The sequence below is a fragment of the Mycobacterium sp. SA01 genome, assembly GCF_041287105.1.
Classification (GTDB): Bacteria; Actinomycetota; Actinomycetes; order Mycobacteriales; family Mycobacteriaceae; genus Mycobacterium.
Map to the genome: position 1 here is coordinate 57,672 of NZ_JBGGNO010000013.1, position 57,671 is coordinate 115,342.

At 65.4% G+C, this 57,671-nt stretch carries 34 protein-coding genes (2 of these 34 cut by a window edge); 15 read left to right on the top strand and 19 right to left on the bottom strand.

All coding sequences use genetic code 11. The features are described from left to right. Nucleotides 1–314: the final stretch of an isoprenylcysteine carboxylmethyltransferase family protein gene (locus tag AB4879_RS04310; RefSeq protein ID WP_370506592.1), read on the top strand. 361 nt of this gene lie to the left of the window's left edge; only the last 314 of its 675 coding nucleotides appear in the window; its start codon lies off the left edge, out of view; its stop codon occupies nucleotides 312–314. A 4-nt stretch (nucleotides 315–318) separates the two neighbouring features. Beyond that, nucleotides 319–1,275, top strand: coding sequence for a metal-dependent hydrolase (locus AB4879_RS04315; protein WP_370506593.1), 957 nt, complete (start codon nucleotides 319–321; stop codon nucleotides 1,273–1,275). A gap of 6 nt (nucleotides 1,276–1,281) precedes the next feature. Here the strand turns inward: AB4879_RS04315 and AB4879_RS04320 are convergent, their stop codons facing one another. From AB4879_RS04320 to AB4879_RS04340, 5 genes are all read right to left on the bottom strand, one after another. Next, nucleotides 1,282–16,857 carry an amino acid adenylation domain-containing protein gene (locus AB4879_RS04320; protein WP_370506594.1) on the bottom strand — a complete coding sequence of 5,192 codons (15,576 nt, stop codon included), beginning with the start codon at nucleotides 16,855–16,857 and terminating at the stop codon, nucleotides 1,282–1,284. After that, nucleotides 16,844–21,382 carry an amino acid adenylation domain-containing protein gene (locus AB4879_RS04325; RefSeq protein WP_370506595.1) on the bottom strand — a complete coding sequence of 1,513 codons (4,539 nt, stop codon included), beginning with the start codon at nucleotides 21,380–21,382 and terminating at the stop codon, nucleotides 16,844–16,846. The genes AB4879_RS04320 and AB4879_RS04325 overlap by 14 nt, the downstream gene beginning before the upstream one ends. A gap of 26 nt (nucleotides 21,383–21,408) precedes the next feature. Further along, entirely contained in the window at nucleotides 21,409–21,636 is a 228-nt protein-coding gene (locus AB4879_RS04330; protein WP_370506633.1) for an MbtH family protein, read from the bottom strand. A 287-nt stretch (nucleotides 21,637–21,923) separates the two neighbouring features. After that, nucleotides 21,924–23,195 carry a glycosyltransferase gene (locus AB4879_RS04335; protein WP_370506596.1) on the bottom strand — a complete coding sequence of 424 codons (1,272 nt, stop codon included), beginning with the start codon at nucleotides 23,193–23,195 and terminating at the stop codon, nucleotides 21,924–21,926. A gap of 18 nt (nucleotides 23,196–23,213) precedes the next feature. Then, on the bottom strand, nucleotides 23,214–23,924 hold the full coding sequence (locus tag AB4879_RS04340; protein ID WP_370506634.1) for a class I SAM-dependent methyltransferase: 711 nt from the start codon (nucleotides 23,922–23,924) through the stop codon (nucleotides 23,214–23,216). 130 nt (nucleotides 23,925–24,054) lie between these two features. Between AB4879_RS04340 and AB4879_RS04345 the strand changes: the two genes are divergently transcribed. The 7 genes from AB4879_RS04345 (at nucleotide 24,055) to AB4879_RS04375 (ending at nucleotide 32,811) form a co-directional block, all read left to right on the top strand. Then, nucleotides 24,055–24,555, top strand: coding sequence for a DUF2505 domain-containing protein (locus tag AB4879_RS04345; RefSeq protein WP_370506597.1), 501 nt, complete (start codon nucleotides 24,055–24,057; stop codon nucleotides 24,553–24,555). A 68-nt stretch (nucleotides 24,556–24,623) separates the two neighbouring features. Further along, nucleotides 24,624–26,825 carry an acyltransferase family protein gene (locus AB4879_RS04350; protein WP_370506598.1) on the top strand — a complete coding sequence of 734 codons (2,202 nt, stop codon included), beginning with the start codon at nucleotides 24,624–24,626 and terminating at the stop codon, nucleotides 26,823–26,825. A gap of 99 nt (nucleotides 26,826–26,924) precedes the next feature. Beyond that, entirely contained in the window at nucleotides 26,925–29,117 is a 2,193-nt protein-coding gene (locus AB4879_RS04355) for an acyltransferase family protein (RefSeq protein WP_370506635.1), read from the top strand. Nucleotides 29,118–29,161: 44 nt separating this feature from the next. Next, on the top strand, nucleotides 29,162–30,205 hold the full coding sequence (locus AB4879_RS04360; RefSeq protein WP_370506636.1) for an NAD-dependent epimerase/dehydratase family protein: 1,044 nt from the start codon (nucleotides 29,162–29,164) through the stop codon (nucleotides 30,203–30,205). A 127-nt stretch (nucleotides 30,206–30,332) separates the two neighbouring features. Beyond that, entirely contained in the window at nucleotides 30,333–31,262 is a 930-nt protein-coding gene (locus tag AB4879_RS04365) for an ATP-binding cassette domain-containing protein (protein ID WP_370506599.1), read from the top strand. Nucleotides 31,263–31,288: 26 nt separating this feature from the next. Further along, a complete protein-coding gene (locus AB4879_RS04370; RefSeq protein ID WP_370506600.1) occupies nucleotides 31,289–32,014 on the top strand; it encodes an ABC transporter permease in 726 nt (241 codons plus the stop codon). After that, a complete protein-coding gene (locus AB4879_RS04375) occupies nucleotides 32,011–32,811 on the top strand; it encodes an ABC transporter permease (protein WP_370506601.1) in 801 nt (266 codons plus the stop codon). The genes AB4879_RS04370 and AB4879_RS04375 overlap by 4 nt, the downstream gene beginning before the upstream one ends. A gap of 2 nt (nucleotides 32,812–32,813) precedes the next feature. Here the strand turns inward: AB4879_RS04375 and AB4879_RS04380 are convergent, their stop codons facing one another. From AB4879_RS04380 to AB4879_RS04400, 5 genes are all read right to left on the bottom strand, one after another. Continuing rightward, nucleotides 32,814–34,091 (bottom strand): glycosyltransferase, encoded by a 1,278-nt coding sequence (locus tag AB4879_RS04380; RefSeq protein ID WP_370506602.1) that lies wholly within the window; start codon nucleotides 34,089–34,091, stop codon nucleotides 32,814–32,816. Between the two features lie 6 nt (nucleotides 34,092–34,097). Then, nucleotides 34,098–35,399 (bottom strand): glycosyltransferase, encoded by a 1,302-nt coding sequence (locus AB4879_RS04385; RefSeq protein ID WP_370506603.1) that lies wholly within the window; start codon nucleotides 35,397–35,399, stop codon nucleotides 34,098–34,100. An 8-nt stretch (nucleotides 35,400–35,407) separates the two neighbouring features. Further along, the gene (locus tag AB4879_RS04390) at nucleotides 35,408–36,412 is read right to left on the bottom strand and encodes an NAD-dependent epimerase/dehydratase family protein (protein ID WP_370506604.1); all 1,005 of its coding nucleotides are present in this window, start codon (nucleotides 36,410–36,412) and stop codon (nucleotides 35,408–35,410) included. Nucleotides 36,413–36,459: 47 nt separating this feature from the next. Beyond that, nucleotides 36,460–37,785 (bottom strand): nucleotide sugar dehydrogenase, encoded by a 1,326-nt coding sequence (locus tag AB4879_RS04395; protein WP_370506605.1) that lies wholly within the window; start codon nucleotides 37,783–37,785, stop codon nucleotides 36,460–36,462. A gap of 190 nt (nucleotides 37,786–37,975) precedes the next feature. Further along, nucleotides 37,976–39,244, bottom strand: coding sequence for a glycosyltransferase (locus tag AB4879_RS04400; RefSeq protein ID WP_370506606.1), 1,269 nt, complete (start codon nucleotides 39,242–39,244; stop codon nucleotides 37,976–37,978). 176 nt (nucleotides 39,245–39,420) lie between these two features. Here AB4879_RS04400 and AB4879_RS04405 point away from each other — a divergent pair, with 176 nt between their 5' ends. Together AB4879_RS04405 and AB4879_RS04410 are read left to right on the top strand one after the other, a co-directional pair. Then, on the top strand, nucleotides 39,421–41,061 hold the full coding sequence (locus AB4879_RS04405) for a GMC oxidoreductase (protein WP_370506607.1): 1,641 nt from the start codon (nucleotides 39,421–39,423) through the stop codon (nucleotides 41,059–41,061). Nucleotides 41,062–41,124: 63 nt separating this feature from the next. Next, the gene (locus AB4879_RS04410; RefSeq protein WP_370506608.1) at nucleotides 41,125–42,243 is read left to right on the top strand and encodes a class I SAM-dependent methyltransferase; all 1,119 of its coding nucleotides are present in this window, start codon (nucleotides 41,125–41,127) and stop codon (nucleotides 42,241–42,243) included. Between the two features lie 40 nt (nucleotides 42,244–42,283). Here the strand turns inward: AB4879_RS04410 and AB4879_RS04415 are convergent, their stop codons facing one another. Then, nucleotides 42,284–43,468 carry a PE-PPE domain-containing protein gene (locus AB4879_RS04415; protein ID WP_370506609.1) on the bottom strand — a complete coding sequence of 395 codons (1,185 nt, stop codon included), beginning with the start codon at nucleotides 43,466–43,468 and terminating at the stop codon, nucleotides 42,284–42,286. Between the two features lie 478 nt (nucleotides 43,469–43,946). Here AB4879_RS04415 and AB4879_RS04420 point away from each other — a divergent pair, with 478 nt between their 5' ends. Beyond that, nucleotides 43,947–46,139 carry an acyltransferase family protein gene (locus tag AB4879_RS04420; RefSeq protein ID WP_370506610.1) on the top strand — a complete coding sequence of 731 codons (2,193 nt, stop codon included), beginning with the start codon at nucleotides 43,947–43,949 and terminating at the stop codon, nucleotides 46,137–46,139. On the opposite strand, the gene AB4879_RS04425 is transcribed toward AB4879_RS04420, so the two are convergent. The 5 genes from AB4879_RS04425 to AB4879_RS04445 all read right to left on the bottom strand — a co-directional run bounded on the left by AB4879_RS04425 (nucleotide 46,136) and on the right by AB4879_RS04445 (nucleotide 51,638). After that, nucleotides 46,136–47,296, bottom strand: coding sequence for an acyltransferase family protein (locus AB4879_RS04425; protein ID WP_370506611.1), 1,161 nt, complete (start codon nucleotides 47,294–47,296; stop codon nucleotides 46,136–46,138). The genes AB4879_RS04420 and AB4879_RS04425 overlap by 4 nt on opposite strands. A 3-nt stretch (nucleotides 47,297–47,299) precedes the next feature. Beyond that, on the bottom strand, nucleotides 47,300–48,574 hold the full coding sequence (locus AB4879_RS04430) for a glycosyltransferase (protein WP_370506612.1): 1,275 nt from the start codon (nucleotides 48,572–48,574) through the stop codon (nucleotides 47,300–47,302). Between the two features lie 133 nt (nucleotides 48,575–48,707). Continuing rightward, nucleotides 48,708–49,706, bottom strand: a complete 999-nt coding sequence (locus tag AB4879_RS04435; RefSeq protein WP_370506613.1) for a Gfo/Idh/MocA family protein — start codon at nucleotides 49,704–49,706, stop codon at nucleotides 48,708–48,710. Between the two features lie 94 nt (nucleotides 49,707–49,800). Then, a complete protein-coding gene (locus tag AB4879_RS04440; protein WP_370506615.1) occupies nucleotides 49,801–50,790 on the bottom strand; it encodes a Gfo/Idh/MocA family protein in 990 nt (329 codons plus the stop codon). Continuing rightward, nucleotides 50,790–51,638 (bottom strand): class I SAM-dependent methyltransferase, encoded by an 849-nt coding sequence (locus tag AB4879_RS04445; protein WP_370506616.1) that lies wholly within the window; start codon nucleotides 51,636–51,638, stop codon nucleotides 50,790–50,792. Before AB4879_RS04445 ends, AB4879_RS04440 begins: the two co-directional genes overlap by 1 nt. A 161-nt stretch (nucleotides 51,639–51,799) precedes the next feature. Between AB4879_RS04445 and AB4879_RS04450 the strand changes: the two genes are divergently transcribed. The 3 genes from AB4879_RS04450 to AB4879_RS04460 all read left to right on the top strand — a co-directional run bounded on the left by AB4879_RS04450 (nucleotide 51,800) and on the right by AB4879_RS04460 (nucleotide 55,469). Further along, nucleotides 51,800–52,969 carry a glycosyltransferase family 4 protein gene (locus tag AB4879_RS04450; protein WP_370506617.1) on the top strand — a complete coding sequence of 390 codons (1,170 nt, stop codon included), beginning with the start codon at nucleotides 51,800–51,802 and terminating at the stop codon, nucleotides 52,967–52,969. 75 nt (nucleotides 52,970–53,044) lie between these two features. Further along, on the top strand, nucleotides 53,045–54,694 hold the full coding sequence (locus AB4879_RS04455; protein ID WP_370506618.1) for a GMC oxidoreductase: 1,650 nt from the start codon (nucleotides 53,045–53,047) through the stop codon (nucleotides 54,692–54,694). Nucleotides 54,695–54,704: 10 nt separating this feature from the next. Next, nucleotides 54,705–55,469: an alpha/beta fold hydrolase gene (locus AB4879_RS04460; protein ID WP_370506619.1), complete on the top strand. Its 765-nt coding sequence runs from the start codon at nucleotides 54,705–54,707 to the stop codon at nucleotides 55,467–55,469. On the opposite strand, the gene AB4879_RS04465 is transcribed toward AB4879_RS04460, so the two are convergent. The 3 genes from AB4879_RS04465 to AB4879_RS04475 form a co-directional block, all read right to left on the bottom strand. Next, nucleotides 55,466–56,458, bottom strand: coding sequence for a Gfo/Idh/MocA family protein (locus AB4879_RS04465; RefSeq protein WP_370506620.1), 993 nt, complete (start codon nucleotides 56,456–56,458; stop codon nucleotides 55,466–55,468). The genes AB4879_RS04460 and AB4879_RS04465 overlap by 4 nt on opposite strands. Before the next feature lie 33 nt (nucleotides 56,459–56,491). Beyond that, the gene (locus AB4879_RS04470; protein ID WP_370506621.1) at nucleotides 56,492–57,307 is read right to left on the bottom strand and encodes a TylF/MycF/NovP-related O-methyltransferase; all 816 of its coding nucleotides are present in this window, start codon (nucleotides 57,305–57,307) and stop codon (nucleotides 56,492–56,494) included. A gap of 92 nt (nucleotides 57,308–57,399) precedes the next feature. Then, on the bottom strand, nucleotides 57,400–57,671 hold the final stretch of the coding sequence (locus AB4879_RS04475; protein ID WP_370506622.1) for a glycosyltransferase. Its footprint extends 997 nt past the window's final position; the window shows 272 of its 1,269 coding nt (coding positions 998–1,269); its start codon lies beyond the right edge, outside the window; the stop codon is at nucleotides 57,400–57,402.

Consider the following 57,671-nt stretch of genomic DNA (forward strand, 5'->3'; position numbering starts at 1 on the left):
TGGTCGTCACGGTGCTGGTCGCCATTCAGAACACCTATGCCTCCACGACCGTTCAGGTGGAGGCGGGTCAGCACGTGGTAAGCACCGGCCTCTACGGGCTGGTGCGACACCCGATGTACACCGGCAACGTCCTGATCCTCGTCGGCCTGCCGCTGGCCGTCGGCTCGTTCTGGGCGCTGGCGTTCGTCATGCCGGGCATTGCCGTACTCGCCACCCGCATCCACGACGAGGAGAAGTTGCTCGGCGACGAGTTGGACGGATATCGCGAGTACACCCAGAAGGTCCGGTCCCGCCTCATTCCCTACATGTGGTGAACAGATGACCGATCTCATCGTGCGAAAGATGCGATTCGCCTTCGCCGAACGTCCCGTCCCGTTCAACTGGAATCCGTCCGATCCGGCGTTCTCCTGCGCGGGCAACATGCTGTCGTTCATGTTCCTGGCCATCGAGAAGATGATCAGCGCGACGGTCCACGAGGTGTTGGCGGATATCACCGATCCCGAGGTCGCTGAGGAGGCACTGGCGTTCGTCCGCCAAGAGGGCCAGCACAGTCTGGCCCATCGCCAACATGCCAAAGGTCTGATCAAGGCGTACCCGGCGCTGCAAGAGGCTCTCGACGACGTGATGGCGGTGTACGACAACCTGACCGCCACCACCCCGGTGAAGTATCGGCTGGCCTATATCGCCGATCTGGAGGCGACGTTCACACCGACGTTCACGATGATGCTCAACAACGCCGACACCTTGTTCGCACCGGGTGACGACCGAGTGGCCTCACTGTTCCTGTGGCACTTCGTCGAAGAGATCGAACATCGCAGCTCGGCGCTGATCATCTACGACGCAGTTGTCGGAGAACCTTGGTACCGCATGCGGGTGGCACCGTCGGTGTTTCAGCACGGCGGGGCGGCAATGGTGTCGATCACCAGGAACTTCAACAAACTCATACCTCTCGACGTGCGCAAGGTCGACGCGACGTCGATGTTCGGCAGTCCGGGGGTGAAAACAACTCTTGCAGAGCGCTTCCCGATATTGCAGAAGTTCTGGACACTCGATGTCCCCGACTACGGACCGATCCAGAAGTTCTACCCACACATCCCGCTGCGGGAGCAAGCGGTCGCGGCGCTGGGCGTCATGCGCAGCCAGATTCCGGGCCACAAGCCCGCCAAAACGAAGATGCCGGCCCTCGCCAAGGAATGGCTGGCCCGCTACGACGCCGGCTACGACGTGACGCGGTGGTATGCCGGTGCCTACAACCACGAGACGTTGCAGAAATAGCAGTCGCTATCCCAGCCGCTGGCTGAGTCCTCGCACCGTTGGCGTGTCGAACAGAGCGCGCACCGGCAGCTGACGATCGAATGCGGCGTTGAGCATGGCGACCGCACGCATCGCCGACAGTGAGTCGCCACCCAGGTCGAAGAACGAGTCCTCCACCCCCACGCGTTCGGTGCCGAGCACCCGCGCGTAGATGCCGCACAGGGTTGCTTCGAGATCGGTCGCGGGACCACGGTGCTCGTGTGGATTGTCCGCCGCCTGCGCGATCGGTGTCGCAGTGGCCCAGTGTCCCAGCGGAATCAGAGGGCAACCTGGATCGTCCACCATTGCGACCAGAGCCTGTTCGAGTTGAGCGATCAGTCGCTCGATGTCGTTGTCATCGAACACATCGGTGCGGTACTGGATGCGAAGGTCCAGTTGGTCACCCGGCACCGCTTGAACGGTCAGCGGGTAGTGGTAGTAGTCGCGGCTGTCAACGTCGCTCACGGTGAGCCCGTCCGCGCCCGACAACAGCGACGTGTCGGTCGGATAGTTCTCGTAGACGAAGACGGTGTTGAACAACGGGTTCTGGCCGACGGCTCGGTGAATCTCGGTAAGGCCCAGGTATTCGTGTTCGAAGGTCCGGCCCCGCGCGTCCGCCAGCCGGGTGAGCAGATCCGCGGTGGTGTCATTTGGTGAGACGGTCACCCGCAGCGGCACCGTGTTGATCAGCAGACCCACCATCGAGTCCGCGCCCGCGACCTCGGCCGGCCGACCTGCCACCACGACGCCGAAGGCGATGTCACGCTCGCCGGTCATCGCCATCAGCAGCTGAGTCCAGGCGGCCTGCAATACGGTGCTGATGGTGCTGTGTTGGGTGCGAGCCAGATCGTTGAGGGCCTGCGTCGTCTGCTCCGAGACCCGAAGCGAGGTGACGTTTCGCGGCCCTGGGCCCAACAGATCTCGAGTGCCGACCACCGTCGGAGTGTCGAACCCGGCAAGCGCTTCGGCCCACGTTGAACGCGCTGATCGGACGTCCCGGTCTGCCAGCCAACCGATGAATCTGCGATACGGCACGGCTGCGGGCAGCCGCTGTCCGTAATAGCCGGCGAAGACTTCTTGCAGCAACACGGTCAGCGACCAACCGTCGAGCAGGATGTGGTGATTGGTCAATACCAACCGATGCTGGCCGGGGGCGATGCGGATCAACGTGGCCCGGAATGCCGTCTGCCCGGCCAGATCACAGACGGCGGCCCGATCGTCCGCGCACAGCTGTTCGATCTGCTCGTCGCGCTCGGCGGCAACACGGGTCAGGTCGACATAGCGCCACGGCACCACCGGATCGGCCGGGATGACCTGAACCGGCTCGACATCCGGAAAGACCGCCTGGTCGCGCTCTTCCTGTCCGCTGGGTTGCCAGAAGCGCGCCACCAGATTGGGGTGTCGTTGGACCGCGGCCTGCACGGCCTCGTGCAGGCGGTGGGGGTCCAGCCGGCCGCCCAGCGTGACAGCCATCTGTACGGCATACACGTCGTCGCCGCAGCTGTGAGCGATGTTGGCGTGGAACAACAGTCCTTGTTGTAGCGGCGTCAGCGGCAGGATGTCGGCGACGTCGTTGACCCGGCAGAGGTTGTCGATTTGCTTCTGGGTCAGCTGGGCGGGCGCGATGTCGGAGGGTGTGAGCCCGCCGCCGCCGGCGTTCACGTGCGCGCAGATGCCGGCGAGCGCGTCAAACCACAGGTCGCTCAGTCGGGTGACCTGTTCATGATCCAGTGCACTGCGTGCCCAGGTCCATCCCGCACGCAGCCGCGGCCCATCCGCGGTTTCCACTGTGCCCGCGTTGAGTTCGACGGTGTGCATCAACGGCATCGGGACCGCGGCCGCGGGGCCGGTCACCTTCCAGCCGTCCTCCCGAATCTCCCAGATGTCCCCCGACACCTGGCCGCCGCCGGCGCCCATCCGGCCGAGATAGTTGAACCCGATCGTCGGGTCTGCACCGGCAAGCTGAACGTCGTCGTTGAGATAACGGAGCAGTCCGTAGGTCAAGCCGTCCGGAAGGGCGCGTAGCTGCTCCTTGGCGTCTTTGACGCTCGATCCCAGAGCGACATCGCCGGCGAGCACCTGCCCCCAGTCCAGTCCGGCCGTCTGGAGCGCTACCGGGTACTTGGTGGTGAACCACCCGACGGTGCGGGACAGATCGGCATCGGCGATGTCCTCCTGCCGCCCATGACCTTCGGCATCGATCACGACCGGTGCGCCTCCGGCGCCGAGGAATTCGGCCAACGCCAACCCGAAAGCGATCAGCAGAATGTCGTTGATGCCGGCATGGAAGGCGGCCGGCACCTCGCCGAGCAGCATCCTGGTCGTCTCGGGGTCCAACTCCACCGACAGACTGCCGGCGGTGGCGTAGGTGTCGACCGCCGGTTGCACCGCTGGCAACAGTGCGGGCATCGCGGCAATGCGTCGCCAATGCTCCAGCTGTCCGGTGACCTCGGGTCGGTACGCGTAATCGGCCAGTACCGAAGCCCATTGAGCGAAGGATGTCCGCGGCGCGGGCAGCACCACGTCTTGGCCACCGTGCAGTTGCGCCCACGCGAGGTTGAAGTCCTCCAACAGAATTCGCCATGAGACGCCGTCGACCGCCAGGTGATGCACGATCATCAGCAACTGGCCGGTGGGGCCGGCCCACAGCGCGCTGACCATCATGCCCGTGACAGGATCGAGCCGAGATCGAGCCTCGGCCACCGCGTCTTCAGACAGCACGTCGACGGTCTGCAGGCAGGTGTGGGCGTCCACTGCCCCCGCCTCGGGCACAGTGGGTGACCAGCCGCCGTCGCCGTCGTCGTCGATCCGCAGCCGCAACATCACATGCCGATCCAGGATGGCTTGCAGCACCACCAATACGTCGCCCTCGGTGACACCGACCGGCGCCTGGATCAACACGGTCTGGTTGAACTGGTCGACAGGCCCTGGAACATCATGCAGCCAGCGCATGATCGGGGTCGCCAGAAGTGGACCGACCCCGTCGTGGATCACATCGGAGTCGTTGTCGCCCAGCGTCGCAACCCGCGCCAGCCCAGCCACCGTCTGTTCGACGAAGATGTCCCGCGGCCGGCAGATCACCCCGGCGGCACGGGCTCGGGCGACCACCTGCATCGACAGAATGCTGTCGCCGCCGAGTTCGAAGAACGACTCGTCGACGCCGACCCGTTCCAGGCCGAGAACCTGGGCGTAGATGCCCGCCAGGATCTCCTCCACGGCGTCCGACGGAGCACGGTAGGAGTCGGCGTCCTGGTAGTCCGGTGCAGGCAGGGCTTTGGTGTCGAGTTTGCCGTTGACCGTCAGCGGCAGCGCCTCGATCACGACCACCGCGGTGGGGACCATGTACGACGGCAGCTTGTCCGCCAATGCGGCGCGCGCGGCGACCGGATCCACCACACCGGTCACATATCCCACCAGGCGTTTGTCACCGGGCCGGTCCTCGCGAGCGATCACCACCGCGTCGTCGACACCGTCCAATGCGCCGAGGGCGGACTGGATTTCGCCGAGCTCGATCCGGTATCCACGGATCTTGACCTGTTCGTCGGAGCGTCCCATGTAGCGCAGTTCGCCGTCGGCGCCCCAATACATCAGATCGCCGGTGCGATACATCCGCGCTCCGGGCTCCCCGAACGGGCAAGCCACGAAGCGGGTTGACGACAAGGCGGCCCGACCGATGTATCCGTCGGCCACCCCGGCGCCGGCCACGTACAGCTCACCGACCACCCCCGGCGCGACCGGCCGCAACAGCGTGTCGAGGACGAAGAAGCCGAGGTGGCCCAGCGGCACACCGATAGGGCTGACGGCACTGTCCGCATCCCCAGCCACGATCTCCCGGAACGAGGCGTGCACCGTCGTCTCCGTGATGCCGTACATGTTGATCAGGCGCGGCGAACCTGGGGGGTGGTTCTCCAGCCACGGACGCATCCGTTGCGGCTCAAGCGCTTCCCCGCCGAACACGACGGCCTCGAGTGCCAGCTGGGCGCCCAACTCAGGGTTCGCGACGTCGGCGGTCTGCAGTGCGTAGAACGCCGTCGGGGTTTGGCTCAGCACCCCGACGCGTTCCGACACCAGTAGGGCGTGCAGGTCTTCCGGCGACCGCACCACCGCATCGGGCACCACGACCACCCGGCCGCCGTACAGCAACGCGCCCCAGATCTCCCACACCGAGAAGTCGAACGCCAGCGAGTGGCACTGCGACCAGGCGAGCCCCGTCATGTCCATGTCGGCGTCGAGGGTCTCGAGTAGCCGAATCACGTTGCGATGCGGGATCGCCACGCCTTTGGGTGTGCCCGTCGTGCCCGAGGTGTAGATGATGTACGCGACGTCGTCCGGGTGCGGCCCGGGCAGTGCCGCGCCGGTCTCGGCGGCGGGGTCGTTCAGATCGTCGACGTCGATGACCGAGAGGGACTGCCCGTCAAGCAGTTCCGTCAAAGCCGCGGTGGTGATCGCGGCGACCGGCTTGGCGTCACCCAGCACGAACTGTCGTCGCGACTCGGGCACCGCCGGGTCGATCGGAACATAGGTGGCGCCGGTCTTGACGACGGCCACCATGGCCATGATCGCCTCGGCCGAGCGCGGCAGAAGCAGCGCGACCCGCTGTCCGGGTCCGGCCCCACGCCCGATCAGCACCCGGGCGGCGCGGTCGGTCACCTCATCGAGCTCGCGATACGACATCGAACGGCCCTCGAAGGTGACCGCCATCGCCTCGGGCGTGCGCGCCGCCTGCGCGGCGAACACCGAGGCGATCGACTCGGCAGTTGTCGTCGCCCGAGTGAGCACACCTCGATTGCCGACCCGATCAAGCCGAGCGTGCTCGGCGCTGTCCAGAACGTCCAGCGCCGACATGTGTTGATTCGGCTCGGAAGTCATCGCTTCCAGCACGCGCTGTAGCCGCTCGACCATCTTCTCGATGCTGGCGGCGTCGAACACGTCGGTGCGGAATTCGATACCACCACCGATCCCGGCCGGCTCACCCGCTGAGTTCCAGCGTTCGGCCAGATTGAAGGTGAGGTCCATCCGGGCGGTCTTGGTGTCCACCGCCAGCGGTTCGACGTGCAGATCGCCCAGCGACAAACCGGCGGCATCGCCTGCCTGCCAGCCGAAGTTCTGCCAAGCCAGGACTACCTGCACCAGCGGGTGGTGCGCCATGCTACGGGTCGGCTTGAGCCGCTCGACCAATACCTCGAACGGCACGTCCTGATGCTCGTAGGCGGACAGGCTGCGTCGACGCACCTGCGCCAGCAGATCGGCAAACGTCGGGTTGCCGGTCAGGTCGACCCGCAGGACCAAGGTGTTGACGAAGAATCCGACCAGTTCGTCCAGCGCGGTGTCGCCACGCCCGGCTATCGGGAAGCCCACCGCCACATCGTTGTTGGCGGACAGGTTCGACAGCAGCACCGCCAACGCGGTCTGGATCACCATGAAGCTGGTTGCATTGTGCTCGCGGGCCACCCGTGCGACCGCTTGCTGCAGCTCGGCAGGCCAGTCGATGTCGAGCCGCGCGCCGAGGTAGTCGGCGACCATCGGGTATGGCCGGTCGGTCGGCAGCTGCAACTGCTCGGGCATGCCGGCCAGTGCGTCTTCCCAGTAGCTCAGTTCAGCGGAGATGCGGCTGTCGGGATCGGCCAGATCGCCGAGCCTCGCTCGTTGCCACAGCGTGTAGTCGACGTACTGCACCGCGAGGTCGGCCCAGCCCGGAGCGTCACCGACCGACCGGCTCGTATACGCGACACCCAGATCGTGCACCAGCGGAGCGATGGACCAGCCGTCGGCCGCGATGTGGTGCACCACCGCCACCAGCACATGCTCGTCACCGGCGACCCGGAAAACCCTGGCCTGCATGGGGATTTCCCGCGACAAGTCGAATGCGTAGCTCGTCACGGTGTCGATGGCGTCAGCCAGTTCGCTGTCCGACCAGCCGGTCGCGTCGATGACGGTCCAGCCGAAGTCGGCCATCTCGGTGGGAACGATGAGCTGTTCGGGTACTCCGGCCACCTCGGGGAAGCGCGTCCGCAGGCTCTCCTGACGGTCCACCACATCGGCGAGCGCCGCCCCGAGGGCGTCCACGTCCAGCTCACCGCGCAGCCGCAACGCGACCGGCAGGTTGTAGATCGGTGACGGCCCTTGGAGCTGGTCGACGATCCACAATCGGTTCTGCGCGAAGGACAGCGGCACGATCTCGGGCCGCGGGCCGGCGACCAGTGGCTCCGCGGAACTCTCGGCCCCGGACAGCCGGGGGGCCAGCTGCGCCACGGTGGGCGTCTCGAAGAGCACCCGCACCGCGAGACCGCAGCCCAGGCTGTTGTTGACCGCGGCGACCAGACGCATTGCCGACAACGAATCCCCACCCAGGTCGAAGAACGAGTCGTCCACGCCGACGCGCTCGGTACCCAGCACCTGGGCGAAGATCCCCGCCAAGATCTCCTCGGTGGGAGTGCTTGGCGCACGGTAGCTTTCCGCGTCCTGATAGTCCGGTGCGGGGAGCGCACGGCGGTCGAGCTTGCCGCTGACAGTCAGCGGCAACGAGGCAAGTTCGATGACCGCGGCGGGCACCATGTACGCCGGGAGCCGCTCGGCGAGAGCGACACGGATCTTCACCGGATCGGCCGTTCCGGTGAAGTAGCCCACCAGACGGGGGTCACCCGGACGGTCCTCGCGGGCGATCACCACCGCCTGCTCGACCCCGTCGAGTCCGGCCAGGACGGCCTGGATCTCGCCGGGCTCGATCCGGTAGCCGCGGATCTTGACCTGTTCGTCGGCGCGGCCGAGGTATTGCAGTTGCCCGTCGGCGCGCCACCGCACCAGGTCCCCGGTGCGGTACATGCGTGTTCCGGGCTCGCCGAACGGGCAGGCCACGAACCGGGACGCCGTCAGATCCGTGCGTCCGATGTACCCCACACCGACGCCGCGTCCCGCCACGTACAGTTCGCCGACCACGCCCTGCGGCACCGGCTGCAAGCGCTCGTCGAGGACGAACAGGGCGACGGTCGGCGGCGGAGCACCGATCGGCACTTCAGCGCCGACGACCAAGGGCGCACTCATCGACGCGTACACGGTGACTTCGGTTGGGCCGTAGGCATTGATCACCACTCGGCCGGGTGCCCACTGTTCCACCACTTCCGGCGGGCAGGCTTCACCGCCGAGCAGCAGCGCCACCGACTCCAGCCCTTGCGGGCGCAGCGCGGCCACCGCCGACGGGGTCTGGGTGAGAACGTTGACGCGTTCGCGGACCAGCAGCGTGTGGAAGTCGTCGGGCGAACGGACCACCGCGTCGGGTACCACCAGTAGCCGCCCGCCACCGAGTAGGGCGGCCCAGATCTCCCATACCGAGAAGTCGAAGGCGTACGAGTGGCACTGCGTCCACACCTGGTCGGCCGGAAGTGCGGGATGGGCGGAAGCCGCCAGGTGAGCCAGGTTGCGATGGCTCAGCGCAACACCTTTGGGCGTTCCCGTCGTGCCCGAGGTGTAGATGAGATACGCGATGTTGTCCGGATCCGGCGCAGGCAGGGCTGCACTGGACTGGCCCTCGACACCTGGATCGTCGATGTCGACGACAACGACGTCGTGCCCGTGCAGCCGGGGCCGGAGTTCAGCGGTGGTCACGACGAGAACCGGTGCGGCATCGCCGAGCATGAATTCGATACGGGCCTCGGGCAGCGCGGGATCGATGGCGAGATACGACGCACCGAGCTTCAACGCGGCCAGCATCACGACGACGGCCTCGGGTGAGCGGTCCATGAACAACGCCACGCAATCGCCGGCGCCGACACCCTTGCCGCACAGCAGGTGTGCGTACCTGTTTGCCGCCTCGTCCAGCTCCCGGTAGGTCATGGACAGTTCGCCGGAAGTGAGTGCGACGGCCTTCGGTGCGCGACCGACCTGTTCGGCGAACAGCTCGGGAACCGACACCTCGGCCTGCGCCGGCCGGGTCAGCACCGCGCGGTTGCCGATCGTGTCGAGGCGGGCATGTTCGGCGGGGTCGAGCACATCGATCGTGGACACCCGCCGGGTCGGCTCTGCGGTCATGGCAACCAGTACGCGTTGCAACCGCGCGACCAACGTCTCGATGGTGGCGGCGTCGAAGACGTCGGTGCGGAATTCGACCATGCCCTCGATACCGGTGGGTTCACCACCGTGGGTCAACCGTTCACTCAGCGAGAACGCGAGATCCACGCGGGCGGTGTGAGTGTCGAGCGGAAGCTGGGTGACCTGTAGGTCCCCCAAGGCGAGTGCGATGTCGTCGCTGGTTTCACCTGGCATACTCCGCCAGGTCAGCATCACCTGGACCAACGGGTGGTGGTTGAGCGAGCGGGTGGGATTGATCCGCTCGACGACCGCTTCGAAGGGCACGTCCTGGTGCTCGTAGGCGGCCAGGCTGCGAGCCCGCACCTGATCGAGGAGGTCCGCGACGGTGGGGTCACCGCCGACGTCGACCCGCAACACCAAGGTGTTGACGAAGAACCCGACCAGGTCGTCAAGAGCCGGGTCGCGCCGTCCACCGATCGGGAAGCCCACTGCGACATCGGAACTCGCGCTCAGCTTGCCCAGCAGCAGCGCCAGTGCGGCTTGCACCACCATGAAGGGCGTCGCATTGTATTCGCGGGCCACCCGCGTGATCCGCTCCTGCAACTCGACGGGCCAGTGCCACGACGTGGTGGCGCCCCGTTGATCGGCCACCGGCGGGTATGGCCGGTCGGTGGGCAGCTGCAGCCGTTCGGGCATGCCGGCCAACGCGTCTTGCCAGTACGCCAGCTGGGCGTTGATCAGGCTGTTGCTGTCGTCCAGGTCACCGAACTGTGCGCGCTGCCAGAGCGTGTAATCGACGTACTGAACCGGCAGTTCGGTCCACATCGGGTTCAGACCCGCGCTCCGACAGACATAGGCCACGCCCAGATCACGCACCATCGGGCCCATCGACAAGCCGTCAGCGGCGATGTGGTGCGCCACGGCGACTACCACGTGCTCGTTGTCACTGACCCGGAACAGCCGTGCCTGCATGGGGATCTCGAGGGCAAGATCAAACGCGTGTAGCGCGACGGCGGCCACGGCCTCATCGAGTTGCGCCGGCGTCCAGTCGGTCGCATCGATGACGGCCCAGCCGAAGTCGGCCTGCTCGGCGGGCACCACCACCTGACGGGGTACCCCGTCGGGTGCGGTGAATATCGTGCGCAGGCTCTCGTGGCGGCCGACCACGTCGGCAAGGGCCGCACCCAGCGCCTCGACGTTGAGGTGGCCTTGCATGCGCAGTCCGACGGCCATGTTGTACGTCGGCGAGGGCCCCTGGAGTTGATCGAGGAACCACAATCGGTTCTGCGAGAACGACAGTGGGATCGCCACAGGGCGCTCCATAGGGACGAGCGGAGACAACCGGTCGTCTTCCCCGCCGATGCGCAGCGCCAGTTGGGCGACCGACGGAGCCTCGAACAACGTCCGCACGGACAGCCTGGTATTCATCCCGGTGTTGACCGCGGCGATGAGGCGCATCGCCGACAGCGAGTCGCCGCCGAGATCGAAGAATGAGTCGTCCACGCCGACTCGTTGCACGCCAAGCACATTGGCGTAGATTCCGACCAGGATCTCCTCGACCGCGGTCGTCGCGGCGCGGTAGGAATCGGTATCGACGAATTCCGGTGCGGGCAGGGCGCGCCGGTCGAGTTTGCCGTTGACGGTCAGCGGCAGCGCCTCGATCACCATGATCGCGGCCGGAACCATGTACTCCGGGATGCGCTCCGCCAACGCCGCGCGGACGGCGGCCGGATCCGCCACTCCCGTGATGTAGCCGACCAGCCGCTTCTCGCCGGGCCTGTCCTCGCGTGCGATCACCACCGCGTGCTCGACCCCGTCCAGCGCGGCGAGTGCGGCCCGGACTTCGCCGAGTTCGATGCGATAACCGCGAATCTTCACCTGCTCGTCGGCGCGGCCCACGTACCGCAGCTCGCCGTCGGCACCCCACCACACCAGATCGCCCGTGCGATACATCCGCTGTCCCGGCGGCCCGAACGGGCATGCGACGAAGCGCGACGATGACAACCCCGGGCGACGCCAATAGCCAAGGCCGGCCTGCGGTCCTGCCACGTAGAGGTCACCGATCACACCGTCCGGAACCGGCTTCAACCACTGGTCGAGGACGAAGAACGCCAAGTCGGCCAACGGCCCTCCGACCGGGCTCACATCGGAATCGCCTGCGATGTCCGCCTTCACGATCTCACGGAACGACGCGTGCACAGCTGTCTCGGTGGTGCCGTACAGGTTGAGCAGGCGCGGCGAGTCCGGGTGATTGGCCAGCCATACTCGCAGCCGTTGCGGCTCAAGGGCTTCGCCGGCGAAGATCACCGCGTGCAGGTTGAGTTGCCGTCCCAGCTCGGGCCGCAGCGTATCCGCGGTCTGCAACGCATAGAACGCCGACGGCGTCTGGGACAGCACGCTGACCTGTTCTGCGGCCAGCAGCGCATGGAATTCCTCCGGTGCGCGGGCCACGGATTCAGGCACCACCACCAGCCGTCCGCCATACAGCAGCGCGCCCCACATCTCGCACACCGAGACGTCGAAAGCCAGTGAGTGCCAGAGCGACCAGACCTGCTCCGCCATAGCGATCTTGGCGTCCATCGCCGCCAGCAGCTGGGTGACGTTCTGGTGGGTGATCGCCACACCCTTGGGAATTCCGGTGGTGCCCGAGGTGTAGATCAGGTACGCGATGTCCTCGGGTGCGGGCCCCGGTAGCGGGGTGCTGGGGTAGCTCGCGACAGCGGGGTCATACACGTCGATGATCGGTAGTCCGTCGAGGCGCTCGGCGAGCTGCGGGGTGGTGATGGCCGCGACCGGCTCCGCGTCGCCGAGCACCAGCTGCATGCGCGCCGACGGCGCCGCCGGATCGATCGGAACGTAGGCTGCGCCGGTCTTGAGCACCGCCAAGATCGACACGATCGCCTCCGCGGAGCGAGGCACCAGCAGTGCCACCCGCCGCCCCGGCCCGATCCCCCTGTCAGCCAACAGATGCGCGAAGCGGTTGGTGGCTTCGTCCAGCTCTCGGTAGGTGAGTGACTGCTCGCCACACGTCAGCGCCACCGTCTCCGGAGCGCGCGCCACCTGTGCAGCGAACAACGCGGGAATCGATCCGGTGGGCACCGATTCCGCCAGCGCGGCCCGGTTACTCCACTGCTCCACTCGGGCGTGGTCGGCGTCGTCGAGTACGTCGATGGACGACAGCGGACGGTCCGGATCGGCGATCATGGCGGCCAACACCCGCTTGAGCCGCTCGATCAGTGCCGCGATCGCAGCCGCGTCGAAGAGGTCGGTGTCGTACTCGACCCGCAGCCGCAGATCGTCGCCCGGGATCGCTTGCATCGCGAGCGGGTAATGATTGTATTCGCGGTGCGCGAAGTTCGTGACGGACAGCCCATCGGCGCCGGAGAGCTTGGCGGCGTCGATCGGGTAGTTCTCGTACACGAAGAATGTGTCGAACAGGTGGTCGTGACCGCTTGCCCGGTGTATCTCGCTGAGCGCCAGGTGCTCATGATCCAGCGTCTGCGCATGGGAGTTCTGCAGCTGGCGTAGCAGATCGGTCGTGCTCGTCGCCGCTGTGATCGTTGCCCGTACCGGCACCGTATTGATCAGCAGACCCACCATCGAATCAGCGCCCAAGACCTCGTCCGGACGCCCCGACACCGTCGTGCCGAATGCCACATCGCGCTGTCCCGTCAGCGACATCAACACCCGTGCGAAGGCGCTCTGCAACACCGTGCTCACCGTCGTGTGGCGTGAGCGTGCAAGTTCGGCAAGAGCTTTCGTCGTATGCCAGGGGACGACGGATGCCACCACGTCGCGGTGTCCGAGGCTTGCCCGCCCGGCGGTCCCCACCAATGTCGGGGTGTCGAACCCTGCCAGCACGTCGCCCCACGCCGCGCGCGCGGCGTCAAGGTCACGGCCGACCAGCCAGCTGACGAACCGCCGATACGATGCGGCCGGGGGTAGTCGCTGCCCGTAATAGCTCGCGAACACCTCACCGAGCAAAATGGGAAGCGACCACCCGTCGAGGACAATGTGGTGATTGGTCAATACAAACCGGTATTGATCGGCTGCCGTCCGAATCAGCGCCGCGCGGAATGACGGCTGAGTGGCCAACTCGCACACGGCAATACGTTCCGCCGCGCAGACCTGGGTGATCTGCTCCTCGATGTCGGCGCCGGACCCATGGAGTTCGAAGTACTGCCAGGGCACTGACGGGTCGGCCGGAATGACCTGCACCGGCTCGGCGAACTTCTGCGAGAACCGCGCTGCCACGTTTGGATGGCGCGCCATGACTTGCTGCACCGCAGCGTGTAGCCGCTCCTCGTCCAGCGGTCCAGTCAAACTGACATATAGCTGCACCGCGTACACGTCGTCGCCGCCCAATGCCGCGCTGGCATGGAACAGCAGCCCCTGCTGCAACGGGGTCAGCGGCAGCACATCGGCCACCCGGAAGCTGCCGCCGGCGGGTGCGCTGCTCTTGGCGACGACGGGAGTCGGCGCGGGCTTCGCGGCCGCCGGTGTCGACGGGGCTTCGTCTCCTGCGATCAGGGCGGCCAATTGCGCGACGGTCGGGGCGTCGAACAGGGCTCGTACCGAGAGGCGGGTGTTCACCCCGGCATTGACGGCCGCGATCAGACGCATCGCCGACAGCGAATCCCCACCCAGGTTGAAGAACGAGTCGTCCACGCCGACGCGCTGCACACCCAGCACCTGAACATAGATGCCGGCCAGGATTTCCTCGACCGCTGTCGTCGGTGCACGATAGTGGCTGACGTCTTGGAATTCCGGCGTCGGCAATGCTTTTCGGTCGAGTTTTCCGTTGACGGTCAGCGGCAGGGCATCGATCACCAGGATCGCGGCGGGAACCATGTATTCGGGCAATCGCTCGGCCAGCGCCGCGCGCAGTGCCGCAGGCTCGGCTGCCCCGACGATGTAACCCACCAGCCGCTTCTCACCGGGACGGTCCTCGCGGGCGACCACCACCGCCTGTTCGACCCCGTCGAGGCCGGCCAGCACCGAGCGGACCTCGCCGAGCTCGATCCGGAAGCCGCGGATCTTGACCTGCTCGTCGGCGCGGCCGACGTAGCGCAGCTGGCCATCCGCGCCCCACCACGCCAGATCACCGGTGCGATACATGCGCGTTCCTGCGCCGCCGAACGGGCATGCCACAAAGCGAGACGCCGTCAGCCCGGCGCGGCCCGAATAGCCGACGCCGACACCGTGGCCTGCGACGTACAACTCGCCGATCGAGCCGGGCGGCACCGGCCGTAGCCAGCCGTCGAGCACGAACAGCGCCGCCCCCGCGATGGGTGGTCCGATCGGCACCGCTGCGGAGCCGGCGGTCAGCGGCGCACTCAATGCGACGTCGACCGTCGTCTCGGTGGGGCCGTAGGCGTTGATCATCACCCGCCCGGGGGCCCACTGATCCATCAGCTCGGTCGGGCAGGGTTCGGCGCCGATGATCAGCGCCACCGACTCGAGTGCCGCGGGCGACAACATCCCCACTTCGGACGGAGTGGTACTGAATACGCTCACGCCCTCGGAAACCAGCAGGCTCTGCAGGTCTTCCGGCGCACGGGCCACCGTCTCCGGCACCACCACCAGTCGGCCACCACCCAGCAGCGCGCCGAAGATCTCCTGGACCGAAACGTCGAATCCGTAGGAGCGGCACTGCGACCACACCCGTGTGGGCGGTAAGGGAGCAGCATGCAGCGAGTCCATCAGCTGCGCGACGTTGCGATGGGTGATGGCCACCCCCTTGGGAACCCCGGTGGTGCCCGAGGTGTAGATCAGGTAGGCGATGTCCTCAGACGTCGGTCCGCCGAGGTTGGTGCCGGAAGGGTGGTCGGGGGCCGGGGCGTTCACGTCGATCAGCCGCAGGTTGTGCCCCGCCAACCGCTCGGCCAAGGCCGAGTTGGTGATCGCCGCCACTGGTTCGGCGTCAGCGAGCACCAACTCCATCCGGGCCGACGGCGCGGCCGGGTCGATCGGCACGTACGCCGCCCCGGTCTTGAGGACCGCCAGAATCGACACGATCGCGTCAGCCGATCGCGGCAAGAACAGCACAACTCGCCGGCCCGGACCAATGCCTCTGTCCGCCAGCGCATATGCGAACCTGGTGGCGGCATCGTCGAGCTCGCGGTAGGTCATCGTACGGCCGTCGAAGCTCAGCGCCGGCGCGTCCGGGGTACGCGCCACCTGCGCCGCGAACAACTCGGGGATCGCGGGTGACGGGTTCACCGGCTGTGCCAGTACCGCCCGGTTACTCCAGCCATCCAATCTGGCGTGCTCGTCGTCGGTCAGCAGGTCCAGAGTCGACAACGCCCGGTCGGGATCGGCGACCATCGCCGCCACCACCCGCGTGAGTCGCTCGACCAGAGCGTCGATGCCTGTCGTGTCGAACACGTCGGTGTCGTACTCGACGCGCAGGGTCAGCTCGTCACCCGGTATGGCCTGAACCGACAGCGGATAGTGGTTGGTCTCGTGGTGCGCGAACGTCGTCACGGACAACCCGTCGCTACCCGACAGCGTGGCCGCGTCGATCGGGTAGTTCTCGTAGACGAAGAAGGTGTCGAACAGCTGATCCAGTCCGGTGAGACGATGAATCTCGCTCAGCGCCAGATGCTGATGGTCGAGGGTCTGCGCATGATCACTCTGCAACTGCCCCAACAGATCAGCGGTCGTGGTCGTCGCATCGATGCCGGCTCGCACCGGCACCGTGTTGATGAGGAGGCCGACCATCGAGTCCGCGCCCAACACCTCGTCCGGTCGCCCGGACACCGTCGTGCCGAAGACGACATCGCGCTGACCGGTCAGCGACATCAGCACCTGGGCATAGGCGCCCTGCAGCACGGTGCTCACCGTCGTGTGACACGAGCGCGCCAGTTCACCCAGGGCCCTCGTGGCATCCTCGGACAACTGGAACGAGGCGATCGCACGTCCGCCGGGTTCCCGCCCCGCTGCGCCGACCAGCGTCGGGGTCTCGACGTCGGCCAGCACCCCACGCCACGCCGCGCGAGCAGCATCGAGGTCACGGTCGGTCAACCAACTGACGAACCGTCGGTACGGCGGCGCCGGGGGCAGTCGCTGCCCGTAGTAGCCGGCGAACACCTCGCCTAGCAGGATCGGCAGCGACCACCCGTCGAGCACGATGTGGTGATTGGTGAGTACGAACTGATACTGATCGGCCCCGGTCCGAACCAGCGCCGCCCGAAACGCCGGCTGATTTCCCAACTCGCACACCGCGACTCGTTCGGCAGCATAAAGCTCCGCAAGCTGATCTTCGGTATCGAGTTCCACATACTGCCACGGCACCACCGGATCAGCCGGAATGACCTGAACCGGCTCGGCAAACTTCTGGGAGAACCGGGCGGCCAGGTTGGGATGGCGGGCCACCACCGCCTGCACGGCGTCGCGCAACCGCTCGGGATCCAGCGGACCGCTCAAGCCGACGTACAGCTGCACGGCGTAGACGTCGTCGCCACCCTGAGCTGCGCTGGCGTGGAAGAACAACCCCTGCTGCAGCGGAGTCAGCGGAAGAGCATCAGCTATCCGCATACTGCCGCTGAAGCTCGTCGATCTGCTCCTGGCTGAGCGAGGCGGCGATGTCCGACGGAGTCAACCCACCTCCGCCGCCCTGCACGTGCGCACAAATACCGGTCAAGGCCTCGAACCACAACTGGCTCAGGCGATTTACCTGCGTCTGCTTGAGTGCCGACGGCGCCCACATCCACTGGGCCGTGAGGATCGGACCCGCGTCGGTCTCGACGGTGCCCGCATTGAGCTCCAGGGTATGCATCAGCGGTATCGGCGGCTTTACGCTCGGACTGATGTCCGCCAGACCGTCCCAGCAGATCTGCCAGGAGTCCCCGGAGGTTTCGGCGGTCGAGGCACCCTGGCGGCCCAGATAGTTGAACCCGATCACCGGGTCGGCGCCGTCGAGGTCGACCTGGTCGTTCAGGTAGCGCAGCACACCATAGTTCAGTCCTTCGGGCAAGGCCCGGAGTTGCTCCTTGGCTGCCTTGACCACCGCACCGAGTCGCGCGTCGCCGGCAGCCACCTGAGCCCAGGTCAAACCGCCGACTTCCAGTGCCACCGGATATTTCGCGGTGAACCAGCCCACCGTTCGCGACAGGTCTACGTCAGCGGCCAATTCCTCCTCGCGCCCATGCCCCTCGACGTCGATGGAGATCGGTGCGCCACCCGTACCCAGGAATTCCGTTGCGGCCAAGGCGAATGCGATCAACATGATCTCGTGCACGCCGGCATGGAACGCCGCCGGTACGTCTCCGAGCAGTGCCTTGGTGGTCTCGATATCGAGGACGGCTGCCAGGTTCCCCGCGGTCACCAGAGTGTCGACAAAGGGATCCACTTCAGGCAGCGCGGACGGGGTCGCTGCCACGTGCCGCCATGCGTCCGCGTCTGCCACGACATCGGCTCGGTGTGCGTGCTCAGAGAGCACCGACGCCCACCGAGCGAACGACGTCCCTGGCTCAGGCAGCATGACGGGCTCGCCGGCGCGGTGCTGCGCCCAGGCGAAGTTGAGGTCCTCCAGGAGAATTCGCCACGACACCCCGTCAATTGCCAGATGATGAATGATCGCCACCAACCGGCTCGTCGAGGTCACCCACACCGCGCTCAGCATGACGCCGTCCGACGGGTTCAACTGCGTACCGGCATGAAGCACAGCGTCGTCGGTGAGTACGTCGACGGTGTGCAGCCGTGAACGGGCGTCCACGGAACCCGCCTCCGGCACCTCCAGCGACCATCGACCATCTTCGTCTCGGTCGACCCGCAGCCGCAGCATGGCGTGCCGATCCAGCAGAAGCTGCAGCATCTCGAGCACATCGGCTTCGGTGGTTCCCACCGGGGCCTGGACCACCACTGTCTGGTTGAAGTGGGCGACGGGACTGCCCGCGGCTTCCAGGCTCTCCAGCCAGCGAATGATCGGCGTCGCGATCACAGGACCGACACCGTCGGACGCCAGGTCGGAGTCGCCGTCCATCACGGTGGCCACCTGGGCCAACCGGGCCACGGTCTGCTCGACGAAAACGTCACGCGGACGGCACAACACACCTGCGGCCCGGGCCCGAGCCACCACCTGCATCGACAGAATGCTGTCACCACCGAGTTCGAAGAACGACTCGTCCACACCGACGCGCTCCAGCCCCAGCACTTGGGCATAGATTCCCGCCAGGATTTCCTCGACGGCGTCGCCGGGCGCCCGGTAGGAGTCGACATCCTGATATTCGGGGGCCGGGAGTGCCCGAGTGTCGAGCTTTCCGTTGACCGTGAGCGGCAGCGCGCCGATCATGACGACGGCGGACGGAACCATGTAGGCCGGAAGGCGCTCAGCTACCGCCGCACGCACCGCAGCCGGGTCCGCGGTCCCGGTGATGTAGCCGACCAGCCGCTTGTCGCCGGGGCGGTCCTCGCGGGCGATCACGACAGCTTGCTCGACACCCTCCACGTCACCGAGGGCGGACTGGATTTCGCCGAGCTCAATGCGGTAGCCGCGGATCTTGACCTGCTCGTCGGCGCGGCCCACGTACTCGAGCTCACCGCCTTCGGTCCACCGCACCAGGTCGCCGGTGCGGTACATGCGTGCTCCCGGCGCCCCGAACGGGCAGGCCACAAACCGGGTTGCCGCCAAGCCGGCCCGGCCGACATAGCCGTAGGCCAGCCCCGAGCCGGCCACGTACAGTTCGCCGACCACGCCGGCGGAGACGGGCTGCAACCACGTGTCGAGCACGAAGAAGCCCAGATTGGCCAGCGGCCGCCCGATCGGGCTGACCGCGCTGTCGGTGTCGGCCGAGGTGATCTCCCGGAACGACGCGTGCACGGTGGTCTCGGTGATGCCGTACATGTTGATCATCCGCGGTGATCCCGGGTGATTCTGCAGCCAGGCCCGAAGTCGTTGCGGTTCAAGCGCTTCGCCACCGAACACGACGGCTTTGAGCGCCATGTCGTCGGTTCCGGGCGTGTCGACGCTCTGCAGTGCATAGAACGCCGACGGCGTTTGACTCAGGACCTCGACCCGCTCGGAGACCAGCAAGGCGTGGAAATCCTCCGGCGAACGGACCACCGCGTCCGGTACCACCACCACCCGGCCGCCATAGAGCAACGGACCCCAGATCTCCCACACCGAGAAGTCGAATGCCAGGGAATGGCATTGGGTCCACACCTGATCCGCCAGGTTCATGTCGGTGGCGAGCGCCTCCAGCAGTCGGGTGACGTTCTGGTGCGGAATCGGGACGCCCTTGGGTGTTCCCGTGGTGCCCGATGTGTAGATGATGTACGCGATGTCGTCAGGTTCCGGCCCCGGCACCGCGGTCGCGGGTTGGTCGTCGACGACAGGATCGTTGAAGTCGATGATCCGTATGTCTCGTCCGTCAAGGCGTTGGCGCAGATCGGAGTTGGTGATCGCGGCGACGGGGGCGGCATCGTCGAGCACGAACTGCATGCGCGCCTCCGGAACCGCCGGATCGATAGCGATGTACGTCGCGCCGGTCTTCAGGACGGCCAGAATGGCGACGATCGCCTCGGCCGACCGCGGCAGCAGCAGCGCCACCCGCCGGCCGGGTCCCGCGCCGCGCGTCGCCAGCAGGTTCGCCAACCGGTTCGATGTCTCGTCGAGCCGGCGATAGGTCCATGCCTGCTCGCCGTAGCTGAGCGCCACCGCATCGGGGACTCGGGCCACCTGCGCCGCGAAAAGCGTTGGGATCGACACCGGTGCGCTCAGCTGCTCCGTGAGCCTGTCGCGGTTGCCCCATGACGCGAGCCGGTCGCGTTCGGCACCGTCGAGCACGTCGATCGATGACAGGCTCCTGGCCGGGTCGGCGGTCATCGCCACCAGCACCTGCAGCAGGCGCCTGGTCACCTCGGCGGAATCCCACTCCGAGAACAGGCGTCCCGAGCCCAGCACGTTGAGATACAACTCCTCCCCCAGCCCGGAGAAGGTGAATCCCGAACTGCCGGCCAGACCGGAGTTGGTCATGGTCGCCGATGCGGGGGCACCGCCGAAATCCAACGTGAATGCGGCCGGGAAGAAGTTGATCGACAACCGGGATGCTTGCGAACCGCGTTCGAGGGCGTGCACCGGAAATCGCTGGTGCTGCAGCGCTTCTCGCATTCGGGTGTCGACCTGCTTGCAGAAGTCACTGACCGACGTCTGCGCCGGAGTACCGAGCACCAGCGGCACCAACCCCGCTGCCATGCCGGGCAGCGTCTTCAGCTCTGGCCGGACGCGCCTGCTGACCGGGAAGTCGAAGACCACTTCGGCCCCCGCGCCGCACCGACCGCGCACCAGCAGCGCACTTGCCGCGGCGATGACCGCGGTGCGGGGGATGTCCCAGATGTGGGCCAGTTCGTCGACTCGGCGCAGGACCGCCGAATCCAGCCGGACAGGCGCCGAGCGGAAGCCGAGGTCGCTGTCGTCGGGCGACCCCGACCGCTGACTGCCGGCTGTACTTTCGGCCGGGAGGTGGCGCGACCAGTAATCCTGGTCGGCGGAGAAGTCGGCGGATGCCTCGTATTCCGCTTCGCAGTCCAGCAGGTCCTTCAGCGAACCGAAGAACGCGGGCGGGACGAGGTCGCCGGAGATGGTGGCGGAGTAGATCGACGCGACGCGATTGACCAGCAACCAGATGCCGGCGCCGTCGATGACGATGTGATGGAAGCACCCGAACACATAGAACTCGGCAGGCCCGGTCTCGAACAGCGCGTACTTGAACAGCGGGCCGGTGAACGGCATCGCCGAGCGCTGAATCGACAGCGCCATCTGCTGCACATGCCGCTCGGGGTCGTCCGATCCGCTGAAGTCGTAGAAGTCCAGATCGATCTCCGGGTAGTCAATCACCCGTTGAAAGACCTGCCCGTCCTCTTCGAAGAACGCCGCCCGGACCGGTTCGGCTTCCCGCATCGCGCGCGTGAGCGCCCACTCGAAGGCGTCGCGCTCCAGCGCGCCCTCGACTTTCAACAGCATGCCGATCTGCCAGTCGGTCGCGGATTGACCCGTTTCCTGTGCCAGCCAAATGTCCAGCTGCGCGCGCGTCAGCGGTAGCGCGTCCGCGTTGAGTTCCATCACGACTCCCAGACCCAAACCCTCAACTAGTCAGCCGCTCGACTTCCCGCCAACCGGTCGCGCAGGCTCTTCGGTCGGATGTCGGGCCAGTTCGCTTCGATGTACTCCAGACAGGCGGCGCGATCAGCTTCACCGTGTACGACGCGCCATCCGGCCGGAACGTCGGCGAAGGCCGGCCACAGGCTGTGCTGTTCTTCATCGTTGACCAACACAAAAAAGGCGCCCTCGTCGTCATCGAACGGATTGGTGCTCACCGCGTCTCCCGACACTCTCGTCAATATAGGTAGAACAAGTTCCAAACCATACTTCGTGGTGTGACCCATGTCATGAAGTTCGGTGTGACACACGTCACCGGATAGCAACCTTCTGCGCTCCGCCGTGGACGACTGACAGTGGTGGCCACGGGTTTCTCTCACATGGCACAGTTAGACCCACTTTCGTGGGTTTTCGCGCTCGCGCCGGCAGGTAGCGGACACGTGCGCCCAACCCGGCTACGACCATTAGCGCCAAGTGCCAGCAAGCGCGGTCCCGGACGCCGCCGTCAGCGCGCGGGGCGACCCGTGCGGGCGAAATCTTCCAGACGGTCCGCGGCGGCGGCGGCGCTCTTGGCCGGCTCGGTGATCGTGGTGGCGAGTTCACGGGCACGGGCGACGAACTCGGGAGCAAGAATCGCGCTCAGGTCGGAGACCAGGGTCTCCTCGGTCACGGTGGAGAATCGCCGGGCGGTGCCCACCTTCAACCGCTTGACCGCGCCGCCGTAGATCGCGTGAACGAGGTCCCAGAACAAAATCAGCTGAGGGACACCCGCGCGCATGGCGATGGGTGTGGTGCTCGAACCGCCATGGTGGACGACTGCGCGGCACGCCGGGAAAACCGTCGCGTAGTTCATCAGCCCGACGACCTTCACCCGCTCGGAGTGCGAGGCGTTGCTGAAATCCGTGTTGGCGGCGCCGACCAGAGCCCGTGTGCCCAGCCGTGCGCAGGCCGAGTCGATCATCGCGATCGTGTCGGCCGGCGACTCGACCGGGATGCTGCCAAAGCCGAAGAAGATCGGTGCGGTTCCCGCAGCGATCCAGGACAGCACCTCGTCGTCGGTGTCGGTGCCCAACTCAAGAGTCAGCGTCCCGACGAAAGGCCGCTGCTGGTCGAACTGAGCCCATTCGGCCGCGAGGCCAGGGAAGCATGACTCGTCGTAGGCCTGGATTTCCAGCGACCCGCGATCGGTGATCCGCCGGGGTGCCGAGTGCCTCGCCTTGGGCAAACCCAATTCGCGCCGCTGGGCGTCTTCGACCTTCTTCGTCCCACGCCACGACATCCACCAGAAGGCCCTGACCATTGCCCGGCTCAGCGGTGCGGGCAGAAAAGACAGCACACGGGAGTTGGGCCGCAGCGGAAAGTAATGCAGGGTGGCCAACGGAATGTCGAGGTGTTCGGCGACGTTGGCGGCGGCGTCTTCGAAGTTGATGCCGCTGAAGATCAGATCGGCCCCGTCGGCCAGCGACATCAGCGTCGCGCTCATGTCCTGCCAGCCCTGGAACAGGGGGCCCGAGATCTCCCGGCGGGCTCCGGCCATCTCCCGCAGCCGCCACGGCGTGCTGAAGAAACACGTCCAATAATCCCGATGCGCGTCGAGAATCGATCGCGAATTCGGACCGAATCCGACCGTGTCCGGGACCGCGGCCTTGCTGAATTCGATCAAATCCGGAGGCACCGCCATGGACACCTCGTGCCCCCGGCGCACCAACTCACGGCCGACGGCCGCGGTGGGCTCGATATCGCCGCGACTCCCCCACGTTGCCAGTACGAACTTCATCGCCGAGTCGCGGACGAGCTATTGGGCGGGGCTCATGGCAAGGAACTCACCGAGATACCGGGGTGGCTTGAGGTTGAGCAGACGGGTGCGGTCGGCCTTGAGGTCGGCATAGGTCAGCGCCGCGACCTGCTGCGGGGTGTACGGCAGCGTCGACTCCGGGGTGCCCTTGCGGACAAACCCGACACCCTGGTCGCATTTGAGCACGCCGACCACGAGGTCGGAGCGGGTGCTGCGTAGCTCGACGATGGCTTTCCAGACGTCGCCGTTCCAGATGCCGATCTTCAACGGCCCGGACTGCTGCGCCATGAACTCATCCCACGACTCCGCGCGACGGCCGGCCAATTCGAACGGCGGGTTGCAGTCGTGCAGGAAGATCACGCCGTCGTCTTTGAGATAGCGCACGGTGTTCTCGACGTCGCGCACCACCTGCTCGTAGGTGTGCAGCCCGTCGATCAGCGCGACGTCGACGGGATGCTCCGCGAGCAGAGCCGTCTCGTTCTCGAAGAACGCGTCGCTGGTGGTCTCGAAGTACTTGGTGACCCGACCTTTGGCGTCGGCGAGTTCACGCGTGCGCTCGGTAAGCCGGAACGCGGGGTCGACGGCGAACTTCACGTCGGCGCTGATGCGCTGGAAGGCCTGCCCGCGCGAGACGCCGATCTCGAGATAGACCGGATCGGTGCGCATGGCGAGCGCCTGTTGGACCGCCCTGATCCGGTTCACACCTGGCATCGCGTCCACCAACTTGACGAGGCCGCTGTTGAAATTGACGCCACTGATATTCACGCGTGGTTCCTACCACAAAGCGCTTGCACCGTATGAGGGTTTCGGCTCACTGCCCCTGCGGTAAGAATGGTCGGCTATGCCGCGTTCATTCGAGGTCGTCGCCGAATCCGCCGCCAGCGTCGAGTCGATTCATGCAGCGTTCGGACGTGCCGACTATTGGGCGGACCGGTTGGCCGGTGACGCCGCGTCCACCCTGGATTCGCTGATCGTCGGTACCGACGGAGCGGTCGATGTGCACATCACCCAATACCTCGGTCGCCAGATGTTGCCCGGACTGATCGCCAAGGCCGTTCCCGGCGACCTGAAGCTCCAGTACCGCGAAACGTGGCGATCCGCCGGTGACGGTCGGGTACGAGGTGAGGTCGAAGTGTCGGCGGCGGGCGGCTTCGGATCGAGCCGCGCCGAGAACTGGCTGGCGGCGGCAGGCCACATCTCGCAGCTGCGCTCGGCGGTAAGCGTCGAGGTCAAGATCCCCCTGCTGGGCGGCCAGCTCGAAAAGTCGATCGGTGCGGGCTTGGCCAAGAGCATCCCAGCAACACTGCGTTACACCACCGCGTGGATCGCCGAACACGGATAAACCCAACTTATTGACGGGCGCGAATGTAACAATGCCCCGACCGACACAGGCGTCCGCTCGATAAGTAGGTGATCTTGCACCAGGCCGACAGCGTCAGCCCCACCGACAGCCGGCCGACCCGACGCTCCGAACCGAAAACATTCCGCGCGGACATCGAAGGTTTGCGTGCCGTCGCGGTGCTGGCGGTTGTCCTGTTCCACGCGTCGGTGCCGGGCATCAGTGGCGGCTACGTGGGCGTCGACGTCTTCTTCGTCATCTCCGGGTTCCTGATCACCGGACTGCTCTGGCGCGAAGTGAGCAGCACTGGCAGCGTGCGGCTGCACAACTTCTACGGGGCGCGCGCCCGTCGCCTGCTGCCTGCATCGGCCACCGTCGGCGTCGTCACGATGATTGCCTCGGTGATCCTGTTGCCGCCGTTGCAGGCTCGGCCCGCCATCAGCGACGGTATCGCCAGCGCGCTGTACGTCAGCAACTACCAGTTTGTCCTGCGCGGTGTCGACTACTTCAGCAATCACGTGACGGCTTCGCCGTTCCTGCACTACTGGTCGCTGGGCGTGGAGGAGCAGTTCTATCTGGTCTGGGCGCCAATGCTTCTCGGCACGGTTTTTCTGATCCGGTTGACGCGCCGAGCGCGACGCCGCCCCGCGGCCGACGCCATCACATCCAAGCGCCCGTTCGTCGTGCTGCTCACGCTGGTGACGGTCGTGTCGTTTGCGATGTCGTTTCTGGCGAGCTACATCGTGCCGGCAGCGGCCTTCTACTCACTGCCCACCCGAGCATGGCAGCTGGCGATCGGCGGGTTGGTCGCGCTGACCGCCGTTGGCTGGCAACGGGTCTCGCCACGCGCCGCCGCCGTGCTGGGGTGGGCCGGGCTGGGCATGATCGTGCTGGCCTGCGTCTGGCTGACCCCGACCACGGTGTACCCGGGTGCGGCGGCACTGCTGCCCACCCTCGGCGCGGCGATGATCATCGCCGCGGGCTGCGCCACACCCGACCAGGGCGGCGGGCGTCTGCTCGGGTGGGCACCGATGCGCGCCATCGGCCGCATCTCGTACTCCTGGTACCTGTGGCACTGGCCGGTACTGGTACTCGCACCGTTCCTGCTCGGCCACTCGCTCGGGCTGGCCGAACGGATCGTCGCGGCGCTGGCGTCCGCGGGGCTGGCCTGGCTGACCTTGCGCTATCTGGAAAACCCGCTGCGCTTCGCCCCGAAGATCCGCGCATCTGGATGGCGCAGCCTCGGACTGGGGGCGCTCGCGACGGTCATCGCGGTGTGCGTCGGCATGACGTTGCTGCGGGTGATGCCCAGTCCGGTCGGGCACGGCGCGCCGGTGGCGCCGCTTAACTTCACCGCGGCACCGGTCCCGACCGGCGCTCCCGTCGACGCGTACGACGCGGCAGTGCGCCAGACCTTCGCGCAAGTGCAGGCCGCCGTCGCGGCATCGGCCGACGTCACGTCCGTCCCAGCCAACCTGACGCCGCCGTTGATGGAAGCCTTCGCCGAGAAAAAGGCGCTGTCGTTCAACGGCTGCCTGCGCGAGCCGTTCGAACGCGGACAACCCGAATGCGCGATGGGCAATGTCTCCTCGCGCACCACGGTGACCCTGGTCGGCGACTCGCACGCCGCGATGTGGACCCCGGCGTTGCAACAGGTTGCCAGTCAACGGCAGTGGCGCCTGGAGCTGCTGGCCAAGGGCGCGTGCCCGCTGTTGGACCTGCCGATCACCAATCCGCTGAGCCGGTTGGCGGAGCTTTTCGAACACTGCGCTGAGTGGCGCAACGAGATCCTCACGCGCTTGGAGGCCGAGCGTCCACAGCTGATCGTGTTGAGTCTGTGGCGCGGCTATGGGACTGGGGAGTCGCTCTCGGGATACCGGGCCTACGACGCCGCGTGGATCGACAGTTTCACCAAACTCGTACAGCGATTGCGCGCCATCGGCGCACACGTGCTGGTACTCGGCCCGATCCCCGATCCGCACTTTCAGGTGCCGATCTGCCTCTCCGGTTACCTCGATGATGTGCCGGCGTGCACTCCGTCGCGATCCGCCGCGGTCAACGAGCCCGGCATCGCGGCAGAAGCCGCCGCGACCAAAGCCGGAGGCGGGCAATACGCCAGCACCACCGACCTGTTCTGCACTGTGGACCGCTGCCCGGTCATCGTGGGCAACACGCTGGTGTATGTCGACGAGAACCACATGACGCTGGAATACGCGCGGTTGCTGGCACCGGCCGTCGGGGCGCTGGTCGATCGCGCGCTCGCGCAGACCTAGGTCACCGAACGCCGTTCCCGAAACCACCCCTCGTGGCAGCGTCCGGGTGTAAGAATGCCTCGACTCAATTGACGTGTTCGCTGATTTAGCAGGTAGGTGATCTTGGCCCAGGCCGACAGTCTCAGGGCTAGCGAAGAACAGCAAAGTCGGCGTCCCGAACAGAAGTACTTCCGCCCGGACATCGAGGGCCTGCGCGCTGTCGCCGTGACGGCCGTGGTCCTGTTCCACGCTGCGGTACCCGGCATCAGCGGGGGCTACGTGGGTGTCGACGTGTTCTTCGTGATCTCCGGGTTCCTCATCACCGGACTGCTCTGGCGCGAAGTCAGCGGCACCGGCTCCGTGCGGCTGCGCAAGTTCTACGGGGCGCGCGCCCGCCGGTTACTGCCCGCATCGGCGCTCGTCGGCGTCGTCACCATGATCGCAGCGGTAATTCTGTTGCCGCCCTTACGTGTCCCGACCGTCCTCTACGACGGCATCGCCAGTGCGTTGTACGTGGGCAACTACTGGTTCGTCATCGATAACATCAATTACTTCTCCGATCTGCTGACCCCGTCGCCGTTCCTGCACTACTGGTCGTTGGGCGTCGAGGAGCAGTTCTATCTGGTTTGGGCCCCGTTGATGCTCGGCACCGCGTGGCTCGTCCGGCGATTCCGGCGGGACAGGACACGCGCCATCGCGTCGTCGCGTCGTCCTTATCTGGTGGTGCTGGGACTGGTCACCGCCGTGTCGTTCGCCATGTCACTGGTGATCACCTACGTCGTGCCCGCGATGGCGTTCTTCTCCCTCGCCACCCGCGCGTGGCAGCTGGCCATCGGCGGGCTGGTCGCATTGACCGTGATTCACTGGCAACGCCTCTCACGACGGGCGGCAGCGATCGCGGGCTGGTCAGGACTGGCCATGATCGTGTTCGCCTGCCTGGTGTTCACCTCGGCCACACCGTTCCCCGGTACCGCCGCCCTGCTTCCCACCCTCGGTGCGGTGCTGGTGATCGGCGCCGGCTGCGCCACCCCATCGCAAGGCTGCGGACAATTCCTGAGCACCTCGCCGATGCGCGCGGTCGGCCGGATCTCCTATTCCTGGTACTTGTGGCACTGGCCGGTACTGGTCCTCGCGCCCGCACTGCTGGGCCACCCGCTGGGACTGGCCGAACGCATCATCGCGGCCCTGTTGGCAGCCGGGCTGGCATGGATGACCATGCGCTACGTGGAGAACCCGCTGCGCTTCGCCCCGACGATCCGGGACTACCCGTGGCGCAGCCTGGGCGTCGGCGCGGTGGCCACCGTGGTCGCGGTCTTCGTCGGCCTCGGACTGCTGAAGGTCGTGCCAACGCCGGTGGGACAGGGTCCACCAGCACCCGCGATCACCCTCAACGGCGCGTCCGTTCCGATCGGCTCCACCAGCGCCGCCTACGACGCCGCGGTCGCCCAGACCGTCACCCAGATGCAAGCGGCGCTGGCCAAGTCCTTCACCAGGAGCGCCGTCCCGTCGAACTTGAACCCCCCGCTGACCAATCTGGCTGCCGAACAAGAGGACTACACGTACAAGGGGTGTCTCCGCACGCCGTATGAGAGCGGACAACCTGACTGCGTGATGGGTGATACCGAATCCCCGAATACCGTTGCCCTCATTGGCGACTCACACGCCGCGATGTGGACCCCCGCCTTCCAGCAGATCGCCACCCAGCGACACTGGCGGCTGCAGATGATGGCCAAAGAGGCCTGCGCGCTGATGGACGCACGCGCCGGAAACGCCTTCGGCAACCTGGTCGAAGACCTTCAGCACTGCCAGCAGTGGCGGACCGAGATCATGGGTCGTCTGGCCACCGAGCGCCCCAAGCTCGTCGTGGTCAGCGTGTGGCGCGGCTACGGTATCGACGAAACGATGTCGGGCTTCCGCGCCTACGACGCAGCCTGGACCGACGGGATGACTCACCTCGTGCGGCAACTGCGCGATATGGGCACGCGAGTGCTGGTACTCGGGCCGATCCCGAGTCCGCATGCCAATGTGCCGATCTGCGTGTCGGGCCACCTCGACGACGCGACTGCTTGCGCACTGTCCCGGCCGGCGGCGGTGAACCAGACAGGCATCACCGCCGAGGCGGCCGCCACCGCAGCCGGCGGCGGCCAGTATGCGGACCTCTCCGATTTGTTCTGCACCGCCGATCGCTGTCCCGTCATTGTCGGCAACACGTTGGTCTACCTCGACGTGAGCCATTTGACCCTTCAATACTCACGCGTGCTGACGCCGGCCATAGCCGCGCTGGCCGACCGCGCGTTCGCCCACGGTTCGTAAACAGGAGGCCCACTTTGTCCGCAGTGTCCGACATTCACAAGACGGTGCTCATCACCGGCGGGGCCGGTTTCATCGGGTCCGCGCTCGCCCGACGTCTCGTCGAGGCCGGCTACCACGTGGCTGTGATGGATATCCTGCACCCGCAGGTGCATGCCGAAGGAGCAGCGATCGATCTGCCGCCATCGGTACGGCTGTTCACCGGCGATGTCACTCACGCACCCGACTGCGATGCCGTCCTGCGACTGTTCAAGCCCGCCCAGATCGTGCATTTGGCAGCGGAAACCGGCACCGCACAGTCACTTTCGGAGGCAACCCGCCATGGCTCGGTCAATGTCGTCGGCACCACGCAGCTGCTCGACGCCTTGAGCCGGTGTGGGCACGTGCCCGACCAGTTGGTGCTGGCATCATCGCGGGCCGTTTACGGCGAGGGTGCCTGGCAGGCCGGCAGCGACATCTTCTACCCGCAGCCCCGGAGCCACGCTCAGCTCGTCTCAGGTATCTGGGATCCGCAGGGGCCCACGGGCGATCCCGCTGTTCCGCTGGCGAGCAATGCGATCCAGACCGAGCCCCGGCCCACCAACATCTACGCCGCGACCAAACTCGCACAGGAGCACATCCTGGCGGCCTGGACCGCCGCACACGACACCAAGCTCAGCGTGCTGCGTTTGCAGAACGTCTACGGCCCTGGCCAGTCGCTGACCAATTCCTACACCGGAATCGTGGCGCTCTTCGCCCGACTGTCGCTGGAGAAGCAGGCCCTGGAGGTCTACGAAGACGGCCGGATCGTGCGCGATTTCGTCTTCATCGACGACGTCGTCGAAGGGCTCTTTGCGGCGATCGAGAGTCCTGCGGCACCGTCGCGCTACGTCGATATCGGATCGGGCGTTCCGACCACCATCCACGAGCTCGCCCAGCAACTCGCGGCGATCTGCGGCGCTCCCGACCCGGTCGTCGTGGGAAAATTCCGCGACGGTGACGTCCGCGCCGCGCGATGTGACATCGAGCCGGCGACAACCGAACTCGGGTGGCGCCCGAAGTGGTCACTCGAGGAGGGCACCCGCGCCCTACTGGAGTGGATCGGCAAATAACCGGTCGTCTGGTGAATCCGCTGCTCCCAGCGTCAAAGAGATAGGTCGTTGTCTTGAGTTTCTCGGTTGCGACGAAGACGTCGCTAGTTCGCCCCAAGCCACACTGCTCACGCTATGGTCAATATCTGTGATCGAGCTTGACGGTGTCGCGAAGACGTTCGACGGGAACATACTGGCCCTGCAGGACGTGAGTTTTTCCGTTGCCACGGGTTCGGTGTGCGCGCTTCTCGGTCACAATGGCGCGGGAAAAACAACGACCATCAACATTCTGTCGACGTTGATGAGGCCGTCCTATGGCAAAGCTCTCGTGGCCGGGTACGACGTAGCCAAAGAGCCGGCTCGGGTGCGTGAGTCCATATCGATGACCGGACAGATCGCCGCAATCGACTGGCAACTGACCGGGCGGGAGAACCTGGTGATGTTCAGCAGGTTGCACGGGATGCGCCGCAGGGAGGCCAACGCCCGGGCCGAGGAGTTGATCGAGCAGTTCGACCTCACCGATGCGGCTGACCGCAACGTGGTCACCTATTCGGGTGGCATGCGCCGACGCGTCGATATCGCCGCCGCACTTGTGGTTCCGCCGAAAGTGTTGTTCCTGGATGAGCCGACGACGGGGTTGGACCCGCGCAGTCGCCGCAGTGTGTGGGATCTGGTGTCGTCATTGGTAGCGGACGGGGTGACCGTCTTGCTCACCACCCAGTATCTCGAGGAAGCCGACGTCCTGAGCGATTCGATCGTCGTACTCAACCATGGGCGCGTTGTCGCGACAGGGACAGCAGATGACCTCAAGCGCCGGGTCGGATACAGCTACTGCACCGTGAGTCCGGTCAATCCGGCCGATCTACCGAAGATCCTCGCCGCGGTTGCCGATCTTGAGGACGCACAGGCCGACGAAGACGCCAACAGTGTGTCGGTGCTGGCGCCAAACGGGGTCGCGACACTGAGCGAGGTGTTCCGTCGCGTCGACCAGCTTGACGTTGAGCTGGAAGATATTTCGCTGCGCAAGCCTTCCCTCGACGAGGTATTCCTTCACCTCACGGGCAGCGTCACCGCGTGAGTTCGGTTGCGGTTCTGACCGAACGCATGGTGCGCAACACATTGCGCAGTGATTTGCCCTTCGCAGTCTTGGCGCCGGCCGGCAATTTCATCATCTTCAATCTCGCGCTGCGCAATGTGATCGACACCGGCGGGATCGGCTACCCCCAGTACCTTCTGCCGGTGATCATCGTCCAGGTGACGCTGCTCGGCGCGCTGACAACCGTCGACCGGGCCAGCCGGGACAATCAGTCCGAACTCGGGCTTCGGTTCCGCACAATGCCCATCGCCACGGTGGCACCGCTGACGGCCCGCATGTTGTACTGCCTCATCCGCGGGATGATCGCACTGGTTGCGACAATCGTCGCCGGATACATTTTCGGCTTTCGAATGCTCGGCGGGCCATGGCATTTGGTGGCTTTTATTTCCTTCGTTCTGGCATTGACCCTGGCACTGTCGTTTGCCGCCGATGCGACTGGCGTGCGTATCTCGACCTCCGCGATCGGCAGGAACGGCGGGTCGAGTCAGGTCCTGCTGGTCCCTCAGATGATGCTTGTCATGCTCTCCACCGGAATGGCGCCCGTGGAGTCGTTCCCCGGGTGGCTGCATGGATTCGTTCGCTACCAACCTGTTTCACAGGTCACCGAGACCCTGCGGGGTTTGGCCGCAGGCAACGTCGCGGTCAGCAGTCTGGTGAGCAGCTTCGCATGGTGCCTTGGCTTGCTCGCCGTCTTTGGGGTGATCGCGGTGCGAATGCAGAGGCGGACCCAATGACCACCACGGCACCGCGGCGCGGCTCCCTGCTGCATGAAAGCCTGGTCATCGCGCAGCAACACTTCACGCACTGGCGCCGCGACCCGCTGGTCCCCGTTCAATCTTTGGCGTTCCCAACGTTTCTGCTGATCACGTATTACCTTCTTGTCGGCAAGTCGGTGTTGCGGATCACGGGCACGGACAGCCTCTACGGTCTGGTGCCGACATGTGCGATAGCCGGCGCGTTCTCCGGATCCCTTGCCGTCGGCCTCACGCTGTCCTTCGAGCGCGACACCGGACTGCTCAGCCGCTTGTGGGCATTGCCCGTACACCGCGCCAGCGTGCTCACCGGCCGGCTGATCGCCGAGGCCGCGCGCACACTTCTGAGTACCGCGCTGATCACCGCGGTCGGGATCGGTCTCGGCCTACGTTTTCGCGGTGGCCCGCTCGAGTTGCTGCTGTACCTGCTCGTACCCGTGATGGTGGTGATCGTCTTTGCGATGGCCGTGATCGCCGTCGCGGTGCGGGCCAAGGACGGCACGGTGCTCATCTGGCTTGGACTGCCCGCCATCACCGCCGTCTTCGCCAGTTCCGGTTCCCCGCCCATCGAATCCCTGCCCTCGTGGATGTGGCCGCTGCTCCGGTTCCAGCCGATGGAGCCGATCGTGGGGTCGATGCGGGCCCTTGCTCAAGGCCAACTTCCGTGGTGGCCGCTGCTGTGGGGCGTGCTCTGGACGATCGCCGGCGCCGCATTGGTTGCGCCACTGGCCATTCGTGGGTATCGCGCGGCCGCCGAATCCGGAGGTGTTCGCGGCTGACGTCAGCTGCGACGCGACAGCGCGAACCGCTCCAACAAGTCGGCCGCGGTGTCGACGCTGTCGGCGGGCTTGGTCATCCGGGCTGCGAGTTGTTCCGCGCGAGTTAGGTATTCCGGCGCGAGGATTGTCCTCAGGTCGGACACCAGGGTTTTCTCGGTGGTGCCGACGAAGCGGCGGCCACTGCCAACCTTCAGCTTCTTGAGTCGAGAACCCCAACACCCCTGGTCGGGCAACATCCACAGGATCAATGTCGGCCGTCCGGCTCGCAGTCCGGCGTGGGTGGTGCCCGAACCGCCGTGGTGCACCACGGCGCGGCAGGCCGGGAACACTTCGGCGTAGTTCATCGGGCCGACGATCTTGACATGGTCATAGTGCGGAACGGTGCTGTAGTCAGCCCAGCCCGCGCCAATCAGCGCCCGCTCCCCGAGCTGCGCACAGGCCCGGGCGATCATCCCAATCGTGTCAGCCGCGGTGTCGACCGGCATACTGCCGAAGCTGAAGAAGATGGGCGGGGTACCCGCGGCGATCCACGAGACGATCTCGCCGTCCTGATCGGCAGGCAATTCCATCGTGAGGCCCCCGACGAACGGCCGCTTGGGGATCTCCTGATCGTTGAACGGCGCCCATTCGTCGGGCAACCCCGGGTAGCACGCCGCATCGTATGCCTGGATTTCCAGCGCGCCGCTGTCCGCCATCCGTCGCGTCCAGTGGTCCGTCGCCTTTGGCAGGCCGAGTGCCAGTCGCTCGGCGTCGTCCGCGACCTTGTGCCCGCGACGGGTCAATGACTCGCCCAGCGCCATTGCCGAGCGGCACAACGGGGCAGGCAGGAATGGCATCTGATAGCTGTTGACCCGCAGCGGGAAGATCTGCAACGTAGCCAACGGCGTGCCGCAATACTCGGCCACGTTGGAGGCGACGCCCTCATAGTTCAAACCCGTGAGTAGCAGGTCGGCCCCGTCCGCCAAGCTCAGCAGGCTCTTTCTGGCTTGCTCTCGAAAATCGTCCAAGAGACCCGCGAATGCGCCAAGCAAGCCGTTCAATTCCTTGATCTTCCATGGCTTGCTGAACAACAGATTCCAGAACTCGTGATGGGGGTCGTCGACGGCGCGCAGTGTGGGCCCAAATGCCACCGCCTTCGGCCCGGCAGACTCCGCGAAATTGACCATCTCCGGCGCGACCACCAGGTGAACGTCGTGCCCGCGGCACACCAGCTCGCGGCCGATTGCGGCGAACGGCTCCACTTCGCCCCGGGTTCCCCAGTTCGCCAGCACGAATTTCATTGCACCCTAGCCTCTTTCGGTCTGCGTGCGGCCTACGAACGGAGCGCGAGCATAAGCCTCGACGAGGTCAGCCGCGACCGCGACACTGTCCGCGGGCTTGGTCATTTTCGCCGCAAGCCGGCGAGCTCGGCCGACGTAGTCGGGGGCGAGGATCTTCCGCAGGTCCGCAACCAATGTCTTCTCGGTGGCCGCCAAGAAGCGGCGCCCGGTGCCGACTTTCAGTCGTTTGAGCCTGCCAGCCCAGAACAACTGATCGGGCAACCTCCACAGGATCATCGTGGGGCGTCCGGAGCGCAGGCCCGCGTTGGTTGTGCCTGAACCCCCGTGATGCACGATCGCGCGGCAGGCCGGGAAGACCTCCGCATAATTGATCGCGCCAACCACCTTGACGTGCGGGAACTGCGGTACGCCACTGAAATCGGCCACGCCCGCACCGATCAGTGCTCGCTCGCCCAGTGTGGCGCAGGCCCCTGCGATCATCGCGATCGTGTCCTTGGCGGATTCCATTGGCATGCTGCCGAATCCGAAGAAGATCGGCGGCGTTCCTTGAGCGATCCACGACTTGACGTCCGTATCGTCATCTGCGGGCATCTCCAGTGTCAACGCACCGACGAAGGGCCGTCGGGGCGGCGACTGCGCGTTCCAGCTCGACCATTCGTCCGCCAGCCCGGGAAAGCACACTTCGTCGTATGCCTGGATTTCCATGCTTCCGCGTTCGGCGATCCGTCGCGTCCAGTGCCCCGTCGACTTCGGCAGGCCGAGCGCGCTACGCTGGGCGTCGTCATTGGCCCGATGCCCGCGCCACGTCAGCCACTCCGATGTTCGCATCACCGCACGACCGAAAGGCGCGGGCAACACCGGCAATAGCCGGCCGTTGACCCGCAACGGAAAATGTTGCAGCGTAGCAAGCGGGATGTGGCGATACTCGGCGACATTGGCGACGATGCCTTCGTAGTTCATACCCGTAACAAGCAAGTCGGCGCCGTCAGCCACCGCCATGAGCGTCTTTCCGGCTGCTTCACGACCCTCATCGATCGGGGTGGCGAACTCGCGCACCAGCCTGCCCAATGTTTTGAGCCGCCAGGGCTTGCTGAAGAGCAGGGCGAAGTATTCCTGATGAGGCTCAATGATCGCCTGCACGGTAGGTCCATAGGCGACTGCGTCGGGCCCTGCGGACGAGGCGAATTCAACCAGATCAGGCGCGACGACCAGATGGACGTCATGTCCGCGAAGCACCAGCTCGCGGCCCAACACCGCGAATGGTTCCACTTCGCCGCGAGATCCCCAGTTCGCCAGCACGATTTTCATCGCGAGGACTAGCCCTGCCCATCCCTGGCGGGTTCCTCGAGATACCACGGATTCGCTCGCGCCCACTCGATGGTGCGGCGGATCCCCTCCTCGACGTCAATCTGCAAGCGCCAGCCCAATTGGCGCTGCGCCTTGGTCGAGTCCGGGATACGACGTGGAATGTCTTCGTAGCGACCGCCGAAACGTGCTGCCGTATCGATGGATTCGGCGCCGGAAACCGAGTCGACGCCGGCGATCTTGATAGCCATATCAACCGCGTCACGCATGCTCGTCTCGGTCATACTTCCGACGTTGAACGCCTCACCGATCGCCGCATCACTGTCGGCCGCGAGCAAGGTGCCTGCGACGGCATCGTCGACATAGGTGAAGCAACGCGTCTGGTCACCCGAATCGTAAAGCAACGGCTGGCGGCCGTTGAGGATCCGGTGCACGGTCTGGGACACCACGAAGATCGGATTCTGGCGCGGCCCATATACGTTGAAGTATCGCACCACAGTCACCGGTAGCCCGCGGGCGGCGTGCATGGCGAACACGAGATGCTCGGCCATCCCCTTGCTGGTGCTGTAACTCCAGCGAGCGGTCTTCGTCGAGCCCAGCACCCGGTCGTGGTCCTCGGCCCAGGGTGGGTTGGGGTTCTTGCCAAATACTTCGGAGGTACTGGCGAACACCACGCGAATTCCGTTGCGGTGACTGAGTTCCAGAACGTTGCGTGTACCGATCACATTGACGTCGAGAACCTGGAGTGGATCATCCATGTAGTTCTTGACGCCGACCACCGCGGCCAGATGGAACACTGTGTCGACATCGGGAGTCAGGGCCTGTTCGAGCGCCGCCAGGTCGGTCACATCGCCCTGCACAAACCGGAAGTTGGGGTTGCTGTCGAAATCGATGCTGCTGTCGCGGGTGTTCTTCGCGAAGTCGAAGATGGTGACGCTGTCGCCGCGTTCCAGCAGTGCGGTCACCAAATGCGATCCGATGAAGCCATAGCCGCCCGTCACGACGACATTGGACATAGTTGCTCTCTCGTTCTACGTGCGGTTTGCGGATATCCGTCAGCCGGCTAGCGGCCGATACCCTTGTAGATGAAGCCCGCCGCCCGCGCTGCCGCCGGGTCAAAGCTGTTGCGTCCGTCGAGAAAAACGCAGCGATCCGCCGCCAGCTCAGCCAGCCGGACCAACGGGATCTGGTGGAACTCCCGGTGGCCCGCAAGGACGACTACAGCATCGGCATCTTTCACCGCGGACTCGATGTCCGGACTCAGCGGGATCTTGGTGACGGTGTGCGCTTCTTCGTCCAGCACCCATGGGTCATGGACGGTCAACTGACACCCGGACTCTTCCAGCGGCGCCACGACATACTTGGTCGGCGTCAGCCGGCAATCGCCGGTGTTGTTCTTGAACGCGATACCCAAGACCGCGATCTTGCTGTCCTCGATCGCCTTGCCCTGATCGGCCAGCAGTTGGGTCAGCAACCCATAGGTGTAGCTGGGCATCGTGTCGTTGACGGTCCTCGACGTCTTCGGCACGTGCAAATCCAGTCCCAACGTCTCGCCAAGGTGATTGACGAACCACGGATCCTTTGTCAGGCAGTAACCACCGACACCCATGCTCGGGCTGAGGATGTTGACGTTGTGCATGCCCTTCGGCATCGAGTTGGCTGCGGCAATCACCTGGAGAACGTCCATGCCGAGGCGGTCGCACACCTTGGCCAGTTCGTTGGCCATTGAGATGTTCAGGTCGATCCAGAGGTTGTCGGCGAGCTTGACCATCTCGGCCGTCCGCGGATCCTCGACGACGATCGACTCCAACCCGAGGGCGTGGCGCCACAGCGTGGCGCAGCTACGGGCGCTCCGCTCGTCGACGGCCCCGACCACGACGGGAATGGAGGTGAGTTCCCGGATGGCTTGCCCTTCGGCGAGCCGCTCCGGGCAAAAAGCCAATCCGAAGTCGACGCCGGCTTTCAGTCCGGACGCCTTTTCCAGGATTGGCTGGACCAGAGTCTCGGTGGTGTCGGGCGGCACGGTGCTCTTCAAAATGACCAGGTGGCCGGGGCGGAGGTGCTCGCCGACCGCCTGCGCGGCCGCCTTGATGTCGTCGACGATGGGCTCGTAATCCGGACCGAGCGGGGTGCCGACGGTGACAATGATGAAGTCGTTATCGGCGATCACGCTGAAGTCCGACGTGGCGCGAAGACGGCCTACCTGAACACTTTCGGCCACGAGCTCGCCGAGGCCTGGCTCCGGCACACTCGTCAAGCCCTGGTTGATCTCGTCGACGATATTGGTGCGCACGTCGATACCCGTCACGGGCCAGCCGCGGTCAGCCAGCACCGCACCGATCACGGTGCCGATATAGCCGAAGCCCACCACCGCGATCCCCGACCGCATGCCACGGACCAGCAGGTCAATTTCAGCGTCGCTTTGTCCGAACGCGCCTCTAGCCATTGCCGTACCTAGCTCCTTCACCTACCCCGTGCGCGTCCTGGATCGAACCGGGCCTCACGACCAGCGGGTCGCTGCGCAGCCTAATCCAATATTGACGCTGCCGACCCGAAATTCGGGCGGCTGGCAAAAGTGATCAGGCCCCGCACTTCAGGCGTGCAAATTCCTCCACGCGGTCAGCTGCAGCAACGACCGCGTCGTCACGTGTCGTCATCCGCGGGGCGATCTCGCGGGCCCGCTCCGCATACTCCGGGGCCAGAATCCGGCGCAGGTCCTTCGCGAGCGATTTCTCGGTGGTGGTCGAGAAACGCCGCCCAGCACCCACCTTGAGCCGTTTCAGCTGTGCGGCGAAAAACGGCTGGTCAGGCAGGGTCCACAGCACCAGCTGGGGAACTCCTGCCCGCAGGCACGCGGCCAGCGTGCCCGATCCGCCGTGATGCACGACCGCACGGCACATCGGGAAGATGGTCGCGTAATTCACCTGGCCGACCACCTTCACGTGGTCGTACTGCGGGACATGGCTGTAATCGGTACCCCCGGCGCCGACGATCGCGCGCTCTCCCAACTGGGCACAGGCCGCGGCGATCATCGCGATCGTGTCGGCAGGTGAGCCGACCGGGACGCTGCCGAATCCGAAGAAGATCGGCGGCGTCCCGTCGGCGATCCACGACGCCACCGCCGCATCGGACTCGGTCGGAGACGCCATCGCAAGGGCGCCGACGAATGGCCGCTGGCCCTCCCACTTGCGCCATTCACCCACCAGCCGGGGAAACACCAACTGGTCGTAGGCCTGGATCTCCAGCGAACTCCGGTCCGCGACGCGCCGCGGCACCGGGCTGGTGGCCTTGGGCAGCCCCAATTCGCGCCGCTGCACATCTTCGCCCTTGCGGGTCCCGCGCCACGCAGTCCACTCGTTGACCGTCATCGCCAAGCGGCTCAGCGCTGCTGGCAGCAGTGGTAGCAGCTGGCCGTGCACCCGGTACGGGAAGTAGTGCAGGGTGACCAGCGGAATGTCGTACGCCTCCGCGACATTGGCGGCCGGCTGCTCGAAGATCAGCCCGGTGAGCAGCAGGTCAGCCCCGTCGGCGGCGGCAGCGAGGTTCCTGGTCATCTCCGCCCAGCACGCTTGGGCGAATTGCGCGGTTTCGGCGGCCATCCGATTGAGCTCCTTGAGCTTCCACGGAGTACGCCCGTATAGCGTGAAATATCGCCACTGCAGCTCGAGGATGTTCGTGGAATCCAGCCCGTAAGCCACCGCCGGAAGTCCTGCCGCCTCGGCGAAGCCGACCAGGTTCGGTGGGACAGCCATCCGGACGTCATGCCCTCTGCGCAGCAACTCGCGCCCGACAACCACGGCAGGCTCGATATCGCCGCGACCGCCGTAGCTGGACAGCACGAATTTCATCGCCGGTTCTGGCCTTTCGATCTTCCTGCGGGCACACCGGCAGGAGCAACGGACATTATTACCGGTTTTTTGACGAGCCAGTAAGCGTTCGGCCATGCCTGCGGCTCAACGTTGATACGATCCCGAATCGCCGAGCCCAGGCCGATCTTTGGGCCATCACGCTGAGGAGCTCGATTTTGGCTGACGGCGCATTGACTGCGCGCGAGACGGAACGCATCGAGTGGGACGTGATCGTCGTGGGTACCGGCATGGGTGGCGGAGTGCTGGGTTATCGATTGGCCCAGGCCGGCCGGCGGGTGCTCTTCGTCGAAAAAGGACGCTCGACATTGCCTGGGGCACCGGGCGTCATCCGGTCGGCCATGCCCGAACTGGCCGAGCCCATGTCGGCGCGGTCCACCGCGGCCTACTACGACGCGTTGGCTCGCGGGGGACGCTCGACCGACGAGGTCGAAGACATCAGCGGACGACGCACCAAGCGCTTCGTGCCGTTCATCGGCAGCGGAACCGGCGGCTCCTCAGCGCTCTACGGGATGGTGTGCGAGCGGTTCTTCGAGCGAGACTTCACTCCCCGGCAGAATTTCGCCGACCCCGGCGAATCGACAGTGCCGGAGGCATGGCCCGTCAGCTACGAAGAGATGCGACGCTGGTACGCCGATGCCGAGAAGCTGTTGGGGGTCCGCGGCCAGCCCGATCCACTGCGGCCCGAAGCGGCTGAGGTCAATCTGCCTGCAGCACCACCGTTTTCGGCCGACAACAAGCCACTGGTGGAGTATCTGACAGGTCGCGGTCTGCATCCCTATCACTTGCCGATGGCCTGTGATTACACGGCCGACTGCGCCACCTGTCAGACCTTCCTCTGCTCGAAGTCCTGCAAGAATGACGCGGCGCGCAACGCCGTCCTGCCTGCTGTCGTCGAGCACGGCGCCCAACTGCTGACCGAATGCCGGGTCCTTCACCTGGAAGCCGATCGCACCGGAGTCAAGCAGGTTATCTGCGAACACCCGTCCGGCCGACTGGCGCTCAAGGCCAAGGTGGTGGTGCTCGCCGCCGGCGCGCTGGCGACCCCCGTGCTACTGCTCAATTCCCGGTCGGGCGACTGGCCGCGGGGGCTGGCCAACGGCTCTGACATGGTGGGCCGCAACCTGATGCGCCATCTCCTCGACCCGATCGAGATCTGGCCGCAGCGTGACTCGGCGATCACGGCCGCCAACAAGGAGATCGGGCTCAACGACTTCTACTTCTATCAGGGCAACAAGTACGGAACCATTCAGTCGTTCGGTTCGATCCCGCCGATGGAGTGGCTGATCAACCGCCCCGGTCCGCAAGGGCGGACCCTTCGGCTTATGAGCCCGGCTGTGCGCCGGGTCTACGAGAAGTTCTTCACCGGCGGACTGATCCTGGCCGCGATGATGGAAGACCTCCCCTATCGGGACAACCGGGTGCTGCTCTCGGACCGCCCCGGCTCAGACGGCCGTCAGCGGATGAGGATTCAATATCGGCTCCACGCAAACGAACTCGACCGCCACGCGGAGTTCCTGCGCCTGTTCCAGGAGATTCTGAAACCGTTTCGCACCCGCGGTCTGGGCAGCGGGAAGGAGAACTCGAACATGGGCCACGTCTGCGGCACCTGTCGATTCGGGACCGATCCGGCGACCAGCGTGTTGGACGCGCAGAACCGTGCGCACGAGGTGGACAACCTCTACGTGGTGGACAGCTCGTTTTTCCCGTCCAGCGCGGGCTTGAACCCCAGCCTGACGGTCGCGGCCAACGCATTGCGAGTGTCGGAACATGTAAATCAGGCAAACTTTGCCAACTGACGCCGGATCGGGTCTCCCGCATGCGGAGACACCCCTAATCTGTCCGGAAACCGGAGGTGAGTCGTGAGCGTGGTCGATAACGGGACTGCGGATCGGACGAGGCAGGCGGTCGATCGGACCAATATTCATCGGGTGTGGAAGGCCGCCCTCGCTGCCATCCTGCTCGGCATTGCTGTCGCGTGCTATTACGCGCCCTTCCTACTTATCGCGATTGGCGTATTGCTGGTATTGGTACTCGGCGCACGCTTGATCTATCGCGGGGGCGATCGCTATATCCCGAACCTATATGCGAAAGATGTCAGGGTTTACGACCACGCGTATCAGGAATTCATCGCCCGAACGCTCTCAGATATCCGTCGCCATAAGATTCCCGGCCACCCTCTGTTGTGGGAAGCCTCCCGACTGCCGGCACCGACACCGGAGAATTCCGATGAGCTACTCCTCGATCTGGGGGTCTGGCTCGGCTGGTCGACACGACTGACATCCGATGCCACCGGACGCACCGTCTACGGCTTCGACACATTCGAGGGACTCGTCGAGGATTGGCAGATAGAAGATCAGATCGTGATCAAACAAGGCACCTTCTCACTGTCGGATCCGCTCGCCCAGCGATTTCGCCGGGAAACCGGTATCACCCTGACGGACGGTGTGCCTGTTGCGCTTGGCCGGGACGTGCACTTCGTCAAGGGCCGCACCTACGAAACGTTGGCCCCTTTCCTGGCCGAGCGACCGGGTGCCCCCATCCGGCTCTTCCATATGGATCTGGACACCTACGAGAGCTGCCTGCACGCGCTGGAAACGTGCAAGGACAGGTTCATCGAGGGATCGATTCTGGTTTTCGATGAGTACCTGGTGACCAATGGGGAGCTGCGCGCATTCTTTGAGTTCCGGGAACGCTACGGATTGGAATTCAAGTATCGGGCCTGGGGCCTCGAGATCGGCGAGATGAATGCCGAGATGGTTATTTCGCGATGGAAGCGGCCCCTGTATTACCTGACTGCTGTTGCAATACATTTGCTGGGGGGACGCTTTCTCTGGAAAATCCTCACCAAGCGTTTTTGGCGATTCTGGCTAGGTGCCCCGATCGGCGACATTCTCTTCATGATGGGCGCCGCCGGCCACCGGAAGTCGGTCAGCCTCGAGATCACCGGCTTGGGAAACCTTGATCCGACGCGGCGCTGAGCGCGCTAGCAATCGGGACTGATAGCGGGGCAGACGGCAGCTAGCGGGTGACCGCGCCGGCGCGTCCGCGGCCGCTCGATCCCGTCGAGCCTAGATGCCGTTTCGATCTCGGATTCGGCTTTGTAGAGAGCCCGGCGGACGGGCGCCGCGAACCACGCTTCGCATGGGCTCGCGCCGGCTGACCCGTCGACTTTGTCACGGTCACCGTCCTCAGGGCCGATTGCGCCGCGCTCGCCGAGCCGGCGGTGACAGGGGTCGCATCGGTTACCTCCGGCCCGCCGACACCGTAGGGTCCCGGCCGTGTCGTCTGAAACGGGCGAACGCCGATGAGATCCTGGATGCCGTTGTCCAATCCGACGGGGATAGAGCTAGCCAGATTGGTCGCGAACGTGACCGGATTGGGGAAATATCGCAGATTCCACGGCGTCGGCACGCCGGGACTGACAGTTCGATCGTAGGCCGATTCGACTATCACCCGCAGCGGGGCATCGAGGGTGTCGGCCAACGCGTGCCCGAGCCGGCCGAAGTCCTGCAAGGGCATCAACAACGGAAGGATCGGGGTCGAGACCAGGTAGTAATGGGTGTCGCCGTGCTGTCCCTGATCGATGACGCCCGGTTGGCCGAGGCCGTAATCCGAGTAGCCGATGTGAAGGGCCAGGCCGACGTACGCGTTGACGGCAGCGAACAGATTCAACGGGTTCAACGGGGCATCAGACAAGCCGTCGTACTGGAGCGCGATATCGACGGTTGCGTATTGGGTGTCGGTCGGCGGCGGCTCGTGGTCTTGTCTGTCGATGGGAACGCCGAACAGCAATTGCGTCACGATGCCCACGGTGTCACGGACAGCCAAGCCACGATTAGGCCGCGCATTGCCTATCACGACGAAGGAAACATCGGGGCCCTCGCCAAGAGAGTAGGTGGCAGCCAAGTTGCGCTTCTCTTGCATCGCGATTGCGGCGCTCTGGGAGTACCCGAAGACCACAAAAGTATCCGCGATTGACGGTGGCATCGAGCCGACATCTTGGTTGTAGTCGCACCCGCTGGAGGTGATGCACGCATGCAGTGCCAGCACTCCCGCGGCAACAGACTCATCGACCGGCAAGGTGCCGTAGGTAGGTGCGCTCTGCGCCGGCGTGATCACCGCGACGCCGTTGTAGGGCCCAGCCGGCATGGAGGTCAGGCGACTCGACGAGGGCGACACGTAACGGTCGATCGCTGAACTCATGTATTGCTCCACGTACTGAACCGTGTCAGGCGGTGTCGAAAGGGGATGTCCCGTTCCTCCCATGATGAGCACCGTCGTGTCAGCTGCCGCCCCGGGAGCAGCGATCGAACCGACAGCCCAGACAGCGACAATCACCAAGGCCGCTCGGAATTTGCGGTACATCAGCCCCCTGCGCGATGTCCTGAGTCTGCACCGATCCTAACTAGCTGCGGGTGGACGGCGGGCCGACCCCAGCCTGAATTGGATCACGGAAAAACCGACAGTGAGTGGCGCTGCGATGTGGACGGGCCCCATGCGCCAGTGATCCGCGCCCCATGCCGGAATTGGCATCAGCTCGGCCGAAGCGGATGCGCTGGTCGAAACGGTTGTTCCGCCACGGCAAATCGACGGCTGATACCTATCCGCCCTGAAGCGCCACAGCAATGGGCACCCGGGTGTAAGAATGCCTCGACTCAATTGACGGACGCGAAACAGGTGGATGAGCTTGCGCCAGGCCGACAGCGTCAGTCCTACCCAAGTGCGGCAGGACTCGCGCGCGGAACAGAACAAGTTCCGGCCCGATATCGAGGGGCTCCGCGCGGTGGCGGTGGTGGCCGTGGTCCTGTTCCACGCTTCCGTGCCCGGCCTGGGCGGCGGCTACGTCGGTGTCGATGTCTTCTTCGTCATCTCGGGCTTCTTGATCACCGGACTGCTGTGGCGCGAGGTGAGCACCAGCGGGTCGGTGCGCCTGCGGTCGTTCTACGGAGCCCGGGCCCGCCGCTTGCTACCCGCCTCGGCCACGGTGGGCGTCGTGACGATGATCGGGGCGACTTTCCTGCTGCCGCCGCTGCAGGCGCCAACCGTTCTGTCCGACGGCATCTGGAGCGCGCTCTACATCAGCAACTACCGCTTCATGTTCGAAGGCGTCAACTATTTCAGCGCCGCCAACCACCTGACCCCCTCGCCCTTCCTGCACTACTGGTCGCTGGGCGTCGAAGAGCAGTTCTATCTCGTGTGGGCGCCACTGATACTCGGGGTGGCGTGGCTGATGCGGCTCGCGCGCCGGCGAACCAAATCCACAGCCGTCCAGACAGAACGCCCGTATCTTGTCGCGCTCACGCTGGTCGCGATCCTGTCCTTCGGAGTTTCGTTAGTCCTCACGCACGTGATGCCCGCCGCGGCCTTCTATTCGTTGCCCACCCGGGCGTGGCAGCTGGCGGTCGGCGGTCTGGTGGCGCTCACGGCGGGCCACTGGCGCCGCCTTCCTGCGGTGCCCGCCCGGGTGCTGGGCTGGGCAGGGCTGGCACTGATTCTGTTGGCGTGCACCTGGTTCAGTCCGACCACACCCTTTCCGGGTACCGCCGCTCTGCTGCCCACCATCGGCGCGGCGCTGGTGATCGGTGCCGGCTGCGCCCTACCGACGCGGGGCTGCGGGCGGCTACTGGGACTGTCACCCATGCGAGCCATCGGCCGCATCTCCTACTCCTGGTATCTCTGGCACTGGCCTGTGCTGGTGTTGACCCCGCTGATCATGGGCCACCCACTGGGCCTCGTCGGCCGGGTGACCGCGGCTCTGCTGTCCGCCGGATTGGCCTGGCTCACGCTGACATTCATCGAGAACCCACTTCGCTTCAACACCACGATCCGCAACTCGGCCGGACGCAGCCTCGGCCTGGGCGCGGTGGCCACCGCGATCGCAGTCTGTGCCGGATTGGTGTTGACGCCGGTGGTACCGAGCACCGTCGGGCGCGGCTCACCCGCGGCACCGCTGACGGTCGCCGCAACGCCGGTCCCCGCGGGCGCCGGCATCGATGCCTACGACATCGCCATCCACCAAGCTGTCGCGCAGGTGCAGGCCGCCGTCGCAGCCTCTGCCGACCTCACAGCCGTCCCATCCAATCTTGTTCCCCCGCTTGCAAATGCGGCGGCCGAAGAAAAGGGTGTGTACCTCGGGGGCTGTATGCGGGATTTCCTCGAAACCGGACACCCGGAATGCGCGTCGGGCGACACCGCCTCGGCCACCACCGTGGCGCTGGTCGGCGATTCGCACGCCGCGATGTGGAATCCGGCCTTCCAGCAGCTCGCCGACGAACGTCATTGGCGGGTCGAGACTCTCGCGAAGTCGGGCTGCCCGCTGCTGGATCTGACGATCCGCAGCCCCCTCCTCAACCGCGAGTACACCGAGTGCGAGCAGTGGCGTGCCGAAATCACGTCCCGGTTGCGCGCCGAGCATCCGCGGCTCATCGTCCTCAGCACATGGCGCGGATACGGCTCGTCCGACTGGCCATCGGGTTTCACCGCCTACGATCGGGCGTGGCTCGACAGCCTCACCCGAATTGTGAAGCAGCTGCGCGATATCGGTTCACAGGTACTGGTACTCGGCCCCATCCCCGACCCCGAATCAGTGGTGCCGGTATGCCTGTCCGCCCACTTGGACGATGTCACCGCCTGTGAGCCGAGACGAGCCAACGCCGTCAATCCCGCCGGTATCGCCGCGGAGGCCGCAGCCGTCACAGCCGGCGGCGGTCAGTACGCCGACCTCACCGACCTGTTCTGCACTGCCGATCGCTGCCCGGTCATCGTCGACAACACCCTGGTCTACTTTGACTGGAATCACGTGACACTCGAATACTCCCGGGCCTTGGGCCCGGTGATCGGAGCCTTTGCCGATCGAGCGCTGGCCAAGCGCTAGGCAGCCGGCGGACTGCGCCGGCCTAAACGCGCCTTCAACGACATCGCGGGCTTCTCCACGAGGAACCAGCTCAGTGCCGCCAAGGGCAGCGTGATGACGGCGGCAATGAGCGCGAACACCGGTGGGGCCAGAAAGGCAAGTCCACAGATCACCAGGATCTGCTGGATCGGAAACGCGTAAATGTACACGCCGTAAGACAAATCGGTCCGTAGCCGCAGGCGTGGATCATGGATAAGCGCGCCCGAGACGACGAGCGCATAGGCCAGCGGGAACGCACCGATCCATCTGTAGTTGGGGAGCAGGCTGGCCGCCAGGACGATGGCGATACTCAGCGCGACGAGCGACCACCTCGCAGGAATGACGTGGCGCACCTGGAACAGCAGTGCTCCCGCCAGGAACATCACCGCGAAACGTGCAGCCGCTCCTTCTGCGATCATCATCTGGGTCGCCGCATCGAGTGGCGGCCGCTTGTCAGGGGGCGCTTCGACGATCGCACTCATCGAGGGCAATTGGGTGGACCAGAGCACCGCCAGGGCGAGCAAGCTTGGGATCACCCATCGCCGGCGCAACAGTCCGGTGATTCCGAGCACAGCGATGGCGATGTAGCACAACGCCTCCCAGTACAGCGTCCACAACGAACTGTCCCACTCCCCTGGCAGTGGAACCCCGAGAGGTGTTCCCGCGATATCGCTTTGCCTCATCAAGAGGCCGAAGTTGTTCAGAACGTAGGAAATCGGGCCCGACGACAGCAGCAGCCTGCCGGGCGAGCCGCCTTGGATCGCCACACTTATCGGTGCGATTACGAACGCGATCACCACCAGGCAGACCCAGAACCCGGGGAGGATGCGCAGCCCTCGGGCGACGAAGTAGTCCCGCAACCGCGGCCTTCTGACCCAGCTCCACGTGATCAGGAATCCCGAGATAGCGAAGAACCCGTCCACCCAGACATCTCGCAGCAGCTGGTGGGCAGGCTCGAAAGATATGGTGCGGCCGGTGATCAGCCACGAGTGCCACAGGATCACGCCCGTCGCCATCGCCAGCCGCCATGCGTTCAGCGCGTTGTTCTGCGGATCGAATACCTCTTCGAGCGTGCCCTTGATCCGACGGGCGACGCTCTCGTCCTCGTTGTCGCCGACTACTTCCGGATTCGCGCTCATCGATCAGCAAACGCGCCCGAGGCGTACGAAGTCTTCAACGAGATCGGTGGCGGCCGCCGCGCTTTCGGCCGGCGTCGTCATGCGGGTCGCGAACTCGCGGGCCCGGGTGAGGTATCCGGGGGCCAGGACTTTACGCACGTCGGCGATCAACGACTTCTCAGTCGTCGTGGCGAAGCGCCGGCCGGTGCCCAGCTTCAAACGTCGGAGCTGATTGGTCCGCAACCCTTGATCGGGCAGCGTCCACAGCCCCACCTGCGGCACTCCGGCCCGTAGGCACGCCGCGATGGTGCCGGCCCCGCTGTGGTGCACGACCGCACGACAGAGCGGGAACACCTCGGCGAAATTCACCAGGCCCACTATCTTGACGTGATCGGGATAGGAGATCGCGCTGAAGTCGGTGGAGCCCGCACCCACCACAGCCCGTTGGCCCAACCGCTCACAGACGGCGCTGATCATGGCGATCGTGTCAGCCGGCGAGCCGACCGGGACGCTGCCGAAACCGAAGAAAATCGGCGGTGTTCCACCGGCGATCCACGCCGCGACCTCGTCGTCGGAAGCCGTCGCCGACTCCAGCGTCAGGGTGCCGACAAATGGGCGCCGGCTACCCCAGTGCGCCCATTCGGCGGACAGCCCGGGAATCCAGACATCGTCATAACCCTGGATCTCCAAGGAACCACGTTCGGCGATACGTTCCGGCCAGGTCGATGTCGCCTCCGGCAGACCGAGCTCACGGCGCTGGATGTCCTCGACCTCTTTCACCACTCCGCTCCACGCGACGCGTTCGTAGGCCTTCATCACCGCGCGACCGGCCGATGCGGGCAGCAGCGGCAGGATCCTGCCGTTGGCGCGGGTCGGGAAGAAGTCGACCGTGACCAGCGGGATGCCGTAATACTCTGCGACATTGGCCGAGAATTGCTCGAAGCCGTAGCCGGCGATGATCAGGTCCGCCCCCTCTGCGAGCGATGCCAGGGTCGCGAACGCCTCCTTCGTCCAGCACCGGGCGACGATCTCCCCGATGTAGGCTCCGAGCTCCGTCACTTCTTTTGACTTCCAAGGAAATCGGAAAAAGGCCGTCCAGTAGTCGCGCTGCGCGTCCATCATCACCTGCGACTCGTCACCCCACGAGACCGCGGTGAGCCCGGCCGACTCGGCGAAGGCCACCACGTTCGGCGGGACCGCGATCGCCACCTCGTGTCCCCTGCGCTGGAGCTCACGACCAATGACGACACAGGGCTCGACATCGCCACGGACGCCGTGGCATGCCAGGACCACCTTCATCGCAGATCTAGCCTCTCAGCCTCTTCGGCCCGCGCACCCTCGAGGAACACCGGCCAGTATTGCCTGTTTTTTTGACGGCCAAGTAAGCGTTTGGCTAACTGGCAGCTGCGTTGTTGGTGGCCGTACACATCGATCAGCTCGGCTCACGGATCGGGAGGCCTGCCGCGCGATAGACCGAGTCGATGACGCTCATGTTTTCGACCGCGTCCAACGGCGACGTCCGAACCGGCTCGCCGCGCAGCACCGCGCCGGCGAACGCCTCCAGCTGGTAGGAGTAAGTGGTGCGACGGGAAAAGCGCTCGGACCGCTTCCCGTTGGCCGACCGGACGGAGAGCATCGGGAAGAGGTTGGGCGCTGCCGGACTGAGCCAGCGCAGCTCGCCGTCGTCGCCGACCACTTTCGCGCTCGCCCGGAACAGATTCCCCGACCACAGCGCGCAGCGCAGCCGACCGGTGTGACCGCCCGCATATCGCAGTTCGGCCGTCATGGCTCGATCCACCTGGGGCTTCTGTAATTTCGCCTGTGCTGAAACAACTTCCGGGGTGGAACCGCCAAAGGTCCGGGCCATATTGGTCACATAGCTGCCGGCGTCCATCATCGCGCCGCCGGCCATCGCGTAGTTGTAACAGTTGGCTTTGAACGTCGGCAGCATGACGCACAGGGTCACATCCACCCGCCGCAGTGTGCCGATCTCGCCCGACGCGATGATCTGCTCGACGCGGCGGGTCAACGGGTGGTGGCGGAACTGGATCGCCTCCATCACCACCCGATCCGACTTGGCGTCGAGGTCTGCGATTTCCTGGGCCTCGACGGCGTTGGCCGTGAACGGCTTCTCCACCAAAACGTGCTTGCCGGCTTCCAGCGCCAACTTGGTCCACTTACCGTGCATGCTGGTGGGCACCAGGACGTAGATCGCATCGAGGTCCGGGTCGTCGATCAGCGCCTCGTAGCTGCCGTAGGCCTTGGCAATGCCGTACTTGGCGGCAAATTCATCGGCACTGGGCTGATCACGGGATGCGACCGCGGCCACCACGACGTCGCGGTTTTCTTTGGCCGGATTGATCATCGTCGTCGGCGCGAAGCTTGACGCGCCCAAGATGCCGATCCGTACCCGGCCCGCGCAGTCTGGCATTACTTCTCTCTCCCTGTTCAAGGCTGCCGCCGCGATACTAGAACTCGTTCTAGTCGCAGATGGCTGGAATTGACATTACCGTCAGCAACCAGGGTCAACTCGGCTCTCGCAGGGGTAGCCCGGCGGCGCGATAGACGGAGTCGATGACTGTCATGGTCTCGATCGCGTCGTGCGGCGTCGTCCGCACCGGATGGCCGCGCAGCACCGCCTCGGCGAACGCGTCCAGCTGATATGCGTAGGTGGCGCGGCGCGGGAATCGTTCGACCCGCCTGTCGCCGCCGGATCGCACCGAGAACCGATGAAAAAGATGCGGCAGCAACGGGTTGAGCACATACAACTCGCCGCGGTCACCGGTGACCCGCAGGCTGATCCTCAACAGGTCGGCCGACCACATGGAACAGCGCAGTCGGCCGGTGTGCCCGGCGGGAAAGCGCACCTGCGCCGTCATGGCCCGGTCCACCCTGGGATCCCGCAACTTCGCTTGTGCCGAAACAACTTCCGGAGTTCCACCCCCAAAGGTGCGCAACATGTGGACCGCATAGCAGCCGGCATCCATGGTGGCGCCGCCGGCGAGTGAGTAGTCGTAGCGAATGTCGGAGAATTTTGGTAGCGGGAAGCAGAAGGCGACGTCCACCCGCTGCAAGGTGCCCAACTCTCCCGAGGCGATGATCTCCTCCGCCCGCAACGCGAATGGGTGATAGCGGTAGTGAAACGCCTCCATCACCACGCGATCCGACGTGGCGGCCAGCGCCGCGATCTCTCGCGCCTCGTCGGCATTGGCGGTGAATGGCTTCTCACACAACACGTGCTTGCCCGCCTCGATGGCCGCGCGAGTCCACCTGCCGTGCAAGCCGTTTGGTAGCGGGTTATAGATCGCATCCACATCCGGGTCGGAGATCAGCGCCTCATAGCTGTCGTGCACCTTCGGAATGCCGTGCTTGCCCGCGAACGTCTGGGCGCGCACCACGTCCCGTGCCGCCACCGCGGCAACCGCGACCTCGGCGTTGTCCTTCGCCGGGTCGATCAGCGCCGCGGGCGCGATCTGGGCCGCCCCCAAGATGCCGATCCGCACCTGCTCTGCCACTAGTCGTCGAACTCCAGCAGGGTCAATGTCGCGATCGTCGGCCAGTTCATCCCGACCCACCGGCGAAGCGGGCGATGGATCGGTAGGCCCTGCGTCTTCGGCAACAGCGAGTCGAAGAGCGGCCCCCGGCCCCGTGGCAGCGGTAAGTCGTGTACCGCCCGAACCCCGGGCACGGTGTCGGCCAGCCTGGCCAGCTCACGCACGGTGAGGCTGAACGGCGTCCTCGGCCAGTCGCCGCGCAACACCGTCCACAACCGTGGCCGGGCGGCGAGCAGTGCCTGCGATTTGGGCGGCAGGTCGAACATCATCTGGCCACCAGGGAAGCGCACCGCGCACTCCCCGATCAGGTCGAGCGCCTCGCTGGGCTCCAGGTACGGCAGCAGGCCCTCGGCGGTGACGAACACGCCGCGTTGGGGATCCACCTGGTCCATCCAGCTGAAATCAAGGACCGACTGGGCACACGCCAACATTCGATCCGACGGTGGTAGCAGCTGCTCACGGAGCTTGATGTTGGGAAGGAAATCGACTGTCAGCCAACGGAATTCATGACCCAGCCCAGCTTCATCGAGACGCCAGAAGCTGGTCTGCATCCCTTCGCCGAGGGCAACCACAGTGGCTTTGGGGTGCGTCGAGAGATAGCGGCGGGCGCCGTTGTCGAAAGAGAGCGCGCGCAGCGCGAGGTCTTGGCGATCCGTGGAGAGCTTGAACTTGCTGAAGTCGTAGTCCATTGACTCGACCAGACGAATCGCCATCGGATCGGCGACGATCGCGTCGGCACGTCGCGCTTCGCTCGCGCGGCAGAACAACGTCGCCAGCGCCGTGTCGGTTACCGGCATGACGTCAGTCATCGGGCAGGTGCTCCTTGTATAACTGCTTCATTCTGGGCGTAGCTAATATCAGTTCGCCGCGCCCGGGCCCTCGGGTGGCCGTGGTGAAGGCTACGCCAACCCGACATTTCGTAGCACCGATTACGGATTAAGGCTCCTGGGTTGTCGCATAAACTCTGCCCGTGTTTGCCGCCAGCCCCAGCGCCGCACCCCGGGTCGTGGTGGTCTCGAACGTCAGTAAATGGGGCGGCGGCGGTGTCGTCGGATTCCGGGACATGCTGCTGGCGATCCGCAAAGAGCGGCCCGACGCGGACCTCATCGCGGTCATCCCGCAACAAGGCGACGTCGCCAAGCGATGCGCCGAAGACGGTATCGAAGCCAAAATTGCCTGGACGCCATGGTGGGGTTTTGGCAAATGGTCGCGGTGGAAAATCGCTGATCCCCACGCACTGATCGGGTGGCTGCCCTATACCGCGATCCTGCTGCCCGGCATCGTGGGCGCGTTGGTGTTTTTCCTCCGGCGACGCCCGACGATGGTTCTAACCAACACCATGACGATTCCGTCGCATGCGATCGCCGCAAAGATCCTCCGCATCCCGCACTACTGGATCGTGCGCGAGTTCGGGCGTGACGACCATCAGATCTGGTTTCTGTTCGGCTACCGCAGAACTGTCCGCATGGTCGGTCGGCTGTCGGATCTGGCGATCTGCAATTCGCACGCCGTCGAGCAGGCGATGTTGGCGCTGGACCCGACGATGAAGACCCGCGTGCTCTACCCGGCCGTAGACACCGAACTGGGTACGCCACCTCAGCGTCAGCCCGGCGAGCGGATGCGCACCATCCTGGTCGGTTACTTCTCCGAGGCCAAGGGCCAGCATCTGGCGATCGAGGCCATCGCCATAGCGAGAAAGGCCGGTGTCGACATCGAGCTGACACTCGTCGGCGCCGGTGGTCACCAGCCTCTGCAGGGCCTCGCCGAACGCTTGGGCGTCGGCGATCTGCTGACCATTCACGAACCGACCCGGGACCTGCGACCCCACTGGGCCGCCGCCCACGTCGGCCTGATGTGCAGCCAGAGCGAGGCATTCGGCCGGGTGACCGTCGAAGCCATGCGGGCCGGCCTGCCGGTATGCGGAACGAACTCCGGCGGCACGCCCGAGATCATCGAACCCGGCGTCGCCGGCCTGCTCAGCCCGGTCGGAGACGCACACGCACTGGCCGCAAACCTCATGGCGCTAGAAGCCGACGAGCACCTGCGCCGCGGACTCGCCAACGGGGCGCTGAAGTCTTCGCAACGCTTCCAGCGTGACCGCCACGACGACGAACTCGCCACGTATCTCGGGCTGCGTTGATAGCATCCCGAATCGCCCGGACCAGGCCGAATTTTCAAGCGGGCCGAGTGGGCCATCCCAACAAGGAGCTCGATAGTGCCTGACGGCGAAGTGACTGGGCGCGAAGCCGAACGCGTCGAGTGGGATGTGATTGTCGTGGGTGCCGGTATGGGCGGCGGCATGCTCGGCCAGCGGCTGGCACGCGCGGGCCGCCGCATTCTATTCGTAGAAAAAGGTCACTCGACGCTGCCGGGAACACCGGGCACGATCCGCTCGGCGATGCCCGAGATCGCCGAACCGCAGGCGTCGCGGTCGAAGAAGACCTACTACGAGACGCTGGCCCGCGCCGGCCGAAGCAACGACGAAATCACCGATATCAGCGGCCGCCGCCCGCGAAAGTTCGTGCCCTACATCGGCGCGGGCCCCGGCGGGTCGTCGGCCCTCTACGGCATGGTTTGCGAACGGTTCTTCGTCGACGATTTCACGCCACGGCAGTTCTTCTCCGAACCCGGCGAATCCACTGTGCCGGAGGCCTGGCCGATCTCCTACAAAGAGCTGGCGCCGTGGTACTCCGAGGCAGAGAAATTGCTCGGGGTTCGGGGCGACGCCGATCCCTTGCGGCCTGAGGCCGCCGACGTCGGACTGCCCGCCGCACCGCCCTTTTCCGCCGACAACCAGCCGCTGGTCAACTATCTGTCGGGACGCGGACTGCACCCCTATCACCTGCCGATGGCCTGTGACTACACCGACGACTGCGCGACATGTCAGGCCTACCTCTGCGCAAAGGGCTGCAAGAACGATGGTGGCCGCGCCGGCGTGCTGCCCGCCGTCACCGAGTACGGCGCTGCACTGCTGGCCGAATGCCGGGTTTTGCGCCTCGAGGCGGACGGTAACCGGGTGCACCGGGTGATCTGTCAACGCCGCAACGACATGCTCGCGCTCAAGGCGAAAGTCGTTGTGCTGGCTGCCGGAGCGCTGGCCACCCCGGTGTTGTTGCTGAATTCCCGGTCCGGAGATTGGTCGCGCGGACTCGCCAACGGTTCAGACATGGTGGGCCGCAACCTGATGCGCCACGTGATGGACTGGATTGAGATCTGGCCACAACGCGGCAGCAAGATCACCGCCGAGAACAAAGAGATCGGGCTCAACGATTTCTATTTCATCGACGGCCAGAAGTACGGCACCGTGCAGTCGGCCAGCTCGATGGCCTCGTTGGCCCCCATCGACATGATGATGAACCAGCCCGGCATGGTGTCAAAAGCGCTGCGCTGGACAAGCCCCTTCGCACGCCCGATCTACGACAGGGTGATCAGCGGCGGATTGGTACTCGCCGCGATCATGGAAGACCTGCCCTACCGGGACAACCGGGTGCTGCCGAGCGATCAGCCCAGCGTGGACGGTCGCCAGCGGCTACGCCTTCAATACCGGATGCACGCGAACGAGAAAGACCGGCGCGAGGTGTTCCTCGGCGCGCTCAAAGAAGTGTTGCGGCCATTCCGGACACTGACCCTGCGCACAGGTGAGAACAACGGAACTCTGGGCCACGTTTGCGGCACGGTGAGATTTGGCACGGATCCCGCGACCAGCGTCCTAAACGCGGACAACCGCGCACACGAGGTGGACAACCTGTACGTGGTGGACGCATCGTTCTTCCCGTCCAGCAGCGGCATCAACCCGAGCCTGACCATCGCCGCCAATGCCCTGCGCGTCGGTGAGCACATCAACGAAGCGCACTTCGCCAACTAACATCGCAGCGGTGGACCTGTTCGTACGCGAGTCCGGTCCAGTCGGGGCACCCACCGTCGTCTTCCTGCACGGCGGGCTGATGAGCGGCTGGACGTGGGAGCCAGTGGTGGCGCGGATGCAGCACTACCACTGCCTTGTCCCGGACCTGCCCCAGTACGGCAAGAGCTTTCAGCACGGCCCGTTTGAGATGGGACGAGCCGCCGATGCGGTGGCCGAGCTCATTCGCACCCGGGTCAGCGCCCGCCGGGCACACCTGGTCGGCTTCTCGCTCGGTGCCCAGGTCGGCGTCCAGTTGCTGGCGACCGAGCCGCAGCTGATCGATCGGGCCGTGCTCAGCAGCACCTTCGTCAACACGTGGCCCGCAGTACCGCTCACGCGGCGACTGGCCGGGCTGGCCGCGCGCGCCACCCTGTTGCGGTGGTTACTCATCACCCGTCATTGGGACACTCACCACGCGGCCCAGAACCCGGGTTACCGCGACGACGCCCGACTGAACTCGGGTGCACAGCTCGCCCATATCGCCATGGCGTCAGCGGGGTTCACTGTGCCGCGAGGGCTTGACAAGTCTTATGTACCAACGCTATTTGTCACCGGCAGCGAGGAATTACGTGTCATCCGCCGGTGGGCGGCAGCACTGGCGCGGCCGATGCCCAACGGCGTCGACAGACTCGCACACGGCATGCGCCACGACTGGCCACTGCACGATCCCGACCTCTTCGCCCGCACCGCCGACGCCTGGCTATCGCTGGGCCCGCTACCGTCTCAGATCGCCTAGGCAGGTTGGCGGACCGAAAGACCGGCGGCACGGTAGATCGCATCGATGACCGTCATGTTCTCGACCCCCTCTGCCGCAGTCGTTTTCACCGGTTCGCCACGCAACACAGCCGCAGCGAAGGCCTCCAGCTGATACTCGTAGGTCGGGCGAGCCTTGAAGAACCGCTCCACCCGGTTGCCGTCGGCAGATCGGACCGAGAACTGCTGATACGGGGTGATCGGGTGCAGCCGCAGCTGGCCTCGATCACCGATGATCTTGGCGGTGTAGTGCGGCGGGGTCTTCGACCACAGCGAGCAGTGCAGCCGCCCCGTGTGCCCATCCGCGAACCGCAGCTCGGCGGTCATGGCCCGGTCCACCTGGGGCCCGCGCAGTTTCGCTTGTGCGGAAACAACTTCCGGGGTGGAGCCACCGAAGGTGCGAAGCATGTCGACCACATAGCTACCGAGATCCATGAGCGAACCGCCGCCCAGGGAGTAGTTGTAGGCGTTCGCCGACGAGTTCCGCAGCCAATAGCAGTCGGCCGCCTCCACCCTCTGCAGGGTGCCCAACTCTCCCGAGGCGATGATCTGCTCGACGCGCGCCGCAAAGGGGTGATACCGGTAGTGGAATGCCTCCATCACCACACGATCGGAGGCCACCGCCAGATCCGCGATCTCGCGGGCCTCGGTCGCATTGGCCATGAACGGCTTCTCACACAGAACATGCTTGCCCGCTTCAAGCGCGGCCCGAGTCCACCTCCCGTGCAAGGCATTCGGCAGTGGGTTGTACACCGCATCCACATCGGGATCGGCGATCAGCGCCTCATAACTGTCGTACGCCTTGGCGATGCCGTGTTTGGCGGCGAATTCCCCGGCCCGCGTTGCATCACGAGCGGCCACCGCGGCAACGACGACTTCGGCATTTTTCCCGGCCGGCTTGATCAGTGCCGCCTGCGCAACGCGGGCGGTGCCCAGAATGCCGATCCGTACCGAGCCTTCGCCGTCAGGCATGCGCGAGTTGCGAAGACGATGACGAAGCAGTCGTCACTTCTTGCGCCACAGCACGCCCGTGCCATCGATGTCGACGATTTCCTCGGTGATCCCGTGCTTGGTGCGATAGTCGGTGACAGCTTGTTCGCACGCCTTCACGGCCAGGTAGTCATCGACGATGCAGAAGCCGCCGGGTGACAGCCGCGGGTACAGCGCATCGAGGGCCTGGATCGTGGACTCGTAGAGATCGCCGTCGAGTCGCAGCACCGAGATGGCCTCGATCGGGGCGTCATGCAGCGTGTCCTTGAACCAGCCTGGGAGGAAACGGACTTGGTCATCCAGTAACCCGTAGCGCTCGAAGTTCTTCCTGACATCGGCCTCCGACACCCCAAGGATGCCTGACACGAGTTCGGCGTGAATACCCTTGTCCGCCTTGTAATTCTCGGTATCAGAACGCGGGACGCCCTGAAAGGAGTCACACAACCAGACGTTGCGCGTCCGGTCCCCGTAGGCCGCCAGCACCGCACGCATCAAGATGCACGCGCCGCCGCGCCACACACCGGTCTCGACGAGATCACCGGGGACGTCGTCAACAATGACGGTCTCGACGCACTCCTGCAGGCTCGTGAGCCGCTTCATACCGATCATCGTCTCGGCCTCGGCCGGCCAGTCCAGGCCCGCCTCGCGATAGTTCTGATCACTAACTCCGGCGCCGCGGAGTTTGGGGCCGAAGGTGTTCGCCGCCTTCAGCAGAAGACGCCGCCGCAACGGCCAATCCGAGGGCATCCGCTCGTGCATCCCGAACCTGGTCAGGTTGCGACGGAGCAGGTCGAGGTACAGAGAACGGACGTCGTAGTCGGTGATGGTCAAAATGGCCCTATCTCGCATGCCGGCATTTCGGCGCTGAGTCTAAACTTGCAGGGCCGTCAGTTTGCGGCGTTTCCCGCAGATCAGATCTGCACTCAGCCGATCCGCTTGCGTCGAGCGAAGTCTTCCAACAGGTCGGCAGCTCTCGTCACGCTGTCCGCGGGTCTGATCATCCTGGCGCCGAGTTCGCGGGCCCGGGTGCGGTAATCCGGCGCGAGGATTGTGCGCAGATCCTTGACCAGCCTCTTCTCGGTAGCGGACGCGAACTTCCGGGACGAACCCACCTTCAGCTTTTTGATGGCGGCGCCCCAGATCATCTGGACATCGGCCATGTAGAGAACCAGCGTCGGGATTCCCGCGCGTAGGC

Bases quoted from the DNA above. Each gene is read 5' to 3' on its own strand.
- AB4879_RS04315 (WP_370506593.1), top strand. From the start codon at position 319: ATGACCGATCTCATCGTGCGAAAGATGCGATTCGCCTTCGCCGAACGT.
- AB4879_RS04320 (WP_370506594.1), bottom strand. From the start codon at position 16,857: ATGCGGATAGCTGATGCTCTTCCGCTGACTCCGCTGCAGCAGGGGTTG.
- AB4879_RS04325 (WP_370506595.1), bottom strand. From the start codon at position 21,382: ATGGAACTCAACGCGGACGCGCTACCGCTGACGCGCGCGCAGCTGGAC.
- AB4879_RS04335 (WP_370506596.1), bottom strand. From the start codon at position 23,195: ATGAAGTTCGTACTGGCAACGTGGGGGAGTCGCGGCGATATCGAGCCC.
- AB4879_RS04340 (WP_370506634.1), bottom strand. From the start codon at position 23,924: ATGCCAGGTGTGAACCGGATCAGGGCGGTCCAACAGGCGCTCGCCATG.
- AB4879_RS04345 (WP_370506597.1), top strand. From the start codon at position 24,055: ATGCCGCGTTCATTCGAGGTCGTCGCCGAATCCGCCGCCAGCGTCGAG.
- AB4879_RS04370 (WP_370506600.1), top strand. From the start codon at position 31,289: ATGGTGCGCAACACATTGCGCAGTGATTTGCCCTTCGCAGTCTTGGCG.
- AB4879_RS04375 (WP_370506601.1), top strand. From the start codon at position 32,011: ATGACCACCACGGCACCGCGGCGCGGCTCCCTGCTGCATGAAAGCCTG.
- AB4879_RS04380 (WP_370506602.1), bottom strand. From the start codon at position 34,091: ATGAAATTCGTGCTGGCGAACTGGGGAACCCGGGGCGAAGTGGAGCCG.
- AB4879_RS04385 (WP_370506603.1), bottom strand. From the start codon at position 35,399: ATGAAAATCGTGCTGGCGAACTGGGGATCTCGCGGCGAAGTGGAACCA.
- AB4879_RS04390 (WP_370506604.1), bottom strand. From the start codon at position 36,412: ATGTCCAATGTCGTCGTGACGGGCGGCTATGGCTTCATCGGATCGCAT.
- AB4879_RS04395 (WP_370506605.1), bottom strand. From the start codon at position 37,785: ATGCGGTCGGGGATCGCGGTGGTGGGCTTCGGCTATATCGGCACCGTG.
- AB4879_RS04400 (WP_370506606.1), bottom strand. From the start codon at position 39,244: ATGAAATTCGTGCTGTCCAGCTACGGCGGTCGCGGCGATATCGAGCCT.
- AB4879_RS04415 (WP_370506609.1), bottom strand. From the start codon at position 43,468: ATGAGTTCAGCGATCGACCGTTACGTGTCGCCCTCGTCGAGTCGCCTG.
- AB4879_RS04420 (WP_370506610.1), top strand. From the start codon at position 43,947: ATGAGCTTGCGCCAGGCCGACAGCGTCAGTCCTACCCAAGTGCGGCAG.
- AB4879_RS04425 (WP_370506611.1), bottom strand. From the start codon at position 47,296: ATGAGCGCGAATCCGGAAGTAGTCGGCGACAACGAGGACGAGAGCGTC.
- AB4879_RS04430 (WP_370506612.1), bottom strand. From the start codon at position 48,574: ATGAAGGTGGTCCTGGCATGCCACGGCGTCCGTGGCGATGTCGAGCCC.
- AB4879_RS04435 (WP_370506613.1), bottom strand. From the start codon at position 49,706: ATGCCAGACTGCGCGGGCCGGGTACGGATCGGCATCTTGGGCGCGTCA.
- AB4879_RS04445 (WP_370506616.1), bottom strand. From the start codon at position 51,638: ATGACTGACGTCATGCCGGTAACCGACACGGCGCTGGCGACGTTGTTC.
- AB4879_RS04465 (WP_370506620.1), bottom strand. From the start codon at position 56,458: ATGCCTGACGGCGAAGGCTCGGTACGGATCGGCATTCTGGGCACCGCC.